Here is a 55949-nt window from a genome sequence, read left to right on the forward strand (position 1 = left end):
TGACCACGGTTTACCACGTCCCGCTTCCGGGAGAAGAAGACCATGACGAAGATCAGCAGCGCGATGACCAACTTCGTCACAAGTTTCGCCGGCGCCGGCTCGTCGCCGTCGCGCAGCGGCGCGGAGAGGCCGAGCCCGGTCAGCAACTGGATCACCGCCCCCCAGAGCATCGCCGGGTTGATCCGGATCCGGCCACTGAGGTACTGGGCGATCGAGCCGCCGAGCAGCAGGGCGAAGCCGATCAGATGGACATAGAGGAGGATGAGTCGCAGTGCTTCCACGTCGCTCATCCTCCCCTATCAACGACAGTTTGTAGTAGGGGGGCGCGCCGACCCGGCACGCCCCGCCCGACGAGCAGGCACCCGGCCTGCGGCCGGACCGATCAGGCCGCGGCCACCGCGGAGCGCTCGGCCGCCGCCGGTCCGCCGACCACCGGCGCCGATCCGGCCCGCCGGGCGAATAGCACCAGGAGCAGCCCCGCCACTGCGTACCCGGCGAGGATCGCCACCGCCTGCCCGGCACCGGCGCCATCGAAGAAGGCGGCGGAGCGCAGCGCGGTGCCGCCCGCGCCGACCGGCAGCCACTGCCCGATCTCGCCCCAGGGCTGCGGCAACAGTTCGGGAGCGGCGGAGACAGCCGAGAGCGGGTTGCCGACCAGGAACACCAGCAGCGCGCCGAGGCCGATCCCCGGCCGGCCGAGCACCGCACCCAGCCCGGCGACGGTGGCCGCGGCGGCGAGCGTGAAGAGGCCGATCATGCCCCCCTCGGCGAGCCGGCTCCCGTCGATCACGCCAAGCCAGTCGTGCAGCACGACAACCCCCGCCACCCCGGCGAGCACGGCGTAGGCCGCCAACCCGGCCAGCCGGGCGGTCCGCCCGCGCACGAGCAGGGTCAGCAGCGCACCGGCCAGCAGGCTGGTCATGGCGAACGGCAGGAAGCCGGCGGCGAATCCGGCACCCCGGGGGTCGTCCGGATCGGCGGGGACCACCGACACCACCGGGACCGGCCGGCCGCCGGAGACCTGCCCGGCCGCCTCAGCGAGAAGTACGGCGACCATCGGGCTGGCGGCCGGCGCGGTGTGCAGGGCCACACCGTCCGGGCCGGCGACGAAGGCCGCGTAGACCTCGCGGTCGCGCAGCGCCCGGTCGGCCGCTTCGGCGTCCGGCAGGGTGGTCACCACGAACGCGCCGGGCCGGGCCGCGGCGAGCCGGCCGCCCAGGTCTCCGGCCACGGGTGCCGGCCCAGCAACGGCGATCGGCAGGTCGCGGGGGGCGAGGTTGGCCGCCGGAGCGGCGAAGAGCGGTACGAGCAGCGCCTGCACCGCCACCGCCAGGAGGGCGACCAGGAGGGCGAGCTGCAACGGCGAACGGCTGCGGGTGGGTGACGGGGGCATGGCAATCTCCTAAAACGAACGCTCGTTCTTTGTAGAAGAGTGCGCCGCGAGCCGTCGCTGCGTCAAGAACGAGTGTTCGCTTTACACTGTGCGACGTGCCACGGGTCTCCGAAGAACACCGCACCGCCCGCCGCCGGCAGATCGTCGAGGCCGCCCGCCGGTGCTTCCTGCGGGAGGGCTTCCATCGCACCTCGATGCAGGACGTGATCGCCGAGGCCGATCTCTCGGTGGGCGCGGTCTACCGCTACTTCCCGAGCAAGACCGACCTGATCAACGCGATCGCCGAGCAGGCGATCGGCGGCGCGGGTCAGGTGCTCACCGAGCTGACCCGGCAGGACCCGCCACTGCCGCTGCTGGCGGTGCTCGACCGGGTGCTGGCGTACGTCGAGACCCAGCTCGACGAGGATGGTGCGCTGCGCATCGCGATCCAGGTCTGGGGCGAGTCGCAGCGCGACCCGGCACTGGCTGTCTTCGTCGCCGACACGTACACGGGCTTCCGTGAGCACTTCACGGCCCTGGTCCGGCGGGCCCAGCGGTCCGGCGAACTCCCCGCCCACGCCGACCCGGAGGCCACCGGGGCTGCGCTGTTCGGCCTGGTCCCGGGCTGGTTCATCCAGCGCCTGCTGACCGGCGTCCCGGACCGCGCGACCTACCTGACCGGAGTGGCGGCCCTGCTCGGCGCGACCCCGCGATCGTCCTGAACCCCCGCGTCGAACCTTCGCACCGACCAGCAGGGGCGCGAGCCCGAGCTCAGCTCTCACATGCTGCGGGGGCACAGCAAGGCGTTGCAGATTTTGGAAGGGCTTGCAGAGCACCCGGCAAGAACTTGCCGGTGGGCTAAAGTGCCGCCATGCGCGCTCGACTGTCCGACATCGCCCAGCAGGCCGAAGTCAGCGAGGCCACGGTGTCGCGGGTGCTCAACGACCGCCCCGGCGTGGCGCCGGAGACCCGGCAGGCCGTCCTCACCGCACTGGACGTGCTCGGCTACGAGCGCCCGGCCCGGCTGCGCAAGCGCAGCGCCGGGCTGGTCGGCCTGGTGGTGCCGGAGCTGGACAACCCGATCTTCCCCGCCTTCGCCCAGGTCATCGAGTCGACCCTGGCGCAGAGCGGGTTCACCCCGGTGCTCTGCACCCAGACCGCCGGCGGCGTGACCGAGGACGAGTACGTGGAGATGCTGCTGGACCGGCAGGTCTCCGGCATCGTCTTCGTCTCCGGTCTGCACGCCGACACCGCCGCCAACCACGACCGCTACCGGGCGCTGCTCGCCCGGCCGCTGCCGGTGGTGATGATCAATGGACACGTGCCGGACGTCGGCGCCCCCTTCGTCTCCTGTGACGACCGGGAGGCCGCCGAACTGGCCGTCGCCCACCTGGTCGCGCTCGGGCACCGACGGATCGGCCTGATCACCGGCCCGGACCGGTTCGTTCCGGTGCAGCGCAAGGTGTCCGGCTGGCGCTCGGCGATGACCCGACTCGCCGGTGTGGCGGAGGCCAACCTCGGCCCACTGGCCGAGCTGTCGCTGTTCGGTGTGGAGGGTGGCGAGGCGGCGGCCGGCCGGCTGCTCGACCGCGGCGTCACCGGCATGGTCTGCGGCTCCGACCTGATGGCGCTCGGCGCGATCCGGGCGGCCCGCCAACGCGGCCTCCGGGTGCCCGACGACGTCTCCGTGGTCGGCTACGACGACTCGCCGCTGATGGCGTTCACCGACCCGCCGTTGACCACCATGCGGCAACCGGTCACCGCGATGGCGGTGGCCGCCGTCCGCGCCCTGGTGGACGAGATCAACGGGTACGGCGCTCCGCACTCGGAGTACCTGTTCCGCCCGGAGCTGGTGGTGCGCGGCTCCACCGCGGTCGCGCCGAGCACCGCGCGTCTGCCTTACGCAAGATCTGCTTGACTCTTGCAGCTCCGGGGCGGCATATTGCTCCGATGATCAGCACCGCCACCCCGTCGCACACCGATGATCACCGCTGGTGGCGTTCCGCGGTCGTCTACCAGGTGTACGTCCGCAGCTTCGCCGACAGCGACGGCGACGGCACCGGCGATCTCCAGGGCATTCGGCAACGCCTGCCGTACCTGCGCGACCTCGGGGTGGACGCGCTCTGGCTGACACCCTTCTACACCTCCCCGATGATCGACGGCGGGTACGACGTCGCCGACTACCGGGACGTCGACCCGATGTTCGGCACCCTCACCGACTTCGACGCGATGATCACCGACGCGCACGCCCTCGGTCTGCGGATCATCGTCGACCTGGTGCCCAACCACACCTCCCACGCGCACCCGTGGTTCACCGCCGCCCTCGCCGCCGGCCCCGGCTCGCCGGAGCGGGCCCGCTACCTCTTCGCCGAGGGCCAGGGCACGCACGGCGAACTGCCCCCGAACGACTGGGAGAGCATCTTCGGCGGCCCCGCCTGGACCCGGGTCGCCGACGGCCAGTGGTACCTGCACCTGTTCGACCCCGCCCAGCCGGACCTGAACTGGCGTCACCCGGAGGTCCGTGCCGAATTCGAGGACGTGCTGCGGTTCTGGCTGGACCGGGGCGTGGACGGATTCCGCGTCGACGTGGCACACGGCATGATCAAGGCCGAGGGGCTGCCGGACGTCGGCTTCAGCACGACGACCACCGGCCAGCGCCAGGTCGAGCTGCTCGGCAGGGGCCGGCTCCCCTACTTCGACCAGGACGAGGTGCACGAGATCTACCGCGCCTGGCGACCCATCCTGGACAGCTACCCCGGGGGTCGGATGGCGGTCGCCGAGGCGTGGGCCGAGACGCCCCAGCGCCTGGCCCGCTACATCGGTCCGGACGAGTTGCACCAGGCCTTCAGCTTCGACTTCCTCGACGCCACCTGGTCGGCCGACTCGTTCCGCAAGGTGATCGACACGGCTCTGGCTGAGGCGAGCGTCGTCGGAGCGCCGACCACCTGGGTGCTGTCCAACCACGACAAGCAGCGGCACGTCACCCGCTACGGCGACGGTGTCGAAGGGCTGCGCCGGGCCCGCGCCGCCAGCCTGCTGATGCTCGCCCTGCCCGGCTGCGCCTACCTGTACCAGGGCGAGGAACTGGGCCTGCCGGAGGTCCTCGATCTTCCGGACGAGTTGCGCCAGGACCCGGCGTTCCTGCGCACCGGCGAGAGCCGCGACGGCTGCCGGGTGCCCATCCCGTGGAGCGGCGAGCTGGCCCCGTACGGCTTCGGCCCGGCCGGCAGCGAGCTGAGCTGGCTGCCCGCCCCGGCAACCTGGCGGGCACTGTCCGTCAGCGCGCAGACCGGCGTGCCCGACTCGACGTTGGAGCTGTACCGGACCGCGCTGCGGATCCGCCACCAGCACCCGGCCTTGGCCGACGAGGCCGACGGGATCACCTGGCTGGAGAGCGAGCCGGGCGTGCTGGCCTTCACCCGCATCGCCGGCGACAGCACGCTGATCTGCGTGGTCAACCTGAGCGGCACGCCGGTCAGGATTGACGGGTACGGTCAGCCGCTCGTCGCCAGCGACGCGCTCACCGGACCGGACGGCGACCACCTGCTGCCGATTGACGCGGCTGCCTGGTTACAACGGCGCTGAACGGGTAACAACCACTCGACCTGGTCGTTCGTTGTGCCCCGCGCCGACGGGCGGCTGGGCTACCGACCCCTTGTGGTGGGGGGTGAGGTGTCACCGGCGCCACGCGGAGTTCGCTCCGCGTGGCGCCGGTGTCCGTTGCGCCGCTGGTGGTGTGGCCAGCGGCGGTCGTGGGTACCGCATCGGACACCGTCACTACGGAGGTGAACCCATGGGGGTACGGATCGCGCAGTGCACGCTCGACGTCGAGGACCTGGACGTGATGGTCACGTTCTGGTCCGCGGCGCTCGGCTACGAGGTCGAACGGGGCGACGACGGCAGCGCCAGGCTCTGGCCACCGGGGCGGACGCCGGCCACCGCCCCCACCGTGTGGTTGCAGGGCTCGGGCACCGCCAAGCGGGGCAAGAACCGACTGCACCTCGACCTGGTCGCGGACGCGGACCCCGAAACCGAGGTACGACGGCTGCTGAGCCTCGGTGCGCGGCACGTCGACGTCGGGCAGACCGGGACCGAACGGTTCACGGTGCTCGCCGACCCGGAGGGCAACGAGTTCTGCGTGCTGGACGGTCCGCCGACCCGCTGACGGCCCCCGCTGTCACTTCGCGGTGAGCAGCGCCGCGATCCGGGTGAAGCCGTCGCGTACCTCGGCCTCGTCCGGCGGCTCGGTGGGCGCGCCGTGGCCGGCCTCGTCGGCGGCCGCGTCCAACTCCTCGTCGATCACGTCCTCGAAGTCGCCGTACAGGTCGGCGCTCTCGACCTGGCGGGCCTCGTCCTCGGCGGCGACCTGCGCGGCGGCGATCTCACTGCGGATCTCGTCGGCGGACAGTGCCGGCAGCAACGGCTCCACCACCGCCATCAGTTGCTCCTCGGCCACCACCGCCTCGGCCAGCGCCAACGCGTGCGGCCGCTCGTACGGCCCGCAGACCACCGGCTCCCACTCGTCGAGGTCACCGAGCGGACCGAAGGTGATGATCCAGGGCAGCCCGAGGAGCGGCGAGTCGGCCGGCAGGTCCAGTGTCATGAGTGCGCCCACCGGCTCATCATGGTCCGCGAACGCGAGCGTCGGCGGCTTTCGGCTCAGTTTCCGCCCGTCCGGTGGGCGGTCGGCGACGGTCAGCCGGGGCGGACGGCGTCCAGAGCGGCGCGGACCAGGGCGAGCGCGGTGGCCGGCGGCACGCCGAGCCGGGCCGCCTCGGCCGCATAGCCGGCCGCCGCCCGCTGGAGCCGGTCGACGGCGTCGTCCCGCCCGGGGGCGACGAACGTGCCGTTGCGCCCCCGGGTCTCCAGCAACCCCGCCGCCTCCAACTCCCGGTACGCCCGGGCCACCGTGTTCGCGGCCAGCCCGAGGTCGGCGGCGAGCTGCCGGACGGTGGGCAGTCGACACCCGACCGGCAGCCGACCGTCGCCGATCAGCTCGGCGAGTTGCCCCCTGACCTGCTCGTACGGCGGCACCGACGAGTCCGCGTCGACCGAGATCAGCATCTGTACGCCTTCCGTCCTCAGCTCGCACCGCCTGGCGTACCGGGATCGGTGTCCTCGTCGACCACGCCCGCCGGGACGGCGGCCTCCGCCAGGTCCACGACCCGACCGTTCCTGCTGGTGGCGAGGAGCGCGGCACCGAAGAGCACCAGTTGGTTGAGCAGATAGAGGTACAGCAGCAGCCCGACGGCGCCGGCCACCACCGTGTACGCCGGATTCCGCTCGGTACGCACCACGTAGTACCGCCCCACCGTGTTCAGCAGGGTGATGCCGACGGCCACCAACAGCACCACCGGGCGCAACCGGGACCGGCTCATCCGCAGCCGGGGCACCGCGAGGAGCAACGCGGTGGCGAGGACCGCGTTGACGAGCACGCTGAGCACCGCGCTGATCGTGGTGAGACCCACCGACCCGGTGCTGCGCAGCAGGAAACGCAGAAACGACTCCAGCGCGTCCACCGCCGCGACCGAGAGGCCGAGCAGCACGAAGATGCCGATCATCACGCCCAGGTCGACCAGCCGCCGGATCACCAGATTGCCCGGCTGCTGGTTGAGGTCGTACATCAGCCGCTGCGAGGAGCGGATGGCCTCCACCCAGCCGATCCCGGTGAAGACCAGGATGACCAGGCCGACCACACCGACCGTGCCGCTGGAGTTGGCGATCTGCTCGGCGTCCAGGAAGGGCAGGTTCTCCTTGAGGAAATCGGCTGCCGCCGCACTGACGTCGTCGTTGTCCTCCAGGATCGCGCCGAAGATGGAGAACGCGACAAGGGCGAGGGCGAACACCGCGAAGAAGCCGTAGTAGGCGATCGCGGCGGCCAGCCGCCCGGCCAGCACCTCGCCGTACAGGGTGCCGGCGCGCCACACGTGATCGAAGAGCCCCGACCGGTGGCGCGCGGCGCTCACCCAGCGGTCGATGCCCGCTTCGATCCAGCCGATCACGTTCACGCGATCATCCTCGCCGATCTCCCACCGCCGTAGTGGCAACCGGCTTCCGATGCGCACCGACCGGCGCGTCGCCGACGGTTCAGGTGCCGAGGCGGAAGTCCCGACGCGGCTGCCACCGGGCCTCCCCGCTGTGCGAGAAGAGAGTGAACGCGTCGACCTCGAACATCGCGGAGAAGTCGGCCAGATCCTCGTACACCCGGTCCAGTGTCTCCGGTGCCACGTCCTGCGCCACGGTGACGTGCGGATGGTACGGGAAGCGGGCCTTGCGGTGTAGGTCCGGCGTCGAGGTGATGGCGGCGGCCAGCAACTCACACTCGCTGATGCCGGCGGCCACCGCGACGAACACCACCTGGGTGACCGGACGGAACGTACCGGTGCCCCGCAGGTGCAGCGCGAACGGCAGGTGCGTGGCGGCGACGGCGGCCAGGTGCCGCTCGACGGCGGGCAGGCTCGTCGTCTGGATCTCGGTCGGCCCGAGCAACGTCACGTGCGCGGGCACCGCGAGTGGGTCGCCGGCCTCGACCCGGCGCCTGGTGAGCTGGGCACCCCAGGGCTCGGGAATGTCCACCGCGATGCCGATCTGGATGGTGTCGCCGGTCGGCGGCACCCCGCCACTGCGATCCACGCTTCGCGCCGCCCCTCCGGCCACCGACCCGTTCATCTGTCCCGCGGAGCTACTCGCCGCGCACGGGCGGGAAGAACCCGACCCGCTCGTACGTGGACCGTAGGGTCGCCGCCGCCACCGCGCGGGCCTTCTCCGCGCCGGCGGCGAGCAGCTTGTCCAACTGCGCCGGGTCGTCGAGGTAGGCGCGGGTGCGCTCCTGGACCGGACGGACGAACTCCGCCACCACCTCGGCCAACTCCTTCTTCAGGTCGCCGTAGCCGCGGCCGGCGAAAGCGGCCACCAACTCGTCGATGCCGCGGCCACTGAGCGCCGAGTGGATGGTCAGCAGATTGGACACCCCCGGCTTCGTCTCGGCGTCGAAGACGATCTCCCGACCGGTGTCCGTGACCGCCGACCGGATCTTCTTCGCGGACCGCGCCGGATCGTCCAACAGGTCGATGATGCCGGCCGGTGAGGACGACGACTTCGACATCTTCGCCGTCGGGTCCTGCAGGTCGGTGATCTTCGCGGTGTCCTTGACGATGTGCGGGGCGGGCACCGTGAACGTCGGGCCGAACAGCGAGTTGAACCGCTGGGCCAGATCCCGGGACAGCTCCAGGTGCTGGCGCTGGTCCTCGCCGACCGGCACCGCGTTGGCCTGGTAGAGCAGGATGTCGGCGGCCTGCAGGACCGGGTAGGTGAACAGCCCGACGCTGGCCCGCTCGTTGCCCTGCTTCTGCGACTTGTCCTTGAACTGGGTCATCCGGCTGGCCTCACCGAAGCCGGTGATGCAGCCGAGCACCCAGGCCAACTGCGGGTGCTCGGGCACCTGCGACTGCACGAACAGGGTGCTGCGCTCCGGGTCGAGCCCGACCGCGAAGAGCTGGGCGGCGGCCACCCGGGTCCGTTGGCGCAGCAGCGCCGGGTCGTGCCCCGCGGTGATGGCGTGCAGGTCGACCACGCAGTAGAACGCGTCGTGGGTTTCCTGCAACGCCACCCAGTGCCGCACCGCGCCCAGATAGTTGCCGAGGTGGAACGAGTCGGCCGTCGGCTGGATGCCGGAGAAGACGCGGGGACGGGCGGGAACGTCGGACATGGCGATAATTCTGTCAGCAAGCAACCGGGTCCGTCATGACGGGCCGGCGGGTCGGCCGTGGCCCGCCGGTGTCGGGGTGCTGACCTCGGGTGGCGCGCCCGGACCGACCCGGCGCGTCGGCCCGTCCGGCAACCCGTGGCGCTGTCCGGCCACCGTCTCCCGCGCCGGCCCGACACGGTGCTCGCGGCGCTGCTCGGTGTCCTGCTCGCGGCGCTGCTGTTCCGGCACCCGGACGGCGGAGACCGCGAGCCGGGCCACCCGCCGGCCGTCCAGCGCGAGGACCCGCAGCAGCCAGCCGCCCGGGGGAGCGGCCGGATCCGGCCCGCCGACGTCGGCCGACTCACCGGACACCGGCACCTCGTCGCCAGTGACCGGCAGCCGACCCAGCGCCGCCATCACGAACCCGCCGACCGTCTCGTACGGCCCGGCGGGTAAAGCCACCCCGGTCCGTTCGGCGAAGTCAGCGAGGTTGAGGCGGCCGTCCACCACGGCCGGCAGGCCGGTGTGCACCGGGTCCGACGTGGTGTCGTACTCGTCGCGGATCTCGCCGATCAACTCCTCGATGAGGTCCTCCAGCGTGACGATGCCGGCGGTGCCGCCGTACTCGTCGACCACCACGGCCAGGTGCTGGCCTTCCCGGCGCATCTCGGTCAGCGCGGGTAGCACCCGTTTGCTTCCGGGAAGTCGCTTCACCTCCCGGGCCAGTTCGCCGACGGTGGCACACGAGTCGGCGTCCGGCCGCAGCAGCACGTCCCGGAGGTGCACGAAGCCGACCACGTCGTCGTGGGTGCCGTCGGTGACCGGGTAGCGGGTGTGCGTTTCGGCGCGGACCAGCCGGGCGGCCTCGGCGATGGTGAGCCGCGCCGGGAGGAAGACGACCTCGGTGCGCGGCATCATCACCTCGCGGATCAGGCTGGCGCCGGCCACCAGGACCTCGTCGATGATCCGCCGTTCGTCCGGGTCGAGCACGGTGTTCGCCGCGACCAGGTCCCGCAACTCGGCCTCGGTGATGCGCTCCCGGCCGGCCGCCGGTCCGGCGCCGAGCAGGTCGGTGACGAGTCGGGAGGCGCCGTCGGCGGTGCGGACCAGCACGCGGGCCACGGCTCGGGCGAGCGGCCCGGGGTCGCGGCGGGGCCGCACCCGCACGCGTCGCCGGAGCCCGGTACGGGCCGCTTCCCGCATGACAGAGATGGTAGACACCGTTCGCTCACCGCACCGGGGATCGGGCGGAGCGGACCGCATATGTTCGGGTCTGTTTAATCATGAGAGTTTATGATGGAATGAGGATGGCGGTGCCGTCGGTACGGGCACCGACCGCCACCCTAGGGTGATCAGCGAAGGCCCCGTCCCGGGCGGGCCAGGCAGGAGGCAAACGACGTGAAACTGCTCGTCACCGGGGGGGCCGGCTTCATCGGCAGCGTAGTGACCCGGATGCTGCTCGACGCGGGTCACGAGGTGGTCGTCCTGGACGACCTGCGCACCGGGCACCGCGAGGCGCTCGCCCCGGACGCGACCCACGTCGAGGCGTCCATCCACGACGCCGCCCGCGTCCTCACCGCCGACGCCGGCTTCGACGGCGTGCTGCACTTCGCGGCCCTGATCGCCGCCGGCGAGTCGATGGTCAAGCCGGAGCTGTACTGGCAGAACAACACCGTCGGCACACTCGCCCTGATCGACGCGGTCCGGGCCGCCGGAGTACCCCGCATGGTCTTCTCCTCCACCGCCGCCGTCTACGGCAACCCCACCGAGCTGCCGATCCCGGAGAGCGCGGTCAAGGCACCCACCAACACGTACGGCGCCACCAAGCTCGCCGCCGACATGGTGCTCACCTCCGAGACGATCGCGCACGGGCTGGCCGCCGTGTCGCTGCGCTACTTCAACGTGGCGGGCGCCCACCTCGACGGCGACGTCGCGCTCGGCGAACGACACGACCCGGAGACACACCTGATCCCGATCGCGCTGGAGGTCGCCGCCGGCCGGCGGGAGAAGCTCCAGCTCTTCGGCGACGACTACCCCACCCTGGACGGCACCTGCGTCCGCGACTACATCCACGTCGCCGACCTGGCCCGCGCGCACCTGCTGGCGCTGGGGGCGGCCACCAGCGGGCAACACCGGATCTACAACCTGGGCAACGGCAACGGTTTCACCAACCGCCAGGTCGTCGACGTGGTCCGCGAGGTCACCGGGCACCCGCTGCCGGTCGAGGTGGCCCCGCGCCGCGAGGGAGACCCGGCCGAGCTGGTCGCCTCCTCCGCGTTGGCCCGCGACGAGCTGGGCTGGGTGCCGCAGAAGCCGACCCTGCACGACATGGTCGGCGACGCCTGGGCCTTCTACCGCACGCACATCCTGGAGCAGCAGCCGTGACCGACCCCACGCGCGCCGTGGAAGACCGGGCCGCCGCCGGCTTCACCACGCAGTACGGCGGCCAGGCCGCTGGCCGCTGGGCGGCTCCCGGCCGGGTCAACCTGATCGGCGAGCACACCGACTACAACGAAGGGTTCGTGCTGCCCTTCGCGCTGCCGTTGCGTACGGTCGTCGCCGCCGATCGGCAGGACGCGGAGCAGTGGACGGTCTGGTCCGAGCTGTCCGGCGAGACGATCACCTTCGGGGCGGACGACGTCGCCGAGGCGGGTCGGGTGACCGGCTGGGGCGCGTACGTCGCCGGGGTGGTCTGGGCGCTGCGCGAGGCCGGTCACCGGGTTCCGGGCGCACGGCTGGCCATCGCCTCCGACGTACCGCTGGGCTCCGGGCTCTCCTCCTCGGCGGCACTGGAGTCGGCGGTGCTGGCCGCCCTGCTCGACCTGGGTGGGCTGGAGCTGCCCGCGGAACTACAGCCCCGGCTGGCGCAGCGGGCGGAGAACGTCTACGTGGGCGCGCCGACCGGAATCATGGATCAGTCCGCCGTGATCCGCTGCCGTGCCGGGCACGCCCTGTTCCTGGACTGCCGCGACGAGTCGGTCGAGCAGATCCCGTTCGACCTGGACGCCGCCGGGCTGGCGGTGCTGGTCATCGACAGTCGGGCGCCGCACCGGCACGCCGACGGTGAGTACGCTGCCCGCCGCCGCTCCTGCGAGGCCGGGGCCAGCGCGCTCGGCGTCCCCGCGCTGCGGGACGTGGGCGTCGACCAGCTCGAGACCGCGCTGGCCCAGCTCGACGACGAGGAGACCCGCCGACGGGTCCGGCACGTGGTCACCGAGGACCAACGCGTACTGGACACGGTGGCTCTGCTGCGCGCGGCCCGGGTGCGCGACATCGGCCCGCTGCTCACCGCGTCGCACGTCTCCATGCGCGACGACTTCGAGATCACCGTGCCGGAGATCGACACGGCGGTCGAGGCGGCGTTGGCGGCCGGCGCGCTGGGCGCCCGGATGACCGGCGGCGGCTTCGGCGGCTGCGTCCTGGCCCTGATCGAAGCCGACCGCGCCGACGAGGTCACCGCCGCCGTCGAGGCCGCCTACGCCGAGCGAGGTTTCACCGCCCCCGGCACCGTGACGGTCCTTCCCTCCCCCGGCGCCACCCGCCTGCCGTAACCCTGCCCACCCACACCCACTCGGGTTGATCAAGAGGTTTGCGTCAAAATCCGGGCTCGGACTGACACAAACCTCTTGATCACCGGACGGATGGACAGGGGCTGGGGTGGGTTGGGGTGGGTTTGGTTAGGTGGCTTCGACGATCATGGCGGCGCCCACCGTGCGGTTGGTGGCCTCGTCGATGATGACGAAGCCTCCGGTGGTGCGGTTGCGCCGGTACTCGTCGGCGAGCAGCGGCACCGTCGTCCGCAGCCGCACCCGGCCGATCTCGTTGAGCCGCAGTTCGTCGGCCGACTCGTCGCGGTGCAGCGAGTTGATGTCCAACCGGTAGTGCAGCCCGCGCACGATCGCCCGCGCCGACCGGGTGGTGTGCTTGATCGCGTACCGACCGCCGACCCGCAACGGGGCCGTCTCGTCCATCCAGCAGACCATCGCCTCGATGTCCTGGGCCACCGCCGGCGCGTTGTTCGGCCGGCAGATCAGGTCACCCCGCGAGATGTCGATCTCGTCGGCCAGCCGTACCGTCACCGACATCGGCGGGAACGCCTCCGCGACCGGCCCGTCGGCGGTCTCCACGGCGGCGATCCGGCTGGTGAAGCCGGACGGCAGCACCATCACCTCGTCACCCGGCTTGAGCACGCCGGAGGCCACCTGACCGGCGTAGCCGCGGTAGTCGGTGACCGTGGTGGACTGCGGACGGATCACGTACTGCACCGGGAACCGGACGTCGACCAGATTGCGGTCGCTCGCGATGTGCACCCGCTCCAGGTGGTGCAGCAGCGACGGGCCTTCGTACCAGGGCATGTTCTCCGAGCGGGTGACGATGTTGTCGCCGCGCAACGCGGAGACCGGCACCACGGTCAGGTCCGGTACGTCGAGCTTCGCGGCGAACGCGGTGAACTCGTCGGCGATCCGCTCGTAGACCTCCTGCGACCAGTCCACCAGGTCCATCTTGTTGACACAGAGGACCAGGTGCGGCACCCGCAGCAGCGAGCACAGGAACGCGTGCCGGCGGGACTGCTCGACCAGGCCCTTGCGGGCGTCCACCAGGATCAACGCCAGGTCCGCGGTCGACGCCCCGGTGACCATGTTGCGGGTGTACTGGATGTGCCCCGGGGTGTCGGCGATGATGAACTTGCGGCGCGGGGTGGCGAAGTACCGGTACGCCACGTCGATGGTGATGCCCTGCTCCCGCTCGGCCCGCAGACCGTCGGTGAGCAGTGCCAGGTTCGTGTACTCGTCACCACGGGCCGCGCTGACCGCCTCCACCGCGGCCAACTGGTCGGTGAAGAGCGACTTGGTGTCGTAGAGCAGCCGACCGATCAGTGTCGACTTGCCGTCGTCCACGCTGCCGGCGGTCGCGAAGCGCAGCAGATCCATCGCCCGGGCCTCCGGCCCGGCCCCGGTAACAGCCCGGGCCTCCGCATCCGCGGACGCCGCGATCTCGGTGCTCATCAGAAGTAGCCCTCCCGCTTGCGGTCCTCCATGGCGGCCTCACTGACCCGGTCGTCACCACGGGTGGCGCCGCGCTCGGTGATCCGGGTGGCCGCCACCTCCTCGATGACCTTCTCCACGGTGTCCGCGTCGGAGCGGACCGCCGCGGTGCAGGAGGCGTCGCCAACGGTGCGATAGCGCACCTGCGCCTTGAACCGCTCCTCACCCGCGCGGGGTCGGAAGAACTCGTTCACCGCGTAGACCATGCCGTCGCGCTCGATCACCTCGCGCTCGTGCGCGTAGTAGATCGAGGGCAGCGGGATCCGTTCCCGGGCGATGTAGTGCCAGACGTCCAACTCGGTCCAGTTGGACAACGGGAAGATCCGGATCGACTCTCCGGGGTGGTGGCGGCCGTTGTACAGCGACCACAGCTCCGGCCGCTGGTTCTTCGGGTCCCACTGGCCGAACTCGTCGCGGAAGCTGAACACCCGCTCCTTGGCCCGAGCCTTCTCCTCGTCGCGGCGGGCACCGCCGAACAGCGCGTCGAAGCGGTGTTTCTCCACCGCGTCCAGCAGCACCGGCGTCTGGATCCGGTTGCGCATCCCGTCGCCGGACTCCCGGACCATGCCGCTGGCCAGCGCCTCCGGCACGCTCGCGACCACGAGCTGCAACCCCAGCTCGGCGACCCGCTGGTCGCGGTATTCCAGGACCTCGGGGAAGTTGTGCCCGGTGTCGACGTGCATGACGGGGAAGGGGATGCTGGCCGGGGCGAACGCCTTCTGCGCCAACCGCAGCATGACGATCGAGTCCTTGCCGCCGGAGAAGAGCAGCACCGGGCGTTCCATCTCGGCGACCACCTCGCGCATCACGAAGATGCTCTCCGCCTCCAGGGCGTCCAGGTGGGAGACCCGGTAGGCGGCGGGGGTGGTCATGACACCGGCTCGATTCGCTCGCTCATCCGATTTCCAGACCTTTCCGGTCGGACATGTCAAGAAAGTGCGCTCAGGCTACCCGGAATGTCTTTGCAGCGCTGCAAGCAACCGGTTGGCGAGATCTTTGCGACAGACCAGCAGGTCCGGCAGGCGCGGATCCGCCTCGTTGTATTTCAGCGCAGAACCATCGATCCGGGAAGCGTGCAGTCCGGTGGCCGTCGCCACAGCCACCGGGGCCGCCGAGTCCCACTCGTACTGCCCACCCGCGTGGATGTACGCGTCCACCTCGCCGGTGACCACGGCAGCGATCTTCGCGCCGGCCGAGCCCATCGGCACCAGATGCGCCCCGACGTCCTCGGCCAGGTCGGTCAGGAAGACGGGCGGTCGGCTCCGGCTGGCCGCCAGGCGGATCTTCCGCTCGCCGGCCGTCGCGGCCTCCACCGTCATCGGCGGGTACGCCGGCGGGTAGTCCGTGCCCAGCACCCGGTGCTGCGCCGGCAGCCCCACCGCCCCGGCGACCAGCCCGTGTGGACTCGGCGCGCTACGCGCCCAGAGCGCCACGTGCACCGCCCAGTCGGAGCGGCCCTCCTCGGAGAACTCGCGGGTGCCGTCCAACGGGTCGATGATCCACACCCGGTCCGAGGTCAACCGCGACACCGCCCCGGCGTTCACCTCCGCTGCCCAGGCCAACCGCGAGCCCTCGTCCTCCTCGGAGAGCACCGCGTCGCCCGGCCGCCACTTCGCCAACTCCGTGCGGATCAGGTCGTGCGACACCTTGTCCCCGGCCGACTTCAGCGCGCCAGTGTCGGCGAAGCCCATCTCGGCGCGCAGGTCGAGCAGCGCCTGCCCCGCGCGGGACGCCAACCAACGGGCGAACGCGCCGTCGATCATCGGAGGACTGGTCATCTGCCCGCTCCTGTCGCCTCGCCGCGACCCGTGCCCGCACGGACCGATTCGCCGCGACCCGCGTCGGCAGGCGCGGCACGCCGAAAGGCGCAGACTACCGGCCAACCGTTTCGGATCCGGTACGCCTCGCCCGGCTCAGCCCCCGTGGTAGAGGTTCTGCGTCGGCTCCACGCCCTTGACGATCACCGACTCCACCACGTCGGCGGCCCGGTCGACCAGGAAATCCAGCTCCTTGCGCTCCGCCGTGCCGAAATCCGACAGCACGTAATCCGCCGGGTCCTGCCGCCCCGGCGGCCGGCCGACGCCGAACCGGACCCGGGCGTAGTCCTTCGTCCCCAACGACTTCGACATCGAGCGCAGGCCGTTGTGCCCGCCCTCACCGCCGCCGAACTTGATCCGCACCTGACCGAAGTCGATGTCCAGCTCGTCATGGACCGCGATCACCTGCGTCGTCGGCACCTTGTAGAACTGGGCCAGGGAGGCCACCGGCCCGCCGGAGAGATTCATGTACGTCAGGGGCTTCGCCAGCACCAGCTTCGGCCCGCCGAATCCCAGCCGCGCCTCGGCGACCTCGGCCACCGCCCGCTTGTGCCGGCCGAACCGCGCGCTCAACCGCCCGGCCAGCAGGTCGGCCACCATGAACCCCACGTTGTGCCGGTTCCCGGCGTACTCCCGACCCGGGTTGCCCAGGCCGACCACCAGCCACGGTCCCGCCGCCTCGTCCGTCACGACCCGTCCCTTCCGACGCTCATCCCACCCGATACGCCGACAGGCGCCCCCGAAGGTCCGGGAGCGCCTGTCGCAAAGCTGGAACTGATCAGGCCTCGGTACGCGCCTCGGTGGTCTCGCCGCCCTCGGCGGTGTCCGCACCCTCGGAGCCCTCGGTGGTCTCGCCAACCTCGGCCTCAGCCTCGTCGGTGGCCAACTCGACCTCGGGCAGCGTCGCCTCGAGCTGCTCGGCGGTGGGGGCAGCGGTCACCGATGCGACGGTCAGCTCCGAGTCGGCGACCAGCTCGACGCCGGCCGGCAGCTCGACGTCGGCGGCGGTGACCTGGCTGCCCGCCTCCAGGCCCTCGATCGACGCCTCGAGGTGGTCCGGAACCTTGGTGGCGTCCGCGGTCACGGAGAGGGTGTCGTGGTCGTGCACGATCAGGGTGTCGCGGGCGGCCTCGCCGGTCAGCTGCACCGGAACGTCGACGGTGACCTTCTCGCCCCGGCGCACCAGGATCAGGTCGACGTGCTCGAAGGTGTCCCGGATCGGGTCCCGCTGGATCGCCTTCGGCAGCGCCAGCACCTGGGTGCCGTCGGTGATGTCGATCGCGAAGAGCTGGTTGGCACCGCCCTTGCGGATCGCCGCGGCGAACTCCCGCGACGGCAGCGCGATGTGCTTGGGCTTCTCGCCGTGACCGTAAAGCACGGCGGGCACCAAGCCGGCCCGGCGGGTACGGCGGGCACCACCCTTGCCGAACTCGGTGCGGGGCTCGGCGCTGATCTTTACCTCGGACACGGGGAAACTCCTGATGCTTTTCGCTGCGGCGGCTTGTCGTCTTGCGGTGCTGGGGCGAGGGGCTCGCTGGGGCTCATGCGTCATGAACGACTGCCCGGAGCACCGCGTCGATGACGGTGCCTCCGTGCGGCGCTTTTCAGCGGCCCGCCGGGCACCCTCGCCGTGGCAACCGCACCAGTCTACCCGAGCTGTTTCCAGGGTTTCCGGCAGTCCCCGTTCACGGCTCCAGACCGGCGCGTCGACGGCGTTCCCATCGGCGTGCCAGCCCCGTTTCCCACCAGACTGCCAGCTTTGTACCCGTCGGCGCGTCGAATGACGAAACGGGGCGCACCCCTCAGCTCAGGCCACCGAAGAGGGTGGTCACCGACCCGTCGTCGAAGACCTCCCGGATCGCCCGCGCCAGCAGCGGCGCGATCGACAGCACGGTCAGCTTGTCCAACTGCTTCTCCGGCGGCAGCGGCAACGTGTTGGTCACCACGATCTCGCTGATCGAGCTGTTCTTCAGGCGCTCCGTGGCCGGGTCCGACAGCAGCGCGTGGGTGGAGGCGACCACGATCTCCGCCGCCCCCGACTCCTTGAGGATGTCCGCGGCCTTGGCGATCGTGCCACCGGTGTCGATCATGTCGTCGACGATCAGGCAGACCCGGCCCTCCACCTCGCCGACCACCCGGTTCGCCACGACCTGGTTCGGCTTCATCGGGTCGCGGGTCTTGTGGATGAACGCGAGCGGGCAACCGCCCAGCCGGTCGGTCCACCGCTCGGCCACCCGCACCCGGCCCGAGTCCGGTGCCACCACTGTCATCGGCCGGCCGGCGTACTTGTGCTCCACGTACTCGGCCAGGATGTCCATCGCGAAGAGGTGGTCCACCGGGCCGTCGAAGAAGCCCTGGATCTGTGCGGTGTGCAGGTCGACGGTGAGGATGCGGTTGGCGCCCGCGGTCTTCAACAGGTCCGCCACCAGCCGGGCCGAGATCGGCTCCCGGCCGCGGTGCTTCTTGTCCTGCCGCGCGTACGGGTAGAACGGCAGCACCACGGTGATCCGCTTGGCCGACCCCCGCTTCAGCGCGTCCACCATGATCAGGGTCTCCATGACCCAGGTGTTCACCCCGTGCGTGACGGACTGCACCACGAAGGCGTCCGACCCACGCACCGAGTCCTTGAACCGTACGAAGATCTCGCCGTTGGCGAACTCGTAGGCGTCGGCCGGCGTCGGCGCGACGCCGAGCACCTCGCCGATCTCCTTGGCCAACTCCGGAAAGCCACGTCCGGAAAAGAGCATCAGGCTTTTGCGGTTTTCGGCGACGATGCTGCCCATGGGCCCGTCTGCTCCCGTTTTGTCGGCGGTACCCGACCCGGTGGTGGTGGGTCGGGGACTATTCGGTTGCAGTATCTCCCGCGCCGGATGTGCCGCCCACCGTCTCGGTCACCCCGTGCATTGCCTCACTGTCGCTTGCGGCGCCGGCCCCCTCCGACGCACCCTTCGCGTCGCCGGAACGCCGCGCACCCTTCGCGTCGCCGGCCCGCTGCGCGGCCTCGGCCGCCGGCGTACCGGCCCGCCGCTTCGCCACCCAGCCCTCGATGTTGCGCTGGCGCGCCCGGGCGACACCCATCGCGCCCGCCGGCACGTCGTCCACGATCACCGAGCCGGCCGCCGTGTACGCGCCGTCGCCCACCTCGACCGGCGCCACGAACATGTTGTCCGCGCCCGTCCGGGCGTGGCTGCCGATCACCGTGCGGTGCTTGTTGACCCCGTCGTAGTTGACGAAGACCGACGCCGCGCCGATGTTGGTCTGCTCGCCGATCGTCGCGTCACCCACGTACGTCAGGTGCGGCACCTTCGAGCCGGCGCCGATCTCGGAGTTCTTCACCTCGACGAACGTGCCGACCTTCGCCTTGTCGGCGAGCCGCGCGGCGGGCCGCAGGTACGCGTACGGCCCGACGCTGGCGCCCGCGCCGACCTCGGCACCGACGGCGTGGCTGCGGACCACCGACGCGCCGGGGCCGACGATCGTGTCGACAAGCGTGACGTCCGGCCCGATCGACGCGCCCGCACCGACCACCGTCGCGCCACGCAACTGGGTGTTCTGGTCGACCACCGCGTCGCGGTCCAGGGCCACCGTCACGTCGATCCAGGTGGTCACCGGGTCGAGCAGGCTCACCCCGGTACGCATCCACACCTCGTTGACCCGGTCGCGCAGCAGCCGGCGCAGCGCCGCCAACTCCACCCGGTCGTTGCAGCCCAACGTCTCGACGTGGTCGACGGCCATGTGCACAGCGACCGGCTCACCCGCGGAACGGAGCAGGCCGAAGACGTCGGTCAGGTACTCCTCGCCCTGGTCGTTGTCGGTGGAGAGCTTGCTCAGCGCCTCGCGCAGCCGCACCGCGTCGAACGCGTAGATGCCGGCGTTGATCTCCCGGATCGCGCGCTGTGTCGCGTCCGCGTCGCGCTCCTCGACGATCTGCTCCAGGCGGCCGTCCGCGTCCCGGACGATCCGCCCGAGCCCGGTCGGGTCGGGCACCTCGGCGGCCAGCACGGTGGCCGCCGCAGCCGCCTCCTCGTGCGCGGTCACCAGCGCGCCGACCGTCTCGGGACGCAGCAGCGGCACGTCCCCGTTGATCACCACAACCGTGCCGGCGCCGTCCGGGACGGCCTCCAGCGCGATCCGCACGGCGTGTCCGGTGCCGAGCTGCTCGGCCTGGAGCACGGGCGTGGCGTCCGGAGCGACAGCGGTGAGGTGCTCCCGAACCTGGTCGGCGCCGTGCCCCACCACGACGACGGTCCGGTCCGCGGCCAACGGCGCGGCGGCGCTCAGCACGTGACCGAGCAGCGTCCGACCGAGCAGGGGGTGCAGCACCTTGGGCAGTGTCGACTTCATCCGCTTGCCCTCACCGGCGGCGAGTACGACGACGGTACGAAGGTGGGGCTGGGGCACGACGTGGCTCCCGTCGGGACGGCGGACACTTCCGCGGCCATGCTAGCCGCGAGGCCCGGCACCTTTCCCTCTTACCCCCACCTGACCCTAAAACGGACGTAGGTGGGCAGCTCGGCCGCCAGGGTTCGAACCTGAAATACGGGTACCAAAGACCCGGGTGTTGCCAATTACACCACGGCCGATCAGCGACGCGAGGGCATCGCGCGGGGGATGTTACCCCGCCGCTACACCTTAGCGCCCCGGTCGCCGGACGCCATCGCTCATCCCTCCGCCCCGGCGAGCGCTGATTAACCCAGCCCCACTGCGGTCGGGCCGTCCAAGCCCTGAGCCACCGCCGCCATCACCCCGGTGATCATGGAGTTGTCGCCAACACGCCGACGACACGCGCGGACAACTTCATGATCACCGCGTGGGGTGGGGGTGGGCGGGGTGGGGCGGGCGGGCTGTCCGCGCCGCACCCGGGGCACTCGGCCCACCGTCTACATGGCACTTGACCTGCGACTTCGGCGAGCTGCGCGAGAGTTGTTCGAAACTTACCCGTGCGATCTACCGGGCCGTAAGTTACGGTGACGTAGGCGTAGCTTCGTGATCGTCACCGTCCCCCTGCGAGGTCTCATGTCCACCACCCTGCTCGATCCGAACCCGGCCCCCAGCGGTCCGAAACCACTCACCGACGGCAGCCAGGCCCCCGGCATCCTGGCCGCCCTCTGGGCCTTCGTGGTGATCCCCTTCGTCGCCCTGCTGATCGCCGTGCCGGTGGCCTGGGGAGGCTGGCTGGGCTGGACCGACGTGGTCATCGGCCTGGTCTGGTACGTCGTCTCCGGGCTCGGCATCACCGTCGGCTTCCACCGCTACTTCACGCATGGCTCGTTCAAGGCCAAGCGCTGGCTGCGCGTGTCGCTGGCGGTGGCCGGGTCACTGGCGGTACAGGGCGAGATCATCCAGTGGGTCGCCGACCACCGGCGCCACCACGCGTTCTCCGACCTGGAGGGTGACCCGCACTCCCCCTGGCGCTTCGGCACCAGCTTCTGGGCGTTGACCCGGGGCCTGTTCCACGCGCACGTGGGCTGGTTGTTCCGCCGGGAGCTGTCCAACCGGGAGCGTTTCGCCCCGGACCTCATCGCCGACCGGGACATCAGTCGGGTCGACCGCCTCTTCCCCGCGCTGGTGGTCATCTCGCTGCTCGGCCCGGCGCTGATCGGCGGCCTGGTGACCTGGTCCTGGCAGGGGGCGCTCACCGCGTTCTTCTGGGCCGGGCTGGTCCGGATCGGCCTGCTGCACCACGTCACCTGGGCGATCAACTCGGTCTGCCACGTCTACGGCGAGCGCCCGTTCGCGATGCGCCAGGGCGACCGCGCGTCGAACTTCTGGCCGCTGGCGATCCTGTCGTTCGGCGAGAGCTGGCACAACCTGCACCATGCCGACCCCACAAGTGCCCGGCACGGTGTGCTGCGTGGCCAGGTGGACATCTCCGCCCGGGTGATCTGGTTGTTCGAGAAGACCGGCGCGGCGACGCAGGTGCGCTGGCCAAAGCCGGAACGCCTCGCCGCGAAGCTGGTGAAGCCGGTCGCACCCCGGTAAAACCGGGCGGTACGCCGGGTTGCCGCCTGGCAGGATGGCCGGATGACCGAGCCACGCGGGGGGACCGGACGGCTCGGCAGACGGGGGTCGCACCCGATCCGGGTACGGTCGGACGGCGGCAGGGCGGCCGGACCGCCGGCCAGTGAGGCGACGACGTGAACGGGCACAGCGGAGGCACCATTCCACGGCAGGGCGTCACCGAGCGCCAGCGAGGCGGCGACATGCCTGAGGTCACTGATGGTGAGGGTGTCGGCGGCCGGCGGGTGACACCGCCGGTCCCGGCGCCAAAACCCAAACCCGCCTCCCGAGTCCGCATGTCGGCGGCCCAACGACGCGAGCAGTTGATCGCGACCGGTCGCCAGCTCTTCGCCGAGCGCGGTTTCGACGCCACCTCCATCGAGGAGGTGGCGTCCCGCGCCAAGGTCTCCAAACCCGTGGTGTACGAGCACTTCGGCGGCAAGGAAGGTCTCTACGCGGTGGTGGTGGACCGGGAGGTCCGGGCCCTGCTGGACCGGATCACCACGGCGTTGACCGCCGGGCACCCGCGGGAGCTGCTGGAGCAGGCGGCCTTGGCGCTGCTGACCTACATCGAGGAGGAGACCAGCGGTTTCCGGGTGCTGGTCCGCGAGTCGCCGCTGATGTCCGGCACGGCCACCTTCAGCAGCGTGATGAACGACGTCGCGCACCAGGTCGAGCACATCCTGGGCGCCGAGTACAAGAGCCGGGGGTACGACCCGAAGCTTGCCGAGCTCTACTCGCAGGCGCTCGTCGGCATGGTGGCGCTGACCGGCCGCTGGTGGCTGGAGGTGCGCAAGCCGCGCAAGGAGACGGTGGCGGCACACCTCGTCAACCTGGCCTGGAACGGGCTGTCGCACCTGGAGGCGAAGCCGACGCTGATCACCGCCCGGCGGCACTGACCAGTCGTCAGCGTCGGTGCACGTCGGCCACCGGGTGTTTGCGGTTCGTCAGCTCCGCCTCGGCGTGTTCCGGTGGGCCGATCTTGTCGTACAGGCCGGTGCCCAGCAGGATCAGGCCGAACAGCATCGACACGATCACCGTCGACATCGAGAAGTTGAGGAAGTTCGCACCGGTCTGCAGCACCGACATCATCAGGATGCTGGTCACCAGGAACACCACGCCGGCCGTGAGGTTCATGTAGTGGCCGAGGTTGGTGCGCCGGGACGCCCCGATGATCAGGACGACTCCGAAGACCACCGAGGCGAGTGAGAAGGCCAGGTTGGTACGCAGCCCGAGGGCCCAGGTGCTGCTGCGATCGAACAGCGGGTCGCCGATCGTCTCGGCGACACCCCAGACGCCGAAGACCAGGATGTAGACGCCGATCAGACCGGAGAGGACCCGGTAGAGCGGCCGTGCCGGATGGTTAACCGGAAAGTGCGGCATACCCAACCCCCTGATTGACCGTTTCAGGAGGAATTGTCACCCAAGGTAAGACCAACTGTCCGAAGAACCCCAAAGCCGAAAGGGTCCGCCAAAGGCTGGACCCGGTCAGGTTTTCGCCGGAGCCCGAGCTGCGCAGGGATCAAGCCTGACCGCCCGGAGCAGCTCGGGCTCCGGCGAAAACCCACAACCGCAACCAAGCAACAAACTCAGAGAACGAGCCGAGCCTTCCGGAAAGCCTCCGCCTCGTCCTCCGACCCGACCTTGCCGTACATCCCGACCATGAGCAGCACCAGGGCGACGGTCATCACGACCATGACGGTGACGATGCTGAAGTTGAGGATGTTGGCGTCGGTCCGGATGAAGGCGAGGCTGGCCAGGCTGATCACCATCAGGGCGTACGACAGCCACTGGTTGATCGCCACGTCGATGTTGCGGCCGAGCGCGATGCCGACCAGCACGACGAGCCCCAGCAGCACGCTGAGCAGCGAGAAGCCGAGGTTCGTGCCCTGGCCGAGGACCCGGGTGTCATCCTGGGCGAGGATCTCGTTGCCGGTGCTCGCGATGATGCCGAGCACACCGAAGACCACCAGGTACAGACCGGTCAGCCCGCCGATCGCCCGGTAGATCGGCCGCGCGGGGTGGTTGACGGGGGTGTGGGCCATGTCTGAGTCTCCAACGCCGTGGGGTAGGTGTCGCCGACGATTGTCCCGCATGTGGCGGTGTGACGCCGCACACGGCCCCCGGGCCGGTGCGTCCGGCCCGGTCAGCTCTCGGGAAGCTCCTCGGCGAGCGTCATCCAGGTTTCCTCGATCCGCTCCCGCTCGGCGCGCAGATCCTTGAGCTGAGCGTCCAGGTCGGCGACCCGGGCATAGTCGGTGGCGTCCGCCGCGAGTTGGCCGAGCAGGGTGGTCTCGCGCTGGTCGAGCTTGCCGAGCTGCCGTTCCAGGCGGGACAACTCCTTGCGGGCCTGGCGGACCTCGGCGGCGGACATGCCGCCTCCCGAGGCGGGCGCGGAGGTCGAGGTCGAGGTGACGCCCGCCCGCGAGAAGCCGGCTCGCTCCGCGGTCCGGGCGAGGTATTCGTCGACCCCGCCCGGCAGGTGCACCAGCCGGCCGTCGCCGAACATCCCGTACGCGGTGTCGGTGACCCGCTCGATGAGGTAGCGGTCGTGGCTCGCCACGATGATCGTGCCGGGCCACGAGTCGAGCAGGTCCTCCAGCGAGGCGAGGGTGTCGGTGTCCAGGTCGTTCGTGGGCTCGTCGAAGAGCAGCACATTGGGCTCACCGGCGAGCAGCCGCAGCATCTGCAACCGGCGGCGTTCGCCACCGGAGAGGTCACTGACCGGGGTCCAGAGCCGCCGGTCGTCGAAGCCGAACACCTCGGCGAGCTGCGCGGCGGAGACCTCCCGGTCGCCGAGCTGCACCCGGCGGGCGACCTCCTCGACGGCTTCGAGGACCCGCAGGTGCCCGGGCAGCTCGCTGAGCTCCTGCGACAGGAACGCGGGCCGCACGGTGGAGCCGGTGCCGAGGCGACCACCGTCGGGGCGGGTGATGCCGGCGAGCATCCGCAGCAGCGTGGTCTTGCCGGCGCCGTTGGCGCCGAGGATGGCGATCCGGTCTCCCGGGCCGACCAGCCAGGTGACGTCGCGCAGGATCTCCTTCGGGCCGGCGTGCAGCTCGACGTTCTCCAGGTCGTACACCTGCTTGCCGAGCCGGGAGGTGGCCATGCGCTGCAGCGACATGGTGTCGCGCGCCGGCGGCACGTCGGCGATCAGCGCGTTCGCAGCGTCGATGCGGAACTGGGGCTTCGACGTCCGGGCCGGCGGTCCACGGCGCAGCCAGGCGATCTCCTTGCGGAGCAGGTTCTGCCGGCGGGCCTCGGTCGCGGCGGCGACCCGGTCGCGCTCGGCGCGGGCGAGGGTCCAGGCGGCGAAACCACCCTCGTAGGCGCGGACGGTCTGGTCGGCGACCTCCCAGGTGTTGGTGCAGATCGCGTCCAGGAACCACCGGTCGTGGGTGACCACGACCAGGGCGCCCTTGCGCCCCACCAGGTGCCGGGCCAGCCAGTCGACACCGCCGACGTCGAGGTGGTTGGTGGGCTCGTCGAGGATGAGCAGGTCGGAGTCGCGAACGAGCAGCGCGGCGAGCGCCACCCGTCGCCGTTCGCCACCGGACATCGGGCCGACCGGCTGGTCGAGGCCGAGGTGCGGCATGCCGAGGCCGTCGAGGATGCCCCGGACACCGGCGTCGCCAGCCCACTCGTGCTCGGCGCCCATGCCCTCGTTGAGCCAGGCGGTGCCGAGGACCACGTCCCGGACGGTGGCGTCGGGCGCGAGGGTGAGCTGCTGCGGCAGCCACAACACGCGGAGGTCGCGGCGGTGGGTCACCCGGCCGTCGTCGGGGTCCTCCTGCTTGGTGAGGAGCCGCAGCAGGGTGGACTTGCCGGCGCCGTTGAGGCCGACCACGCCGATCCGGTCGGCGTCGTCCAGGCCGAGCGAGACGTCCGTGAGCAGCCGCCCTGCCGCGCCGTACCCCTTGGACACCCGGTCCAGATTGACGATGTTCGCCACGTTCCACCCTTCATGATCAAGGCGTCCGGGTGCCGGCGGGCACCTGGACGCCTGCCCCAAGGGTACGCGGACGCCCCGGGCACCCGCGCCGCGCGCCCGCAGGCCGGGTGGGACGCGCCGTCAGCCGACCCGGGCGCCGGCGACCGGACCGCGCGCGACCCGCGCCTGACGGCACACGCCGGCAGCGGTCAGCTCGGCGGCGATCCGCTCCGCGTCGGCGGCGTCGGCGGCGAGGAACACGCAGGTCGGCCCGGAACCCGAGACGATGCCGGTGAGCGCACCGGCCGCCTCACCCGCCTTGAGCGTGTCGGCCAACGCCGGGCGCATGGCCAGCGCGGCGTCCTGGAGGTCGTTGCCGAGCATCCGGGCCAGCACCCGGGGATCGCGCTGGCGCAGCGCGCCCAGCAGCCCGTCGGTGCTGCCCAACGGGTCACCGGCGGCGCCGGCGTCGCGGAGCCGATCCAACTCCCGGTACGCGGCCGGGGTGGACAGGCCGCCGTCGGCGAACGCCACCACCCAGTGCCAGGAGGTGGGGCGGACCAGCACCGGGCTGATCGCCTCGCCCCGGCCGGTGCCCAGCGCGGTGCCGCCGTAGATCAGGAACGGCACGTCGGAGCCCAGGTCGGCGGCGATCCCGGCCAACTCGTCGCGGGACAGCCCGGTGCCCCAGAGCGCGTCGCAGGCGACCAGGGCGGCGGCCGCGTCGGCGCTGCCACCGGCCAGCCCACCGGCGAGCGGGATCTGCTTGCGCAGGTGCAGTCGGGCGTGCGGCAGCACCCCGGCGTACCCGGCGAGAGCGTGCGCGGCGCGGATCACCAGGTTGCTGTCGTCGAGCGCCAGCTCGCCGGTGCCCTCGCCCTCCATGGTCAGGGCGAGCGTGTCGCCCCGGCGGGCCGTCAACTCGTCGTAGATCGAGATGGCGTGGTAGACGGTGTTCAGCTCGTGGTAGCCGTCGCGACGCAGCGGACCCACCCCGAGGTGCAGATTGACCTTCGCGGGCACCCGGACCTTCACCGGCCCGATGGCCCCGAGCCGCTCGTCCTCGCCGTCCGGTCGCCAGGCCTCGGTCACGGGGTGATGTCCCGCACGTGCAGGCGGATGTCGAACGGCTTGGCCACGATCAGCTCCTCGGCAGAGTCGGCGGCCAGCTCGTAGCGGCCGTCGACCAGGTCGTACGCGTACACGTGCACCGGATTCTGCTCGATCCGCCAGTAGTGCGGGATCCCGGCATCGGCGTAGTCCGCAGGCTTCTCCAACCGGTCCCGCCGACGCGTGCCGGGCGAGACGACCTCGACGGCCAGCATGACCTGCTCAGCATCGAAGTAGTGGCTGGTGCCAACGAGGGGACGGCGCAACAGCACCACGTCCGGCTCAAGGGTGTTGCGGTGGTTGATCGCCACTCCGATGGCGGTAGCTGGCGACAGATCCAGCGGGGCGTGCTGTCGCAGCCACATCCAGAGCAGGCTGCTGATGTTCTGGTGGTCATAGGTGGGGGAAGGGACGACGACGAGGACTCCGTCACGTAGCTCGACGCGGGGGGCGTCGTCGGGCAGGGCCAGCACGTCCTCGATGGTGTGGTTGGCCAGTCGCTGCCGGACGGGATCCGGACCCCATGTCCCCTGGGCGGTGGGCTCGATCGGCTGCGCGGTCACTCGTACACCTCCTCGGCGGGCACGGCGTCAGCCTACTTCGCGGTACGCGTACCGGCCGGAGCCGACGCGGCGATGGCGGCGAACTGCTCGACGGTCAGCGACTCCCCCCGGGCGCCGGGGTCGACACCGGCCGCGGTGAGCGCCGCGGCGGCCCGGTCCGGGCCACCGGCCCAGCCGGCCAGGGCGGCGCGCAGCGTCTTGCGGCGCTGCGCGAACGCCGCGTCGACAACGGCGAAGACCTGCTTCCGGGGTACGTCGGCGCGGGGCGGCTCGTGGCAGGTGAAGGCGACCAGGCCGGAGTCGACGTTGGGCACCGGCCAGAACACGTTCGGCGGCACCTTGCCGGCGCTTCGCGCGTGGGCGTACCAGGCGAGCTTGACCGACGGGATGCCGTACACCTTGGAGCCGGGACCGGCGACGAGCCGGTCGGCGACCTCCTTCTGCACCATCACCAGGCCGTGCCGCAGGGTGGGCAGCACGGCGAGCAGGTGCAGCACCACCGGCACGGCCACGTTGTAGGGCAGGTTCGCCACCAGCGCGGTCGGCGGTGGGTCGGCCAGCTCGGCGGCGTCGACGCGCAGCGCGTCGGCGCGGTGCACGGTGAGCCGGCCGGCGTCGGCGCCGGCGTGCCGGGCGACGGTCTCCGGCAGCGCCCCGGCGAGCACCGGGTCGATCTCCACGGCGTGCACGTGCCCGGCGACCGGCAGCAGGCCCAGGGTCAGCGAGCCGAGCCCGGGGCCGACCTCCAGGGCCACGTCGTCGGGGGTCAGCCCGGCGGCGGTGACGATCCGGCGGACGGTGTTCGGGTCGTGCACGAAGTTCTGGCCCAGCTTCTTGGTGGGCGCGACGCCCAGCCGGGCGGCGAGTTCCCGGATCTCCGCCGGGCCGAGGAGACCGGTCATGGTTGGCAGCGTAGCGACGGGGTCGGGGCCGACCGTCGGGCCGGGCTCACCACGGGCCGAAGGCCCGGTCACCGGTGGCGGAGATGGCCGCGCACAACTCGTCCAGGTCACTGCCGGTGGTCGCGGCGAGCGCGCGGACGGTGAGCGGGATCAGGTACGACGCGTTCGGCCGGCCCCGGTGCGGCGTCGGCGTGAGGTACGGTGCGTCGGTCTCCACCAGCAGTTGGTCCAGCGGGGTGAGCGCGGCGGCCTCGCGCAGCGCCGTCGCGCTGCCGAAGGTGACGGTGCCGGCGAAGCTCAACAGGTAGCCCCGGCGCACGCACTCGCGGGCGAACCCGGCGTCACCGGAGAAGCAGTGCAGCACCACCGTCTCCGGCGCGCCCTCGTCGTCGAGGATCCGCAGCACGTCGGCGTGGGCGTCCCGGTCGTGGATGACGAGCGCCTTGTCGTACCGCTTGGCGATGGCGATGTGCGCCCGGAAGCTGGCCTCCTGCGCGGCACGCCCCTCGTCGCCGGTCCGGAAGAAGTCCATGCCGGTCTCGCCGATCCCCCGGACCCGGTCGCGGGCGGCGAGGGACTCGATCTCCCGCAGCGCCTCGTCGAGGTCGGTCAGGCGGGGCGCCTCGTTGGGGTGCAGCGCCACGGTGGCCAGCACGGCGGGATACCTGTCGGCGGTGTCCGCGCCCCATCGCGAGGAGGCGACGTCGACCCCCACCTGGACCAGCCGGTCCACGCCGACCGTGGCGGCGAGCGCGATGGCCACCGCGACCGGGTCGTCGGCCGGGCCGCCGCCCGGCACACCGGCCTCACTGACCGTGATGTCCAGGTGGGTGTGGCTGTCCAGCACCGGCCGGGGCAGCGGCTCGGGGGCGGGCGGAAACTCTCCGGCCCGCCGGGCGGCACGCTCTCGACGGGATTCAGTGGGCTCGCTCATCAGCGACAGCATCACACACCGGGCCTGTCCATCTGCCCGCCACCCGACGTTCACCCCGACTACGCCGCGCGACTCTACCGTCGCCGCGTGAGCGAGCGAAGCGAGGCGGCGGCGTGAGCGTCACACCCCACGCGAGCGGCGCGGCCGAAGAACGCACCGGGCTGCGCGTGGCGTTCGGCGGGGGCGTCTACCCGGCCGAGGAGATCGCCCGGGGTGCCGCGTACGAGTTGTTCAGCGCCGACGAGGTGGCCGGCTTCGAGTGGGCGCCCCGACCGGGCAGCGCCCTGCCGTGGCACCGGTTCGTGCACGTCACCGAGGTGACCGCGGTGCACGGCGCCACGGAGCCCTCCGACGAGCCGGAGACGCCGCTGATGGTGCCGGCGCACCGCGAGCGGGGTTGGGCGTACCTGCACCAGCTCAGCCAGCAGCCCGCCGCGGCGGCCGATCCGACGCTGGCCGCGGCACGGGCGTCGGCGGTGGTCCGGCGGGGCACCCGGATGGTCAAGGTGCTCTCCGCCCAGCAACTCGCCGGGTACGTGCGGGGCTGGTTGCCGCACGGCTTCTGCTACCGCGAACACGACGTGGCGCACCTGCGTACGCCGGCGACGACGACGGTGCTGCGGACCGACGGTGAGGTCAGCAGGGACGGTCCGGAGGTGGCGTACGCGTTGCGCTGGCGGGCGTCCGACCCGGGCGACTACGACGTGCCGGTGGGTGAGGCGCACCGCGGCCTGACCGCGCTGGGATCCCGGGACCGGATCGGCGCGCCGGTGCTGGGCACGGGCTTCGTGCCGAGCAACGGTCACCTCATCCCGGAGTTCATCACCCGCGACTTCGCCGACCTGCCGATGCCGGCGAACGCCGCCCTGATCGCCTATCCGGCGGAGGGGGTGGAGGTGGTGCTCTACACCTACCAGGCCGAGCAGCGCGGTTGGCTGCGGATGGTGGGTCCGCAGTGGCGGCACCTGCTGGCCGCGGTGCCGGGCCTCTCCCCGGACCAGGAGTACGTGCCGAACGCCGACGCGCCGCGTTCCACCCAGCTTGTCGGTTGGTACGGCGACAGCGAGTACGAGGCGGTGGCCGACCTGCCCGGCGGGTTCCGGGTGCTGGCGAAGACCCGGGCGGCCCGTTACCCGGTGAGCGCGGTCGCCCGTCGGGTCCGGTTCGCCCAGTGGCGGGGCGTGCCGTGCCTGGTGCTGCGGGAGGAGGCCGGTTGGTTGCGGCTGCGGCTGCGCTACCCGAACCCGGACGCAGTGGTCGCGGCCGGTGCGCAGTGCCAGGAGCGGGGGGTCTACGAGGCTTGGGCGCCGGGCGCCGAGGTGACCGACGACCAGGTGATGGACGCCCGGTACGTGATGTGACGGCCCCGGGCGGCAGGATGACCCGCCGCCCGGGGCGTCGCGCGTTCAGTCGGCCAGCCGGGCCAACTCCTCGTCGACGATCGACGGGTCGAGCTTGCGGAACACCGGCTTCGGCGCGGCCAACGGCCGGCCCGCCTCGATCGCCACCGACTCCCAGCGCGCGCCGACGGTGTAGTCCCCGGTCAGCACCGGGTACGCCGGACCGCCGTCCAGGTCGTCGACCTGCTCGATGACCGGCATCGGCGCGTGCACGCCGGTGCCGCCGAGCAGCTCGTGCACCTGCTGCGCGGAGTGCGGCAGGAACGGGGTGAGCAGCGTGTTGGCGTCGCTGATCACCTGGAGCGCGACATGCAGGATGGTGCCCATCCGGGGCTTGTCCGCCTCGGCCTTGAGCTTCCACGGGGCCTGCTCGGACAGGTACCTGTTGGCCTCGGCGACCACCTTCATGGCCTCGCCGATGGCCTGCTTCTGCCGGTGCCGGCCGATCAGGTCGCCGACCGTGGTGAACCCGGTCCGGGAGACGGCGAGCAGCGCCTCGTCGGCCTCGGTGAGCCCGGCCGGGTCGACCGGCGGGATCGCGCCGAAGTTCTTCGCCGCCATCGAGACGCACCGGTTGACCAGGTTGCCCCAGCCGGCGACCAGCTCGTCGTTGTTGCGGCGGAGGAACTCGGCCCAGGTGAAGTCGGTGTCGTTGCTCTCCGGACCGGCAGCGGCGATGAAGTACCGCAACGCGTCGGCGTCGTAGCGGTCCAGGAAGTCGCGAACGTAGATGACCACCTTGCGGGACGAGGAGAACTTGCGCCCCTCCATGGTCAGGTATTCGCTCGACACCACCTCGGTGGGCAGGTTGAGCCGACCCAGCTCGCCCGGCGCGCCGTCGCGGGAGCCCTCGCCGGAGTATCCGGAGAGCAGCGCCGGCCAGATGACCGAGTGGAAGACGATGTTGTCCTTGCCCATGAAGTAGTAGGAGCGGGAGTCCTTGCCCTCCCCGTCGGTCGACCACCACTTCCGCCACGCCTCCGGGTCGCCGGAGCGGCGGGCCCACTCGATGGAGGCGGACAGGTAGCCGATCACCGCGTCGAACCAGACGTAGATCCGCTTGTCGGACCGGTCCCGCCAGCCGTCGAGCGGGATCGGCACGCCCCACTCCAGGTCCCGGGTGATTGCCCGGGGCTGGAGGTCGTCGAGCAGGTTGCGGGAGAAGCGCAGCACGTTGGGTCGCCACCCGTCCCGGGTGTCCAGCCACTGCCGCAGCACCTCGGCCAGCGCGGGCAGGTCCAGGAAGAAGTGCTCGGTCTCGACGAACTTCGGGGTCTCCCCGTTGATCCGCGACTTGGGGTCGATCAGGTCGATCGGGTCGAGCTGGTTGCCGCAGTTGTCGCACTGGTCGCCGCGCGCGCTGTCGTACCCACAGATCGGGCAGGTGCCCTCGATGTAGCGGTCGGGCAGGGTGCGCCCGGTGGACGGGGAGATCGCGCCCATGGTGGTCTTCGGCACGATGTAGCCGTTGCGGTACATCCCCTCGAACAGCTCCTGCACCACCGCGTAGTGGTTGCGGGTGGTGGTGCGGGTGAACAGGTCGTAGGAGAGGCCGAGGCCGTGCAGGTCCTCGACGATCACCCTGTTGTACCGGTCGGCCAGCTCGCGCGGGGTCACCCCGTCGGCGTCGGCCTGCACCTGGATCGGGGTGCCGTGCTCGTCGGTGCCGGAGACCATGAGCACGTCGTGGCCGGCCATCCGCATGTACCGGGCGAAGACGTCGGAGGGAACGCCGAAACCGGAGACGTGGCCGATGTGGCGGGGGCCGTTGGCGTACGGCCAGGCCACTGCCGCGAGAACGTGACTCATGAGCAGCAAGCCTAGTGACCCGGCCGGGGCGACCGCGAACCAATAGGGGGTGCCGGGCCGACGGACCGGACCGACCACCCCGCCAATTGGTCCGATTTGTCGCCGACACGCGGCTCAACTGCCCGATCCGCCCTCCCGATCGGTGTGCAATGAACCTCGTGACTGGCAGACGAGCGGCGCGGGATCACGAGGACCCTCCCACCGGCCCGACGGTCGACGGCGACCCCGAACCGGCCGCACCCCGCGGTGCCGGGGTCGCGCCCCAGCCCAGGCCGGTGCCCGGTGTCGACCCGGCCTCCGCGCCGCGACCGAGCCCGGCCGCACGTCCGGGCGCTGCCACCCGTCCGAGCCCGGCCCCACGACCGGGCGCTGCCGCACGACCGGGCACTGCCGCACGACCGGGCACTGCCGCCGACCGGCCGGCGGAACAGCAGCACACACCGTCCGGACGGGCGGTCGCGCCGAGACGCGACGACGCCATGAATCTCGCCGCCACCCCGGCCCGGCCCACGCCGGCCGCACCGACGCCCACCCCGGTCCGTCCGACCCCGGCGGCACCCGTACCCAGCCCAGCCCGACCCGACCCGCCAATCCCACCGGTCGGTGCGGAGGCCGTCGAGGTGGAGCCGACCACCGGGGCGCCGGTGGACGCGGTGCCGAGTCGGGTGCCCGTCCGGCAGCAGAGCAGCCGGGAGCGGGGCCTTCGGGCCGGCGGTGACCAACCGGACGACGACGGCGCCTTCTGGGCGCCGATCGAGCAGGTGCACTGGGACGGCACGCCGGTCCGGGAGGACCCGTCGCCGCAGCGCGACCGCGGCTCACGCCAGGCGCGACGGCGCGCGCCGAGCCGTGGCGTCCCACCGCCGGATCCGCTGCCCGGGCTCGCCGCGCTGGTTTCGCTGACCCTGGTCACGGCCTTCTTCGCCTGGGTCAGCGCCGGCCCGTTCTGGCTGGCGGTCGGGCACGCGCGAGCGGGCACCGTGGTGATCGCCGAGTGCACCGGCGGCGGGCTCACCCAGCGGTGCCGGGGGATCTTCACGGAACGGGACGGGCGGTTCGTCGCGCACGGGGTACGCGTCAGCGGTGTGCCCGCCGGGGCGGACGCGACCGGCACACCGCTACCGGCGCGGATGACCGGCTCCGACGGCGGCACCGCGTACGCGGACACCGGACTGGTCCGGCACCTGCGCTGGCTGCCCGGTCTGCTGGTGGTGCTGTGCTGCACCGCCGGCATCGTCAGGTGGACCGGGTCGGCCCGACTGCCCGGCCGCCGGCACCGCCGCTGGGCCGTGGCGGTCGCCGTCACCGGCCCGGCGCTGATCACCGTCGGCTTCCTGGTCGCCGCCTGGTGAACCCGCCGTCCGCCGGGACCCTCGGTCAGCTGTGCACGATCGTGTAGACGTCCCGGCGGCGCAGCGCGTACTCGGTCGCGACGTCGGTGATGGCGTCGCGGCGGGACCGGCCGGCGGCCTCCCGCTCGGCGACCGCCGCGCGCAGGGTGTCGTCGTCGGGGCGCTCCGGTGCGGTCACCGGCGCCCCGGCCACCACCAGGGTGATCTCACCGCGCGGGTCGCCCTCGGCGGCCCACCGGGCCAACTCGCCGAGGGGGCGGCGGACGACCTCCTCGTAGGTCTTGGTGAGTTCGCGGCAGAGCGCGGCCGGCCGGTCCGCGCCGAACGTGTCGGCCAGGTCGGTGAGCGCCGCGCCGATCCGGTGCGGGGCTTCGAAGAAGACGAGCGTGCGCTCCTCGGCGGCGAGGGCGCGCAACCGGGATCGGCGGGCGCCGGGGGTGCGGGGCAGGAAGCCCTCGAAGCAGAACCGGTCGCAGGGCAGCCCGGACACCGCCAGGGCGGTGGTGACGGCGCTCGGCCCGGGAGCGACGGTGACCGGCGCCCCGACGTCCAACGCGGCCCGCACCAGCCGGTAGCCGGGGTCGGAGACGCTCGGCATCCCCCCGTCGGTGACAAGTGCCACCACGTATCCGCCGAGGATGACCTCGACCAGCTCGGGCGTACGCCGCTCCTCGTTGCCCTCGAAGTAGGAGACGATGCGACCGCCGACGGTGATGTCGAGATCGCGGGCCAGCCGGGTGAGCCGGCGAGTGTCTTCGGCCGCGACGACGTCGGCGCTGATCAGCACCTCCCGAAAACGGGCCGAGGCGTCGGCGGGGTTGCCGAGCGGGGCACCGAGCAGGATCAGGCGCCCAGCTTCGGACATTTCACCCACGAATTCGTCTCCTTCATCGACAGCGAGTACCGGTATCGGGGACGACGGGCGCCACCGAGCACCTTGGCAGCCTACGATCGCCGGGTGACGAGTGCGTCGACTGCGCAGAGCCCGAGCGCCGATCCTGCCAAGATGGTCGAGGTGACGGGCGAGCCCAGCCCACACCAGGAGCCGACGGCGCCGCCCGCCGGTGACGGCGGCGTGCCCGCCCAGATCCGGCGACGGTTCGCCACCATCGACAGCCAGGTGGACCGGTTCTCCTGGGCGGCCACAGCCGTGGTCGTGGCCATCGCGGCGATCCTGCGCTTCGTCGGGCTGTCCAGCATCAAGGGCAAGATCTTCGACGAGACGTACTACGCCAAGGACGGCTACGGGCTGATCAGCCGGGGCGTCGAATGGAACTACAAGGACAACGGCCCGTCGTACGTCGTGCACCCACCGCTGGGCAAGTGGCTGATCGGCCTCGGCGAGTGGGCCTTCGGCTACCAGGACGCCGACTCGAAGGTCTCGGTCCCCGGGCACCTGATGACCACCGCGCCGGAGTTCGGCTGGCGGTTCTCGGCGGCCGTGATCGGCACGCTGTCGGTGTTGCTGCTGGTGCGCATCGGTCGGCGGATGTTCCGCTCGACGGTGCTCGGCTGCGCCGCCGGCCTGCTGCTCGCCCTGGACGGCTTCCACCTGGTGCTGTCCCGGGCGGCGCTGCTCGACATCTTCCTGCTCTTCTTCGTGCTGGCCGCGTTCGGCGCGTTGGTGCTCGATCGGGACGCCCGCCGCCGCCGCTGGGCACGGGCGCTTGACGACGGGCTCGACCTGAGCCAGCCGGGCCGGGCCGGCCGACCGCCGACCGGCTGGCGCACCTGGCCGTGGTGGCGGTTGGCTGCTGGCGTCCTGATCGGCTGCGCCTGCGCCGTGAAGTGGAGCGCCCTGTACTTCGTCCCGGCCTTCGCGCTGCTGGTGATTCTCTGGGAGGTCGGCGTCCGCCGCTCGGCGGGGGTCCGCCGGCCGTGGCGGGACGCCCTGCTCGACGAGCTGCCCTGGTTGGTGCTGGCCGGCGTGCTCATGATCGGCACCTACCTGGCCACCTGGTCGGGCTGGCTGATCACCGACGACGGCTACTACCGGCTCGCGTCGGCCTACCCGGCCGCCCCGCTCAGTGACCGCCCGGTGATCGGGCCGCTGATCAACCTCTTCGAGTACCACCGTGCGGCGTACGGCTTCCATGCCCAGCTCGACGACGCGCACAAATACCAGTCGTGGCCGTGGCAGTGGTTGCTGCTCGGTCGGCCGGTGGCGTTCCACTGGACCGGTGACGGCGCCTGCGGCGCGCCGACCTGCGCCTCCGAGATCCTGCTGTTGGGCACCCCGCTGCTCTGGTGGTCCTTCCTGCCCGCCCTGGCGGCGCTGGCCTGGCTGGGCGTGGCTCGTCGCGACTGGCGGGCCGGCGCGATCCTGCTCACCGTGGCCGCCGGGCTGCTGCCGTGGTTCTGGTTCGCCCTCGACGGCCGGACGATGTTCTCGTTCTACACCGCGCCGGCGCTGCCCTTCCTGGTGCTGGCGGTGGTGTACGTGCTGGGCGCGCTCATCGCTCCCGCCGGGGGTGACGTGGGCACGGTGACGCCGCTGGTGCCCGGTGACCCGAGTTACGAACGCCGACTGGTGGGCAGCATCGCGGCCGGGGCGTACGTGCTGCTGGTGGCGCTCTGCTTCGCGTACTTTTATCCGATTTTCGTCGGCAAGACCATCCCGTATGCGGACTGGTTGTCCCGAATGTGGCTCGACGGCCGGTGGATATAAGCACCGACAGGCGACGCGCCGCATAGCGCGACGGAGAAGGGCCCGCACGCCGAAGCGTGCGGGCCCTTCTGACATAGACGCGCGCCCCGATCGCCTGCCACGGGGGAAGCGGGCGATTGGGGCGCGCATGAAGAGCTTAACCACCGCGCACCACCGGCACAACGGGTCAACTTAAGTCAGATTTCCGACCGATGGCGGCCGAGCCGATGCTTACCATCGGGCAGTTGACCGAGGGTGACCTGGCGTGGACCCAGCGCGCGATGGGGGCCGGCCAGCGGGGCTCGTCGATTCAGGCCGGGGGTGGCGGGCCGCCAACCCCCGCCATCCCAAGTGATCATCCAAAGTGGATCTCACTACACTGCGGGCCGTGATCAACTTCAAACGATCGGCGGCTGTCCTTCTCGGACTGTTGGCGACCACCGCGCTGGCCGGGCCGGTCCCGGCGCAGGCCGACGAGGAGCCGGTTCCCGAGCCTCCACGGGTTGAGCTCGTGCTCGACGTCAGCGGCTCGATGCGCGCCGCCGACATCGACGGACGCAGCCGGATCTCGGTCGCCCAGCAGGCCTTCAACGAGGTGGTGGACGCGCTGCCGGAGGACACCCAGCTCGGCATCCGGGTGCTCGGCGCGACCTACCGTGGCAAGGACAAGAAGGTCGGCTGCCAGGACACCCAGCAGATCGTGCCGGTCGGTCCGGTGGACCGCTCCGCGGCCAAGGCCGCGGTGGCGACGCTGCGGCCGACCGGGTTCACACCTGTCGGCCTGGCACTGCGCTCGGCCGCGCAGGACCTGGGCACCGGGGCCACCACCCGACGGATCGTGCTGATCACCGACGGGGAGGACACCTGCGCGCCGCCGGACCCGTGCGAGGTGGCCCGCGAACTCGCCGCCCAGGGCACCAGCCTGGTCGTCGACACCCTCGGCCTGGCCCCCGACGAGAAGGTCCGGCGTCAACTGCTCTGCATCGCCAGCGCGACCGGCGGCACCTACACCGCCGCCCAGAGCGCCGAGGAGCTGACCGGCCGGATCAAGCAGCTCGTCGAGCGGGCCGGCGACACCAACACCCGGGCGCCGACGGTCGTCGGCGGCGCGAACGCCTGCGACACGGCACCACTACTCGCCCCCGGCGTCTACGCCGACCGGGAGGCGTTCTCCGAGCACCGCTACTACCGGGTGCCGGTACGCCCCGGGCAGGAACTTCGCGCATCGGTGAGCATGGCGCTGGACCGAGCGGTCAACCGGGACTACGGGGTGCTGCTGCGGGCCACCGCAGCGGACGGCCGGGAACTGGTCCGGGGCGCGGACGCCGGCAGCGGGCGAGCCGACGTGCTCTCCGCCGGACTGCGCTGGTCGGCCACGGCCGACGACGAGGACGCCGCGCGAATCAAGGAGAGTGCCACCCCCGTCGTCGAACCCACCACCGTCTGCCTGGTGGTGAGCAACTCGTTCGCCCCACGCCCCGGCACCGCGGCGACTCCGGGCATGCCGGTGGAGTTGACCATCGACGTGGTCGCCGCCGCGCCCGAGCCGGACGGGCCGGATCTCGGCCGAGGTTGGGCCCTGCTCGCCCTGCTCACCGTCGTCGGGCTGCTCGCCGGCCTGCTCGCCGGCCTGCTCACCCGCTGGTGGGTCGCCACCTGGAGGGAAAACTGATGCGTACCGCACTGTCGCGTTCGCTGGCGGCCCTGCTCGCCGCAGGCGGAGCCGCGCTGCTTCCCGCCCCGGCCGTCGCCGCGCCGACCCCCTCCCCCGGAGCCACGCCGGTGAACCGGGCCGGTACGTCGTTCCTCGGCGCCACCCCGATCGCCGCCGGACAGCCGGTGCGGGTGGACGCCTCGATCGGCGACCACCTCTACTGGTCGTTCCCGGCGACCGCCGGTCAGGTGCAGGAGATCAGCGCCACCGTCACCTTCCCGAAGGGGCGCAGCGGCGCATCCACCTGGACGGTCGACGTCTTCGACGGTCTGCGGCGGCGTCAGGCGTGCACGGCGGGGGCGCAGACCCCGACCGTGGACGCCACGGCGACGAGCGTGGCGCTGGGCTGCACGCTGCGCGAGGTGCGGCCGTGGGCCGAGCCCTGGTCGGCCGACCCGCTGCCCGGCTCGTACGTCGTCCGGCTCTCCGTGATCGACCTGCCCGAGCCGGACCTGGGCGCGCCGATCGACGTGGACCTGCTGGTCGGCACCATCGCCGACCGGGGCGCCTCGACCGACGACGGCGAGCTGGCCGCGCCGCTGGTGCCGAACACCAAGGCGGGCACGGTGCTCAACGCCGTACCCCCGGCCGACCCGGACGCCGACGGCGAGGGTGACGCGGCGGACTGGTTGCCGGATCTCGGCTCGCGGTGGATCTGGACCGGCATCGGCGGCGTGCTCGCCGCGGTCGCCGGCGTGGTCGGCTTCGGTCTGACCCGGCGTCCCCGGCGCGGCTGACCCGCACGCACGCCCTGGTGGCCGCCGCCGGTCGGCGGCGGCCACCGGTGTGTTGCGCAGATCCTCGGAGGCGGCAGCGAGGCAGGAGCCCGGGTAGACGCTGAGGATCGCCCGGCCGGCCCAGTACTCCTCCAGCAACCGGCTGCGCTTGGTCGCGCGCGGCCGAGCGGATGGTGCTCGCCCTCCCCCGGTGGCGACCGGAGAGCGCTGCGGAAAAATCCGGCGTTACATCCCTGCGGTACCTTCACCCCTCATGGCAGTCGGAAATTTGACGGTTGACCAGGTGCTGGCGTGGCGGCCGGGCCGGGCATGCCTGGTGGGAGGCGGCGATGCGTGATCTGCTGCCCGCCACGGTCGCGGTGGCCGTCGCCCGGCCGGACGACTTCGGCGGGGAACTGCTGGCGGCCGAGCTGGCCTGCCTCGGCGAGCGGGCCGTGGAGAGCCGCCGGCGCGACTTCACCGCCGGGCGCGTCTGCGCCCGCCGGGCCATGGCCGGGCTGGGTCTGCCGCCGGCGGCCGTGCCGGCCGCCGCCGACCGGGCGCCGGTCTGGCCGGTCGGGCTGGTCGGTGCCATCACCCACACCCAGGGCTACTGCGCGGCCGCCGTCGCCCGCCGGGCCGACATCCGGTCCGTCGGCATGGACGCCGAGCAGCACCGCGAGCTCAACGCCGGGGTACGCCGACTCGTCCTGCTGCCCGAGGAGGAGGCCGACTGCGCGCGGTTGCCCGGCGGCACCTTCTGGCCGATGGTGCTGTTCAGCATCAAGGAGACCGTCTACAAGGTGTGGTACCCGGTTGTCGGCAGTTGGCTGGACTTCCACGACGCCCGGGTAAAGATCGACGCGGAGGCCGGTACGTTCACCGCGCGCATCGCGCCGGCCCGGGTCGACGCGGCGGCCGTCGCCGACCCGCCGAGCACGGTGGCCGGCCGGTTCGCGCTCGCCGACGGACTGGTCCGCACCGCCGCGATCCTCGAACACCGCTGGCCGTCCAACGGGTCAACGAGTGGTCGCCGCCGGGTGGGACGGCGCCCGGCGCGACGATCGGGTGGTCATGAGCGCACGGTAGCGTCGGCGGGTTCGGAGAGGCGATGGCATCGAGGCTGGTGGGCTGGCTCTAGGTGGCTCGCAGCGCCAGCGCCGAGTTCCGCCAGGACGGTTGGTAGGAGTTCGGGTTGGCTGCAGTCGCTGTTGGCGCGTAACAGCAGCGTGGTCAGCGCCTCGTCCTGCGGCCGCCGTCACCGAGCCGGGGTGAGCCGGACCGCCGCCGCGTGGCCGGCGGGGTCGCTCACGGCGATCAGAGTGGCCGCGGGCAGCGGGCCGGTCAGTGCCTCCGCGACGGTCAGCAGCCCGCCGGCGCCGGCGCGGTCGACCGGTTGCGGCCGCGGGACGAATGTCGCGGTCCGGCCGGCCGGGTCGGCCCCAGCGGCCGCCCGGCGGGCCCCGGCGGCCGGGTCGCGGTCCCAGGTCTCGGCGACCCCGGCCAGGACGGCCAGGGCACGCGCACCCCGGGCGGCCACGTGGCCGGCCGACTCGAGCACCACCACCACCACCACCTCGGCCTGCGGGAAAGAGCCGCGGACCGGCGACGGGACGTCCACCGCCGCCACGACGGCGACGTCGAGGTCACCCGCCGCCACACAGTCGGCCGCCGCCACCAGCGCACTCAGACCCGAGCACGAGCCGCTCGCGAAGGTCATCACCGCGCCCTGAGCGCCGAGCCCTTTGGACAGCTCGGAGGCGGCGCCGTTGTAGCTGGACTGCGGCGCCAGCACCGGGCTCAGCGTCGTCGGGCCGGCGCAGAATCCGTCGCGCAGGGCCTCGAGGTACATGCCGAGGCCGGCCGCCGTCGACCCGACGAAGACACCGGTCCGTTGCGGATCCGCCGGAGGCACCTCCAGGCCGGCCGAGTCGGCGGCGTGGTGCAACAGGCGCGCTTCGGGGCTGAGCCGGCGCAGTTGACGCCGTCCGAGCGGCGCCGGAGCCGGGTACGCCTCGGCCGGAATCCGGACCGGCCACGTCGTCCGCGAGCCGGGGTAGGTGTCGGCCGCCGAGATCTCCGGTCCGGTCGGGACGGCGCCGGTGAGCGCGTGGACCCTGGTCAGCAGCAGCTCAGTCACGGCCGTACCCCGATCCGATCCGCGCGAAGACACTGCAGGAAATGTTGCCGCCGAAGCCGAACGCGTTGTTCAGCGCGACGTCGACCCGGCCCTGCCGAGGCTCGCCCAGCACCAGCTCGAGCCGGCAGTCCGGGTCGATCCGGACGAGGTTGGCGGTCGCCGGGATCACCGAGTCGCGGATGGCGAGCAGGCAGCCGATCGCCTCGATCAGGCTGGCCGCCCCGTGCATGTGCCCGAGCGCACCCTTGAGCGAGGTCACCGGCAGGGCGTCGGTGACCGGGCCGAAGACCTCGCGGATCGCCTGTGCCTCGATGGTGTCGTTGGCCCGGGTGCCGGTGCCGTGGGCGCTGATGTGACCGATGTCGGCCGGGTCCAGCCGGGCCGAGGTCAGGGCGGCCCGCATCGCGGCCTTCGCGCCGCGGCCCTGCGGGTGCGGCGAGGTGATGTGGTACGCGTCGCTGGTGTCCGCGCAGGCCAGGACCTCGCCGTAGAGGTGCGCCCCGCGCGCCCGGGCGGACGCCTCGGACTCCACCACCAAGGCCGCGCCGCCCTCGGCCACCAGCATGCCGGTGCGCTCGGCGTCGAACGGCCGCACCACGTCCCGGCTCATCGCCCGCAGGCTGCCGAACAACATGAACATGCTCGGCGCCAACTCGTCCACGCCGCACACCACGGCCGCGTCCAGCCGGCCCGCCCGGATCGCCCGGACCGCCACGCTGAGCGCCGTGTTGCCGGCGGCGCAGGCGGTGCCGACCACCACGCTGGGCCCGGCGGCGCCGAGCTCCCGCGAGATTTCCGCCGCCAGCTCACCCGGGCCCGGCACCGGCCCGGCGTCCGGCTGAGCGGCCCCGCCCTGATGGAAGGCCAGCGCCGGCGCCTCCAGCACGCTGCGGTTGCCGAGCACCGCGCCGACGTAGACGCCGGTCCGGTCGCGGCCCGGCGGCAGGCCCGCGTCGGCCACCGCCTGACCGGCGGCCTGCAGTCCGAAGCCGAGGCACAACGGACGACCCCGTACGCCGGCCGGCACGACCTCCCCGCCCACCGCGTCCGGCAGGCCGGGCACCGTGACCCGCCGCAGCGGGCCGGTGCCCACCTTGCCGGCCAGCAGGCCCTGCCACAGCGGTTCGACGCCCACGCCCAGCGACGACACCGCCCCGAGTCCGGTCACCACCACGCGCATCGGTTGCTCCCCCGCCGTCGGTCATCCGGTCATGGCGCGCTCGAGGAAGCCGAGCACGGCCGTGCTGTACTCCGGGCCGCCGGCCCGCAATCCCTGCAGGTGCACCGCGCCCGGCACCACCTCGACCCGCGCGCCCGGGTAACGGGCAGCCATCTCCTCGACCGCGGCCACCGGCGTGATCGTGTCCCGATCGCCGACCAGCATCAGCATCGGCGGCGACCCGGCCCGTTCGACCGACGGCGGCCAGTCGGCCGGCGAGTCCAGGACCGCCGCCCCGAGCCGGCCGTAACTGCGGGCCAGCAGGGAGTAGGCCGGTCGGGCCCGCAGCGGACCCGGCACCGGCACGATGCCAGAGAGCAGGAAGTTCTCCACGACCGCGGCCACGTCGAGCGTCGGCCCGCTGTCGCACACGATGGCCGCGATCGGCTCGGTCATCCGGGACACGGCGTAGAGCATCGGGAACGTGGAGAACGAGAAGCCGAAGAGGGCCAGCTGCGCGCCGTGATACCTCTCGTCGCCACGCACCCGGTCCACGACCGCCAGGACGTCGTCGGTGAACCGCCGGCTGAACGACGTCACCGACCGGTCGTCCCCGCTGCGGCCGTGGTTGCGGAAGTCGAGAAGCACCACGGTGTAGCCGGCTTCGCGCAGCATCGCGGCGTGGCGCAGGCTCCAGGTCTTGTCCAGGCCGATCCCGTGTCCGACGACCACCACCCGGGCCGGATCGGCGGGCAGCACGAGCAGGTCGAGTTCGACCCGGCCGCCGTGCACCCGGACCGGCCAGTGTTCCTGGTGCCACCGCGCCAGCACGTCGCCGGCCTTGGGCTTGCGGCGCGGCGGGTGCACCATCAGGTACGCGAGGGTCAGGGCGTAGAGCGGGGCCAGGGGTGCCAGCAGCACACCGGACAGCCGGTTCCCGGAATTCGTCATCAGCCCATCCTGCCGGCCCCGGCGGTCAACCACAGCCACCGGCGTGTCCCTGGTCCGCGCCCATGCTCGCCCGGTGCGGCTCGGCCGGCGGTTCGGCCACATCGGACGGCACGGCGGCGGTTGCGGCGACGAATGCGGGCAGCCGGTCGATGCCCCAGAACTTCTCCCGGCCGGCCACGAAGAACGGCACGCCGAACACCCCGTCGCGGTGCACGGCCAGCAGTGCCCGCACGCCGGCCGCCCGCCGCTCCGGATCCTCGGCGGCCCCGGTCAGCATCTTCGGATCCAGCGACAGGTCGGCGGCGAGCGACGCCATGGTCGCCGGGTCACAGATGTCGCGGCCCTGCTGCCAGCGGGCCCGGTAGACGGCGTCGATGAATTCGCGGCCCCGGCCGGCGTCGGCGGCGACCAGGTAGGCCAGGTGCGGCACCTCCCACCGCGGTTGCCGGTCGATCGGCCAGGCCACCTCGAGGCCACGGTCGGCCGCCAGCCGCCGGACGTCCTGCAGGATGTAGAAATGCTTGGCCCGCGACATCGCCACGTACGGGAAGTCGCCCCGGGCCGACCGCAGCGCGGTCAGGCTCTGATCGTCGGGCTCGAAGAACATCCGCCACTCGACCCGGGCGGCCGTCTCGGGATAGCGGTGCAGCAGGTCGTGGTGCGCGAGCCACGAGTACGGGCTGCGCAGCGAGAAGTACCAGTGCATGCCTACCTCACATCGCTATTCCGCCGTCGACCCGGACGACCTGGCCGGTGATGTACGTGGCGCGCTCCGACGCCAGGAAGGACACCAGATCGGCGACCTCCTCGGCGGTGCCGAACCGGCCGAGCGGGATCTGTCCCGCCGCCTTGTCCCGGACCTTGGGTGTGAGGTCCCTGGTCATGTCGGTTTCGATGAAACCGGGCGCCACCACATTGGCCCGGATGCCGTACGGCCCGCATTCCTTGGCCAGCGCCAGGGTCAGGCCGATGATCCCGGCCTTGGAGGCCGAGTAGTTGGTCTGGCTGGCGTTTCCGAACACGCCGGCGACCGACGACATGGTGATGATCGACCCGGTACGGCGCTTCATCATCGAGAAGATCGCGGCCCGGCAGGCGTGGTAGACGCCGTCCAGATTGGTGCGCAACACCGTGGTCCAGTCGTCCTCGGCCATCATCACCAGGGCCCGGTCGCGCACCACACCCGCGCACGGCACGAGCGTCGCCAGCGGGCCGAGCTTGTCCTCGACTGTGGTGACGAAGGCGCGCATCTGCTCGCCGTCGCTGACGTCGACCCGTTCGGAGACGATCTGGCCGCCGAAGCCGGCCGCGAGCTCGGCCACCTCGGCCGCCGCCTCCGCACTGGCGTGGTAGCACAGGCCCAGGTCGTACCCGTCCTCGGCGAGGCGCAGCGCGACCGCCCGGCCGATGCCGCGCGAGGCCCCGGTGACCAGCGCGACCGGCCGCGCGCTCATCGTGGCTCCCCGGCGCCGGCCAGGGACGGGCGCAGCACGTCGATCGGGCGCATCGCCATGACGAACTGCGCCACCGTCAGCACTGGTTCGCCGGCCACCACGCTCTCGCCGGTGAGGATGGCCGCGTCCGCGGTGGCTCGCAGCATCCGGACCCGGTGCTCCACGACATCGCCGGGCCGGGTGTCGCCGCCGAACTCGACGCCGTTGATCGCGCCGCCGAGCATCACCGCACCTGTGCGGACGTCCGGGTTGGGCCGATCCCAGGCGACCAGCAGCGCCGCCGCCTGGCACCAGGACTCGACGAGCAGGACCACCGGGTAGGCCTCGGGTCCCGGCGCGACGGCGTCCAGGTCGGCCGCGTACCAGCTCTCGGCGTACGTGACCGCCTTGAGTGCGGTCAACCGCTCACCCGGCACGATCTCGGTCAGCCGGTCGAGCAGCAGAATCGGATAGCGGTGCGGCAGCGCCGCGGCGATCTCGGGGGGTCCGAGGTTCATCGGCGGTCTCCTTCCCGGTCGGTCTGATAGCGCAGGCGGATCTCGGCCGCCGTGCCCCGGTCCGTTTCGGCCACGCAGCGGAACGCCCCGGCCGGATCGGTCTGTTCGATCCGGAACCGGACCTCGTCGCCGGGCAGCACCGGGCTGTGGAACCGGCTGCGTTCCACCCCGGCCAGCCGCCGGGGACCGGCGACCGCGGTGATCGCCCGGTGGGCGCACTCGATGAGGAAGACCGCGGGGAACACCGGGAACCCCGGGTAGTGCCCGCGGAGTAGGGGAAGGTCGGCCTCGGCGACGGTACGGGCGATGATCACCCCGTCGGCGCCGGAGTGCGCGTGCACCGGGATGCTCAGTGCCGACCGGATGCCGGCGCTCACGCCCGGGCCGCCAGCTTGCCGGACAGCAGCTCGGCGACCGCGTCGAGCGAGGTGACCGACTTCAGCTCGGATTCCTGCATCTTGACTCCGTACTGCTTCTCGACCCGGACCACGATCTCCAGCGCCATCAGCGAGTCGACCTCGAGCTCGGTGACGAAATCGGTGTCGTCGCCGACCTCCTCGACTCCCACGTCGACAGCGTCGGCGATAAGCTGGCGCAGCTCGTCCTTGTCGACCAGCGGCTCGGTGTTGTCACTCATGGCGACCTCATCTCTCTCCGTCACCGGAGCTCATGGATTCGACCAGTCCGAGGCGGTACGCCCCGGACCGGAACTCGGGGTGCCGCAGCAGTCGGCGGTGAAACGCGACCAGAACGACCGGGTGGCCACCGACCCGGGCCGGGCCGTGGATCGCCGCCTCGGTCGTGCCGGACCGCTGCCGGGCCTGCTCCACCCGCTCGGGGTAGGCGATCCGGTCGGTGAGGCCGAGAACGTCGGCCGGCAGCGCGTCGATGCCGACCAGCACCCGGTCGCGCTGCGAGAGCTCAGTCATCGTCTGCCTCGTCGCCGGCCCGGACCCGAACCAGGGCACAGCCGAGCGAGCCGTCCCGGTCGACCGAGGTCACCAGGGCCGTCCCGGCGGACGCCGGCGCGGGCGCGCCGGGCACCGGCAGCAGCGCGGCGATCTGGAACGCCGCCGACGCGGCCGAGGTCTCGCCGAGCCGATCGGCCACCTCCAGCCATCGGGCCCGGGTGCCGGGCAACGCGCTGCGCAGGGCCGCGGACTCCAGCCGGCCGAGCTCGCCGGCCGGCTGCGACGGCACGACCGTATCGATGTCGTGCGGGCGCAGCCCGGCTTGGTCCAGGCAGCGGGTGATGACGCGGGCCAGGACGGTGTCCGGGCTCGCGTGCCGCCCGTGCACCCCAAACTCCAGCCCGAGCACCTCGGCCAGCGGTCGGCGCCCGGCGGCCCGGGCGTGCCCCTCCGGCTCGACCAGGAAGATCACACAGCCTTCGCCGAGCACCCGCTCCCGCGGATCGGTCGGGCGTTCGGTGTGGTAGTCGAGCCAGCACCGCTGGTCCGAGAACTCCTCGGCGGCGCCGCACAACAGACTTGCCGCGTACCGGCCGTGCTGCATGCGGATGGCGTAGCGCAGGGCGAGCAGGGCGGCGGTGCGCCCACCGGCGATGGTGGTGTTCGGGCCGCGCAGGCCGTACCGGATGCCGCACTGCCCGGCGGCGCAGTTCATCACCGTGTTGGGGAAGCGTGCCGGATCGACGTCGTACGGCCGGCTGCGCACCAGCGAATCCCGGGTGAAGTCCATGATGCTCTGCAGGCTGCCGTTGCTGGTGCCGAGCACCAGACCGAGCGGGTCCTCGCCGGCGGCCAGGTCGGCGCAGCCGTCCGCGAGCAGGTTGCCTACGGTCGCCACGGCCAGGGCGGTGACACGGTCCATCGAGCGGGTGCCCTTCTTGCCCAGCGCGGCCGCCGGGGAGAAGCCGGGAATGACCGCGCCCCTGGGGTACGGCATCGCCGCGCCGTCGCCGGGCAGGGTGCTGACCGCGCTGAGCTGATCGCGGAGCCCGTCGGTGAAGGCGGCGGCGCTGGCGCCGAACGCCGACACCGCGGACCAGTGTGAGATGACCGGCCGCAGGGTCATGGCTGGGGTGCTCCTCTCGGGTAGAGCGGGTCGTCAGATTGAGACGAGTTCGCCACCGTCGACTCCGATCACGTTGCCGGTCAGCCAGGAGGAGTCCGACAGCGACAGTCCGAGCACCGCCTCGCCGACGTCCTCGGGCACGGTGATGCGTCGGTGCGGGTTGCGGGTGCGCGCGAGCTCGGCCAGGGCCGGGCCGCCCGGGATGAGCTCGAGGGCGGGCGTCATGGTGATGCCGGCCCGCAGCGCGTTGATCGCGACGCCGGCCGGGGCCAGCTCGACCGCAAGCTGGCGCACGTGCGACTCCAGCGCGCACTTGGCCGCCGAGACGGCGCCGTAGGACGGCATGATCCGGGAGGTGCCCGAGCTGGTCAGGGCGTAGATCTTGGCGCCCGGCCGGAGCAGGCGGGCGCTGTGCAAGGCCTGCGTCCAATAGACCAGACTGTGCGCCATGACATCGACAGTCATCGCCATCTGGCGCGGCGCCACCGTCTCGGCCCCGGGTTCGCCGAGGTACGGCAACAGGGTGCCGAACGCCAGCGAGTGCAGGGTGATCCGCAGACCGGCCGGGCCGGTGAGCCGGGCGGCCGTCTCGGTCACCTCCTCGCGGGTGCTGGACGAGGCGGCGTTGCGGTTGAAGAAGTGCGCCTCGACGCCCTGCTCGCGCAGCTCGCCGGCCAGTTCCTCGGCCATCTTCTCCCCTTCGTCGCGGTCGAAGTAGACGCCCAGGACGTTCACCCCCTCGGCCGCCAGCGCCCGGGCCGTGGCCCGGCCCATGCCGCTGGAGACGCCGAGGATCAGCGCCCAGGACCCGCGCAGCGGGACAAGCATCGTGATCTCACCTGCTTCCTTCATGCCTTCGTGCCGGGGTCCGGACGGCCACCCGCGAGCGCGCGAAGGCGACGTTGCCCTCGGCGGCGGCGGCGACGACGACCAGGTCCGCGCCCGGCCGGCGAAACGACTCGGTCAGGTGGTGCAACGGTGTGAGACAACCCGGGCCGGGCGGGTAGAGCGTCACCCGGTGCCGACGCCGGACCAGCCAGGTCAGCACCGCCGCACCGGTCGCGGTGTCGTCGGCGAACACGCTCACCGCCAGCTCCGGCTGGCCGAGCCGGGACCACACCCGGTCGAGGACCGGCTCGACCGGCTGGTCCGGCGAGAGGTGACCGGTGGCGACCTCGAAGCTTCCGTACGGGTTGAGGTCCGGCCCGCCTGGATGGGGCCGGGCGCAGATCAGCGCCACCGCGCCCACGTCGCCGTCGCGGTGACCGGGTTCGCCGGGCGGCGGGCTGTCCTCCATCGCACCCAGCACGGCCAGGTCGGCTCGACCGGCCGCGATCGAGCGCAGGCACACCGCGGCGGCCTCCAGCCCGGCGGTCCGCGGCGAGGTGATCGTCAGGTTTCCGCCGCGCAGGGCGTACTCGATGGACAGCCGGCCGGCGAACAGGCTGAGCGAGAAGAACGGGGCGAGCATCGGGCTGATGTCATCCGAGCTGCCGCCGATGATCGCCTCGTCCATCTCGGCGAGCAGGCGGCTGCCGGCGTTGTTCGTGCCCACGAAGGCCCCGCGTCGCTCCGGCGGAACCGATCCGATCAGCTCGCCCGAGTCATCGACCGCCCGCTGCGCGGCGGCCAGCAGGTACTGGCAGGCGGCGGGCAGCCGGCGGTAGCCGCGGCCGCTGAACGAGCGGGTGATGTCGAAGTCGGCCGGCTCCCCGCCACCCTCGGTCCGCAGCGCGACCGAGCCGATGCCCCACACCTGGACCGTCCTCACGTCCCGAGCCCCTTTATCAGCAGGGAGACGTTGTTGCCGCCGAAGGCGAGCGCGTTGAGCAGGATCGCCGCCGGGCCGATCGGCACCGGCTCGTCCTGCGGGATCCACACGTCGCACTCCGGATCCTGCTCACCCAGGCGCGGGCTCGGCGGGATCAGGCCGTGCCGCAGCACCAGGGCGGCGGCCACGCAGGCGAACGCCATCGCCGCGCCGGCCGTGTGCCCGAGCGACGACTTGAGGCTGAGCAGCGGTGGGCGGTACGTGCCGAAGAACTCGCACAGGGCGCGGCTCTCCATGACGTCGTTGTGCCGGGTGCCGGTGCCGTGCGGGATCACGCAGCCAATCTGGCCGGCGCCGAGCCCGCTCTCACCGAGGGTCTCGCCCATCGCCCGCAGCAGCTGCCGGGCGGTCGGCTCGGGCGCCGTGGCGTGGTAGCCGTCGCAGCTCCAGGCGCCACCGGCGACTTCGGCATACGGCGTCCGGCCGTGCCGGCGCGCGGTCGCGGCGTCCTGCAGGACCAGCATCGCCGCTCCCTCGCCGAAGATCGTGCCGCGGCGGTGCCGGTCGAACGGCCGGCACCGGTCGGGGTCGACCGCGCCCAGCCGGTTGAAGGCGCCCAGGGCCACCCGCGACCGGCCCTCGGCCCCGCCGACCAGCACCGTGTCGTGCTCGCCGCTGCGGATCATGTCCAGCGCCACCACCATGGCGTAGCCGCTGGCCGCGCATGCGTTGCTGATGCTGGTGCTCGCTCCGGCCAGGCCGAGCGTCGTGCTGACCGCCGCCGCGGTCACCGCGGCCGAGTGCCAGCGCGACCTGGGATCGGAGGCACCGTCGGCCCGCCGGCTCTCGTCCACATCGGAATTGCCCATCTCGGAGCCGAAGACCAGGGCGGCCGCCCGGGTCTCGGGTTCGGTGAGCCCGGCGTCGGCGACCGCGGCCCGGCCGGCGGCGACGGCGAACCGGGCCGCCCGGCCGAGCGGCACGTCGGCCACCGCCTGCGGCCCGGCCGGCACGCCCCGGTTGTCGACCTGGTAGACCAGCGGGTACGGCATGTGGGCCAGCGGGTCACCGATCGCGGACGGTGCCGAGCGCGCCGCCAGCAGACCCCGCCAGAACGCCGGAACGTCCGCGCCGAGGCAGGAGACGGCGCCGATCCCGGTGACCACGACACTACGCAAGGTCGTCACCGCTCAGCACCCGCCGGCCGGACGGCCGGCTGACCGCGTGGTAGAGCCGGTCGTCGAAGTCGACCAGGGTCCAGTCGCTACGGTCCAGGATGACCGCGTACCCGTGGGTGATCTGGCCGGTGGCGGTGCGCACCAGCCGGCCGTCGCGCTCGACGAACCAGTCCAGCCGGGCGGTGTAGGTGGCCCGCTTGAACACCTGCTCGACGGTGAACAGGGTGTAGATCGTCTCCTCCATCAGTGCCTCGTCGAGGATGGTCACGTTGGAGTGCGGGACCACCGGGATCCAGTTCTGCTCGTCCAGCAGGGTCTTGATCGAGGCGCCGCGCTCGGCCAGGAAGACGTCCACCGCCTCCTCCATCAGGCGCAGGTAACCCGACATCTGCAGCCGCTCGGTGAAATGGCAGTAGAAGTAGGGGATCCGGCTGCGCCAGACCACCGCGTTGCCCTCGGCCGCCAGTTCGGCCACCGTCAGCGGCAGCGCCCGCCGGGCGTCGACCGGGCCGGCGTCGCGGGTGATGTGGTCGGTGACCAGATCCGAAACCGCGGACGGCGGCGGACTGGCCGGCCCGCTCCCGGCGGCGACCCGCAGCTGGACCCGGACCGTCGAGGTGACCGCCCGCACCGGGCCGGACTCGCGGTCGACCTCGATCGTGACCGCCAGGACCAGCTCGCCGCCGCTGACGTCCTTGAAGGTCACCGTGGCCCGGGCCAGGTCGTCGAGGTGGAAGGCGTGCGCGATCCGGGTGTTGAGCACCACCAGGTCCAGGCCGAGGGCGTGCTGCTCGTAGAGCTTCCGCGACGGCAGGCCGCTCTGCCGGAAGTAGTCGAGCACAGCCTCCTCGACCAGGTAGTTGACGTGCTTGAAACCGATCCAGGAGCAGATGTTCGAGCCCTCGTAGCGCGGGCGTACCAGGGTCTCGGTGCTGGACAACAGGTCTGCGGTGGCGGGCAGGGTGGTGGTCATCGAAGCTCCTGATCTCGGGTCGGCAAGCAGTGGGCGAGCAGCAGGGCGGCGACCTCGTCGGGCCGCTCGGCCATCGGGAAATGTCCGCAGTCCGCCAGGACGTGTAGGACGGCGTGCGGCAGGTGGCGGCTCAGCGCCTCGGCGTCGGACGGTCGGGCCGCGAAATCGTCCGCGCCAGCGACCACGACCACCGGGCCGGGCCAGGCGCTCAGGTCCAGCGATGCGGTTTGCAGGTAGGCGTCGAAGAACCGCATCCAGCCGTACGGGCCGATCACCTCCCGCAGGCGCGCACCGAGGTCGTGCAGCAGCTCGCCGCTGACCCGGCCGCCGGAGCGGACGGTCAGCCCGGCCTCGAGGATGCGGTGGAAGTCGTTGAGGTAGTAGGTGATGTCCGACCACTCGAAGTCGGTCGGGTGCGCTCGGTAGAACGGCGAGATCAGCATCAGTGCCGGCGGCGGGCCGGCCGGCCGACGGGCCAGGTGGTGCAGCGCGAGCGTCGCCGCGTACGAGTGCGCGACGACGACCTCGCACCGGCCGCCGACGCCGTCGATCGCCGCGCCGAGGGCCGCCACCGGATCGCCGCTCAGCGCCCAGTCAGGGTCGCCGCCGCTGTTCCACGGCAAAGCCGCCTCGTAGACATCACAGGTCCCGCGCAACCGGGCGGCCAGCGGCTGCCAGATCCGGGCGCCACCGGCCAGTCCCGGCAGCAACAGCACCCGGCCGGCTCCGCCGCGCGGCGCCGGGAAACCCGGTGCCGGCCGAACCGTCACACTGCTCGGGCTGGGCACCACGCTCACCTACGCCCGGTCAGCAGCAGGGCACCGGCCGAGTCCGCGTCAGCCGCCGTGGCCAGCACCGGACCGGTGCGCCCGGAGTCGAACCAGCCAATCGCGGCGACCGCCTGCAGCACGCCGAGCGCGCCGGAACAACGGCCGAGCGCGGCCGCGAGATCGATCACGGCTGGACCCTCCCCGGCCTCGCCGGGCCGGCCCAGCACCAGGGCCGGATCGGTGCCGGGCGGGCAGACGACGCCGATCGCGCCGGCGAGATCGGCCCGGCGGGCGTACCCGGCCACCTCGCCCCGGTTCACCGTGCCGCGGGCGGCGGCCGATCCCTCGGCCTCCAGGACCAGCGCGGCCGCGCCGTCGAACCGGGAGCCGGGCGGCCCGCCCAGCAGCCGCTGGACCACCGTGTTGTCGGGTTCGCAGCCGACGACCAGGACCCGCTCGGCCCGGCCGGCCCGGATCAGTAGCCGGCCCCAGCTCACCGCGTCGAGGCCACCGGCAATGCCGTTGCACAGCGTGATGTTCGGCCCGCGCAGGTGGTGCTGGATGGCCAGCCACGACGCGGTGACATTGCTGGACGTGTTGGGTAGGTCCATCGGGCTGGTGCCGTCCACGCCCTCCTTGGCGATGGTGCCGGCGACCGTGCAGACGCTGTCGAGGTTGCCCAGGTCGGTGCTGACCACCACGGCGGTCCGGTCCCGGCCGGAAGCCGGCGGCTCGGTGTCGGCCAGCCCGGCGTCGCGCAGCGCCTCCCCGGCGGCGAGCAGCGCCAGCCGGGTGGCACGGTCCTTGTACCGCAGACCGCGCCCGGTCAGCCAGTCCGGTGGAGCGATGGCGGCGGGCCCGGCCAAGGCGAGCAGATCGGCCGGTTGCCGGACGCCGGCCACGGCCAGCCCGACACCGCTGATCAGCGTGGCCGTCCCGGCGCTCACGACGCCACCGCCTCGATCACCGAGACCGCGTTGACGCCGCCGAAACCGAAGGCGTTGACCTGGGCCACGCGAACCGGGCCGTGCCACGGCCGGTCCCGGACGAGGCGGAAGCCGGCGGCCGCCGGCGTCGGATCGGTGAGCCCGAGGACGGGCGGCACCACCCCGCGGCGCATCGACTCGGTCGCCATCAGCATGCTGAGCAGCCCCGAGCCGCCGGCGGTGTGCCCGGTGACCGATTTGATGGCGGTCATCGCCGGGTTCGCCCGGGGCGGATCGAAAACCTCCCGGACGGCGCCGGCCTCGGCCTCGTCGTTCAGCGGGGTGCCGCTGCCGTGCAGCATGACCAGGTCGATGTCGCCGGCCTCGACCGCGGCCCGGGTGTGCGCCTCGCGCATCACCCCGGCGATGTTGGCCCGGTCCGGCGCGGTGGGGTGCCGGGCGTCGCAGTTGAGCGCAACCGAACGGACCCGACCGTACCGTTTCGCCGCCGGTAGCCCCGCGCGCTGCAACACGACGGCGACCGCGCCCTCGCCCATCAACATGCCGCGGCGTGCCCGGTGGAACGGAAGCAACGCCGCCGGCGGTTCGGCGTGGACCCGGTCCAGCAGCCCGAACGCGCTCTCGGTGATGGCGTCGACGCCGGCCACCACGACCCGGTCGGTGAGGCCGAGCTCGATCAGGTCGGCGCCCATCCCCAGGGCGTACAGCGAGGCGGCACAGGCGTTGGCGACGGTGTAGGTCTCCCGGGCGCCGAAGGCGCGGCGCAGGGCCGGCCCGAAGTGCAGATCGTCCGGGCTCAGATCGGCCTCCCCGTACCACCACAGCTCGGCGGTCCGCAGCTCGCGCAGAGTGGTGCCGACCAGCACCGGCGCGGTCAACGGCTGGTCGCCCAGGCCGGCGTCGGCCAGGGCCGCCCCGATCGCGTGCACCAGCCACCGGGTGGCCCGCAGCGGCTCGTCCACACCGGGCTCCTTGCGGTCGTCCACCTCGTACGCGTGGTGGGTGTGGAACCGGTCGAGATCGAAGGCCCGCAGACCGGCCAGCGCGGTGCGCCCCGCACACAGCGCGGCGAACGAGTCGCCCAGGCCGGCGCCGATGTTGGAGCGCACCCCGGCGCCGACGATGTCCCAGCTCACGACATCAGCTCCGCGGACTGCTCGGGAGCGCGGCCGAGGATCAGCACGGCGTTGTTGCCGCCGAAAGCCAGGCCGTTGTTCTGTACGACGTTGAGCCGGGCCGGCACCGCCTCGTTGGGTACGCAGTCCAGGTCACAATCGGGATCGCTGGTGCGGTGGTTGATGGTCGGCGGGATGAAGTCGTTGGTCAGGGCCAGGGCGCAGGCCGCCGCCGACAGCGCGCTCGCCGCGCCCATCGTGTGCCCGATCATCGCCTTGATCGAAATGGCGCGGGGCGCGTCCGCACCGAACACCTGACGGATCGCGGCCGACTCGGTCACGTCGTTGGCCTTGGTACCGGTGCCGTGGGCCGAGATGAAGTCGATCTCGTGCGGCTTGACGCCCGCGTTGCGGTGGGCCAGTCGCATGCACTCGGCGATGCTGTCCCGGTCGGGGGCAACCGGGTGCGAGGCGTCGCAGTTCAGCCCGTACCCGAGCACCTCGGCGTAGATCCGGGCGCCGCGGGCGCGGGCGGAGGTGAGGCTCTCCAGGGTCAGGATGCCGGCACCCTCGCCGGTGAGGATCCCCTTGCGGTCGCGGTCGAACGGCTGGCACACCTCGGGGGCGATGGTGCCCAGCCGGTAGAAGCCGGTGAAGGTCTTGCGGCACAACGCGTCCGCTCCGCCACACAGGGCGATCTCGACGTCGCCGGCCCGCACCGCGTCGAATCCGTAGCCGAGGGCGTAGTTGCCCGCGGCGCAGGCGGTCGGGATGGTCACGGCTTCCACATCGGTCAGTTCGAGTTCCTGGGCGATGCCGGTGGACAGCCGGGTGGCACCGATCCGGCTCGCCACCCCCGGCGCCATCGCCATCGGCCCGCCCTCGACTTCCTGGCCGACCAGCTGGTCGAGGTCGCGGGACTCGCCGTCGGTGGTGCCCACGGAGACCAGGGTCCGCCGGCCCCGGATGTCGTCCAGACTCAGGTGCGCGTCACGGACCGCCATACCAGCGGCGGCCACCGAGAACTGGGTGGCCCGGCCGAGCTCGTCGACCGGGGTCCGCTCGATCCATTGCCCCGGATCAAAGTCGGCGATCTCGCAACCATTGGCGTACGCGTAGCCCTCGGTGTCGAAGGCGGAGATGGGACGTACCCGGCTGTGGCCGCCGAGCAGACCCTCGAGAAAGGCCTGCACGCCGACGCCGATGCTGGTGACGACACCCAGACCGGTGATGACCACCCGATGACGCGGATCAGTGACGTCGCCCATGCCCGGTCCTGTCAGGCTTTCCAGCCGGCGCTGGACTGCAGCGTCGCGTAGACGCCGGCCAGGTTCACCATCCGCGCCAGCTCGGCCTGGTCGATCGTCACGTCGAAGGCCCGCTCCAGCGCGGCCAGCAGCTCGATGGCCCGCAGCGAGTCGGCGCCGTGGTCCTCCTTGAAGAGGCTGGTTTCGGTCATCTCGTCGAGTTCGACCTCGAGGACCTCGGAGACGATCTCCCGGATCATCTGTGTGCGTTCCTCGTCGATTCCGATCGCGCCGTCGACGGTCATGAGGCAACTCCTCGCATTCGGCGGGATCCGATATCCCGTGAATTCGTCCGGCAGCACCGGAGGACGGGGAGCACGCTAATTGGGCCGGGAGGGCGGCGTCTTCCACACACAATGAAAACGGGGTACGCGTTCTGTCCAAATCTGCGATGGCCGGCTCAACGCAGGCGCACCCAAACCTTGATCGTCATTCAGAAGGCTCCGGCGGTCCACTGTGGCTGACCTCATGGTGTCACTACGAGTAACGGCGCCCGCCTCGCTGTGGATCACCAAGGTCGCGGACCAAGGAGATCATCGAAGGCCAGCCGCCGCGCTGTCAGACCATGACGGACTTCGCATTGATCAAGTCGCTGAACTGGTGACCACGATGTTCGCTCTGCTGGGTTCACCGGCCACCGTCTCACGGGTC

General features: G+C 72.2%; 55 protein-coding genes, 1 tRNA gene and 2 pseudogenes (1 of these 58 only partly in view). 14 read left to right on the forward strand and 44 right to left on the reverse strand.

Annotation, left to right across the window (positions count from 1 at the left end):
* Together AB0C01_RS29715 and AB0C01_RS29720 are read right to left on the reverse strand one after the other, a co-directional pair.
* A protein-coding gene (locus AB0C01_RS29715) for a hypothetical protein (protein ID WP_357242364.1) crosses the window boundary here: on the reverse strand, positions 1 to 281 show its 5' portion. 61 nt of this gene lie to the left of the window's left edge; 281 of the gene's 342 nt are visible here — the first part of the coding sequence; its start codon is at positions 279 to 281; the stop codon falls past the left edge of the window.
* Between the two features lie 101 nt (positions 282 to 382).
* Positions 383 to 1393, reverse strand: coding sequence for a hypothetical protein (locus AB0C01_RS29720; RefSeq protein WP_357241416.1), 1011 nt, complete (start codon positions 1391 to 1393; stop codon positions 383 to 385).
* A gap of 95 nt (positions 1394 to 1488) precedes the next feature.
* On the opposite strand from AB0C01_RS29720, the gene AB0C01_RS29725 reads away from it, so the two are divergent.
* From AB0C01_RS29725 to AB0C01_RS29740, 4 genes are all read left to right on the forward strand, one after another.
* A complete protein-coding gene (locus AB0C01_RS29725; RefSeq protein ID WP_357572710.1) occupies positions 1489 to 2094 on the forward strand; it encodes a TetR/AcrR family transcriptional regulator in 606 nt (201 codons plus the stop codon).
* 149 nt (positions 2095 to 2243) lie between these two features.
* Positions 2244 to 3290 carry a LacI family DNA-binding transcriptional regulator gene (locus AB0C01_RS29730; RefSeq protein WP_357241410.1) on the forward strand — a complete coding sequence of 349 codons (1047 nt, stop codon included), beginning with the start codon at positions 2244 to 2246 and terminating at the stop codon, positions 3288 to 3290.
* 32 nt (positions 3291 to 3322) lie between these two features.
* On the forward strand, positions 3323 to 4957 hold the full coding sequence (locus AB0C01_RS29735; RefSeq protein WP_357572711.1) for a glycoside hydrolase family 13 protein: 1635 nt from the start codon (positions 3323 to 3325) through the stop codon (positions 4955 to 4957).
* Between the two features lie 208 nt (positions 4958 to 5165).
* Complete coding sequence (locus AB0C01_RS29740; protein WP_357572712.1) at positions 5166 to 5537, forward strand: VOC family protein; 372 nt, start codon at positions 5166 to 5168, stop codon at positions 5535 to 5537.
* Positions 5538 to 5549: 12 nt separating this feature from the next.
* Here AB0C01_RS29740 and AB0C01_RS29745 read toward each other — a convergent pair whose 3' ends face one another.
* The 6 genes and pseudogenes from AB0C01_RS29745 to AB0C01_RS29770 form a co-directional block, all read right to left on the reverse strand.
* The gene (locus AB0C01_RS29745; protein WP_357572713.1) at positions 5550 to 5987 is read right to left on the reverse strand and encodes a hypothetical protein; all 438 of its coding nucleotides are present in this window, start codon (positions 5985 to 5987) and stop codon (positions 5550 to 5552) included.
* Between the two features lie 80 nt (positions 5988 to 6067).
* Positions 6068 to 6436 carry a GntR family transcriptional regulator gene (locus tag AB0C01_RS29750; RefSeq protein WP_357241398.1) on the reverse strand — a complete coding sequence of 123 codons (369 nt, stop codon included), beginning with the start codon at positions 6434 to 6436 and terminating at the stop codon, positions 6068 to 6070.
* A 17-nt stretch (positions 6437 to 6453) separates the two neighbouring features.
* The gene (locus AB0C01_RS29755) at positions 6454 to 7380 is read right to left on the reverse strand and encodes a YhjD/YihY/BrkB family envelope integrity protein (RefSeq protein WP_357241395.1); all 927 of its coding nucleotides are present in this window, start codon (positions 7378 to 7380) and stop codon (positions 6454 to 6456) included.
* Between the two features lie 79 nt (positions 7381 to 7459).
* Positions 7460 to 8041 (reverse strand): 2'-5' RNA ligase family protein, encoded by a 582-nt coding sequence (locus AB0C01_RS29760; protein WP_357241392.1) that lies wholly within the window; start codon positions 8039 to 8041, stop codon positions 7460 to 7462.
* A 13-nt stretch (positions 8042 to 8054) separates the two neighbouring features.
* Positions 8055 to 9080: a tryptophan--tRNA ligase gene (gene trpS / locus AB0C01_RS29765; protein WP_357241389.1), complete on the reverse strand. Its 1026-nt coding sequence runs from the start codon at positions 9078 to 9080 to the stop codon at positions 8055 to 8057.
* Positions 9081 to 9284: 204 nt separating this feature from the next.
* Positions 9285 to 10262 (reverse strand): annotated as a pseudogene (locus tag AB0C01_RS29770) (hemolysin family protein); the annotation flags it as partial.
* 249 nt (positions 10263 to 10511) lie between these two features.
* On the opposite strand from AB0C01_RS29770, the gene galE reads away from it, so the two are divergent.
* Entirely contained in the window at positions 10512 to 11444 is a 933-nt protein-coding gene (galE, locus tag AB0C01_RS29775; RefSeq protein WP_357572737.1) for a UDP-glucose 4-epimerase GalE, read from the forward strand.
* On the forward strand, positions 11441 to 12610 hold the full coding sequence (gene galK / locus AB0C01_RS29780) for a galactokinase (protein ID WP_357572714.1): 1170 nt from the start codon (positions 11441 to 11443) through the stop codon (positions 12608 to 12610). Before galE ends, galK begins: the two co-directional genes overlap by 4 nt.
* A 126-nt stretch (positions 12611 to 12736) precedes the next feature.
* On the opposite strand, the gene AB0C01_RS29785 is transcribed toward galK, so the two are convergent.
* From AB0C01_RS29785 to AB0C01_RS29820, 8 genes are all read right to left on the reverse strand, one after another.
* Positions 12737 to 13990: a GTP-binding protein gene (locus AB0C01_RS29785; RefSeq protein WP_357242358.1), complete on the reverse strand. Its 1254-nt coding sequence runs from the start codon at positions 13988 to 13990 to the stop codon at positions 12737 to 12739.
* 74 nt (positions 13991 to 14064) lie between these two features.
* Positions 14065 to 14976: a sulfate adenylyltransferase subunit CysD gene (gene cysD, locus AB0C01_RS29790; RefSeq protein ID WP_357241383.1), complete on the reverse strand. Its 912-nt coding sequence runs from the start codon at positions 14974 to 14976 to the stop codon at positions 14065 to 14067.
* A gap of 75 nt (positions 14977 to 15051) precedes the next feature.
* A complete protein-coding gene (locus tag AB0C01_RS29795) occupies positions 15052 to 15882 on the reverse strand; it encodes an inositol monophosphatase family protein (RefSeq protein ID WP_357241380.1) in 831 nt (276 codons plus the stop codon).
* 135 nt (positions 15883 to 16017) lie between these two features.
* Entirely contained in the window at positions 16018 to 16611 is a 594-nt protein-coding gene (pth, locus tag AB0C01_RS29800) for an aminoacyl-tRNA hydrolase (RefSeq protein ID WP_357241377.1), read from the reverse strand.
* An 88-nt stretch (positions 16612 to 16699) separates the two neighbouring features.
* Positions 16700 to 17389, reverse strand: coding sequence for a 50S ribosomal protein L25/general stress protein Ctc (locus AB0C01_RS29805; RefSeq protein WP_357572715.1), 690 nt, complete (start codon positions 17387 to 17389; stop codon positions 16700 to 16702).
* 334 nt (positions 17390 to 17723) lie between these two features.
* A complete protein-coding gene (locus tag AB0C01_RS29810) occupies positions 17724 to 18704 on the reverse strand; it encodes a ribose-phosphate diphosphokinase (protein ID WP_030329105.1) in 981 nt (326 codons plus the stop codon).
* Positions 18705 to 18762: 58 nt separating this feature from the next.
* Positions 18763 to 20322, reverse strand: a complete 1560-nt coding sequence (gene glmU / locus AB0C01_RS29815) for a bifunctional UDP-N-acetylglucosamine diphosphorylase/glucosamine-1-phosphate N-acetyltransferase GlmU (protein WP_357241371.1) — start codon at positions 20320 to 20322, stop codon at positions 18763 to 18765.
* Positions 20323 to 20432: 110 nt separating this feature from the next.
* Positions 20433 to 20504, reverse strand: a tRNA-Gln gene (locus AB0C01_RS29820).
* A gap of 433 nt (positions 20505 to 20937) precedes the next feature.
* Here AB0C01_RS29820 and AB0C01_RS29825 point away from each other — a divergent pair.
* Both AB0C01_RS29825 and AB0C01_RS29830 read left to right on the forward strand, forming a co-directional pair.
* Entirely contained in the window at positions 20938 to 21903 is a 966-nt protein-coding gene (locus tag AB0C01_RS29825; RefSeq protein WP_357572716.1) for an acyl-CoA desaturase, read from the forward strand.
* 221 nt (positions 21904 to 22124) lie between these two features.
* On the forward strand, positions 22125 to 22820 hold the full coding sequence (locus AB0C01_RS29830; RefSeq protein WP_357241365.1) for a TetR/AcrR family transcriptional regulator: 696 nt from the start codon (positions 22125 to 22127) through the stop codon (positions 22818 to 22820).
* A gap of 7 nt (positions 22821 to 22827) precedes the next feature.
* On the opposite strand, the gene AB0C01_RS29835 is transcribed toward AB0C01_RS29830, so the two are convergent.
* The 7 genes from AB0C01_RS29835 to AB0C01_RS29865 all read right to left on the reverse strand — a co-directional run bounded on the left by AB0C01_RS29835 (position 22828) and on the right by AB0C01_RS29865 (position 29373).
* On the reverse strand, positions 22828 to 23304 hold the full coding sequence (locus AB0C01_RS29835; protein ID WP_357241362.1) for a DUF4383 domain-containing protein: 477 nt from the start codon (positions 23302 to 23304) through the stop codon (positions 22828 to 22830).
* 206 nt (positions 23305 to 23510) lie between these two features.
* Positions 23511 to 23966 carry a DUF4383 domain-containing protein gene (locus AB0C01_RS29840; RefSeq protein ID WP_357241358.1) on the reverse strand — a complete coding sequence of 152 codons (456 nt, stop codon included), beginning with the start codon at positions 23964 to 23966 and terminating at the stop codon, positions 23511 to 23513.
* A gap of 101 nt (positions 23967 to 24067) precedes the next feature.
* Positions 24068 to 25873, reverse strand: coding sequence for an ABC-F family ATP-binding cassette domain-containing protein (locus AB0C01_RS29845; protein ID WP_357572717.1), 1806 nt, complete (start codon positions 25871 to 25873; stop codon positions 24068 to 24070).
* A gap of 120 nt (positions 25874 to 25993) precedes the next feature.
* Positions 25994 to 26944: a 4-(cytidine 5'-diphospho)-2-C-methyl-D-erythritol kinase gene (locus tag AB0C01_RS29850; protein ID WP_357572718.1), complete on the reverse strand. Its 951-nt coding sequence runs from the start codon at positions 26942 to 26944 to the stop codon at positions 25994 to 25996.
* The gene (locus tag AB0C01_RS29855; protein WP_357572719.1) at positions 26941 to 27525 is read right to left on the reverse strand and encodes a Uma2 family endonuclease; all 585 of its coding nucleotides are present in this window, start codon (positions 27523 to 27525) and stop codon (positions 26941 to 26943) included. The genes AB0C01_RS29850 and AB0C01_RS29855 overlap by 4 nt, the downstream gene beginning before the upstream one ends.
* Before the next feature lie 32 nt (positions 27526 to 27557).
* Positions 27558 to 28427, reverse strand: coding sequence for a 16S rRNA (adenine(1518)-N(6)/adenine(1519)-N(6))-dimethyltransferase RsmA (gene rsmA, locus AB0C01_RS29860; protein ID WP_357241345.1), 870 nt, complete (start codon positions 28425 to 28427; stop codon positions 27558 to 27560).
* Positions 28428 to 28473: 46 nt separating this feature from the next.
* Positions 28474 to 29373 carry a TatD family hydrolase gene (locus AB0C01_RS29865; protein WP_357241342.1) on the reverse strand — a complete coding sequence of 300 codons (900 nt, stop codon included), beginning with the start codon at positions 29371 to 29373 and terminating at the stop codon, positions 28474 to 28476.
* A 101-nt stretch (positions 29374 to 29474) separates the two neighbouring features.
* Here AB0C01_RS29865 and AB0C01_RS29870 point away from each other — a divergent pair, with 101 nt between their 5' ends.
* Positions 29475 to 30722, forward strand: a complete 1248-nt coding sequence (locus AB0C01_RS29870) for a hypothetical protein (protein ID WP_357572720.1) — start codon at positions 29475 to 29477, stop codon at positions 30720 to 30722.
* A gap of 45 nt (positions 30723 to 30767) precedes the next feature.
* On the opposite strand, the gene metG is transcribed toward AB0C01_RS29870, so the two are convergent.
* Positions 30768 to 32570 carry a methionine--tRNA ligase gene (gene metG / locus AB0C01_RS29875; protein ID WP_357572721.1) on the reverse strand — a complete coding sequence of 601 codons (1803 nt, stop codon included), beginning with the start codon at positions 32568 to 32570 and terminating at the stop codon, positions 30768 to 30770.
* 479 nt (positions 32571 to 33049) lie between these two features.
* Between metG and AB0C01_RS29880 the strand changes: the two genes are divergently transcribed.
* Positions 33050 to 33922: a hypothetical protein gene (locus AB0C01_RS29880; RefSeq protein WP_357572722.1), complete on the forward strand. Its 873-nt coding sequence runs from the start codon at positions 33050 to 33052 to the stop codon at positions 33920 to 33922.
* Positions 33923 to 33947: 25 nt separating this feature from the next.
* Here the strand turns inward: AB0C01_RS29880 and rsmI are convergent, their stop codons facing one another.
* On the reverse strand, positions 33948 to 34796 hold the full coding sequence (gene rsmI / locus AB0C01_RS29885; protein WP_357241330.1) for a 16S rRNA (cytidine(1402)-2'-O)-methyltransferase: 849 nt from the start codon (positions 34794 to 34796) through the stop codon (positions 33948 to 33950).
* Between the two features lie 132 nt (positions 34797 to 34928).
* On the opposite strand from rsmI, the gene AB0C01_RS29890 reads away from it, so the two are divergent.
* From AB0C01_RS29890 to AB0C01_RS29905, 4 genes and pseudogenes are all read left to right on the forward strand, one after another.
* Entirely contained in the window at positions 34929 to 36590 is a 1662-nt protein-coding gene (locus AB0C01_RS29890) for a phospholipid carrier-dependent glycosyltransferase (protein ID WP_357242355.1), read from the forward strand.
* A 367-nt stretch (positions 36591 to 36957) separates the two neighbouring features.
* Entirely contained in the window at positions 36958 to 38241 is a 1284-nt protein-coding gene (locus tag AB0C01_RS29895) for a VWA domain-containing protein (RefSeq protein WP_357241327.1), read from the forward strand.
* Complete coding sequence (locus AB0C01_RS29900; RefSeq protein WP_357572723.1) at positions 38241 to 39020, forward strand: peptidase; 780 nt, start codon at positions 38241 to 38243, stop codon at positions 39018 to 39020. The genes AB0C01_RS29895 and AB0C01_RS29900 overlap by 1 nt, the downstream gene beginning before the upstream one ends.
* A gap of 329 nt (positions 39021 to 39349) precedes the next feature.
* Positions 39350 to 39994: pseudogene (locus tag AB0C01_RS29905) on the forward strand (4'-phosphopantetheinyl transferase superfamily protein); the annotation flags it as partial.
* A gap of 263 nt (positions 39995 to 40257) precedes the next feature.
* On the opposite strand, the gene AB0C01_RS29910 reads toward AB0C01_RS29905, so the two are convergent.
* From AB0C01_RS29910 to AB0C01_RS30000, 19 genes are read right to left on the reverse strand one after another with little or no spacing between them, the layout of a single operon-like run.
* Positions 40258 to 41139 (reverse strand): beta-ketoacyl synthase N-terminal-like domain-containing protein, encoded by an 882-nt coding sequence (locus tag AB0C01_RS29910; RefSeq protein ID WP_357572724.1) that lies wholly within the window; start codon positions 41137 to 41139, stop codon positions 40258 to 40260.
* Entirely contained in the window at positions 41132 to 42319 is a 1188-nt protein-coding gene (locus AB0C01_RS29915; protein ID WP_357241314.1) for a beta-ketoacyl-[acyl-carrier-protein] synthase family protein, read from the reverse strand. The genes AB0C01_RS29910 and AB0C01_RS29915 overlap by 8 nt, the downstream gene beginning before the upstream one ends.
* 21 nt (positions 42320 to 42340) lie before the next feature.
* On the reverse strand, positions 42341 to 43249 hold the full coding sequence (locus tag AB0C01_RS29920; protein WP_357241311.1) for an alpha/beta fold hydrolase: 909 nt from the start codon (positions 43247 to 43249) through the stop codon (positions 42341 to 42343).
* A gap of 25 nt (positions 43250 to 43274) precedes the next feature.
* Positions 43275 to 43955 carry a DsbA family protein gene (locus AB0C01_RS29925; protein ID WP_357572725.1) on the reverse strand — a complete coding sequence of 227 codons (681 nt, stop codon included), beginning with the start codon at positions 43953 to 43955 and terminating at the stop codon, positions 43275 to 43277.
* Positions 43956 to 43962: 7 nt separating this feature from the next.
* The gene (fabG, locus tag AB0C01_RS29930) at positions 43963 to 44703 is read right to left on the reverse strand and encodes a 3-oxoacyl-[acyl-carrier-protein] reductase (protein ID WP_357241305.1); all 741 of its coding nucleotides are present in this window, start codon (positions 44701 to 44703) and stop codon (positions 43963 to 43965) included.
* Positions 44700 to 45200 (reverse strand): beta-hydroxyacyl-ACP dehydratase, encoded by a 501-nt coding sequence (locus AB0C01_RS29935; RefSeq protein ID WP_357241302.1) that lies wholly within the window; start codon positions 45198 to 45200, stop codon positions 44700 to 44702. The genes fabG and AB0C01_RS29935 overlap by 4 nt, the downstream gene beginning before the upstream one ends.
* The gene (locus tag AB0C01_RS29940; protein WP_357241299.1) at positions 45197 to 45577 is read right to left on the reverse strand and encodes a hypothetical protein; all 381 of its coding nucleotides are present in this window, start codon (positions 45575 to 45577) and stop codon (positions 45197 to 45199) included. Before AB0C01_RS29940 ends, AB0C01_RS29935 begins: the two co-directional genes overlap by 4 nt.
* Positions 45574 to 45837 (reverse strand): acyl carrier protein, encoded by a 264-nt coding sequence (locus tag AB0C01_RS29945; protein ID WP_357241296.1) that lies wholly within the window; start codon positions 45835 to 45837, stop codon positions 45574 to 45576. Before AB0C01_RS29945 ends, AB0C01_RS29940 begins: the two co-directional genes overlap by 4 nt.
* A 7-nt stretch (positions 45838 to 45844) precedes the next feature.
* Positions 45845 to 46129, reverse strand: coding sequence for a hypothetical protein (locus AB0C01_RS29950; RefSeq protein ID WP_357572726.1), 285 nt, complete (start codon positions 46127 to 46129; stop codon positions 45845 to 45847).
* A complete protein-coding gene (locus AB0C01_RS29955; RefSeq protein ID WP_357241289.1) occupies positions 46122 to 47237 on the reverse strand; it encodes a beta-ketoacyl synthase N-terminal-like domain-containing protein in 1116 nt (371 codons plus the stop codon). The genes AB0C01_RS29950 and AB0C01_RS29955 overlap by 8 nt, the downstream gene beginning before the upstream one ends.
* Before the next feature lie 33 nt (positions 47238 to 47270).
* Complete coding sequence (locus AB0C01_RS29960) at positions 47271 to 48089, reverse strand: SDR family oxidoreductase (RefSeq protein ID WP_357572727.1); 819 nt, start codon at positions 48087 to 48089, stop codon at positions 47271 to 47273.
* Positions 48073 to 49008 carry a beta-ketoacyl synthase N-terminal-like domain-containing protein gene (locus AB0C01_RS29965; protein WP_357241283.1) on the reverse strand — a complete coding sequence of 312 codons (936 nt, stop codon included), beginning with the start codon at positions 49006 to 49008 and terminating at the stop codon, positions 48073 to 48075. Before AB0C01_RS29965 ends, AB0C01_RS29960 begins: the two co-directional genes overlap by 17 nt.
* Positions 49005 to 50195 carry a beta-ketoacyl synthase N-terminal-like domain-containing protein gene (locus AB0C01_RS29970; protein WP_357241280.1) on the reverse strand — a complete coding sequence of 397 codons (1191 nt, stop codon included), beginning with the start codon at positions 50193 to 50195 and terminating at the stop codon, positions 49005 to 49007. The genes AB0C01_RS29965 and AB0C01_RS29970 overlap by 4 nt, the downstream gene beginning before the upstream one ends.
* Positions 50179 to 51159 (reverse strand): thioesterase, encoded by a 981-nt coding sequence (locus tag AB0C01_RS29975; RefSeq protein WP_357241277.1) that lies wholly within the window; start codon positions 51157 to 51159, stop codon positions 50179 to 50181. The genes AB0C01_RS29970 and AB0C01_RS29975 overlap by 17 nt, the downstream gene beginning before the upstream one ends.
* A complete protein-coding gene (locus AB0C01_RS29980) occupies positions 51156 to 51947 on the reverse strand; it encodes an alpha/beta hydrolase (protein WP_357572728.1) in 792 nt (263 codons plus the stop codon). The genes AB0C01_RS29975 and AB0C01_RS29980 overlap by 4 nt, the downstream gene beginning before the upstream one ends.
* A 5-nt stretch (positions 51948 to 51952) precedes the next feature.
* Positions 51953 to 52876, reverse strand: a complete 924-nt coding sequence (locus AB0C01_RS29985; RefSeq protein WP_357572729.1) for a beta-ketoacyl synthase N-terminal-like domain-containing protein — start codon at positions 52874 to 52876, stop codon at positions 51953 to 51955.
* Positions 52873 to 54012 (reverse strand): beta-ketoacyl synthase N-terminal-like domain-containing protein, encoded by a 1140-nt coding sequence (locus tag AB0C01_RS29990; protein WP_357572730.1) that lies wholly within the window; start codon positions 54010 to 54012, stop codon positions 52873 to 52875. Before AB0C01_RS29990 ends, AB0C01_RS29985 begins: the two co-directional genes overlap by 4 nt.
* Positions 54009 to 55259 carry a beta-ketoacyl-[acyl-carrier-protein] synthase family protein gene (locus AB0C01_RS29995; protein ID WP_357241265.1) on the reverse strand — a complete coding sequence of 417 codons (1251 nt, stop codon included), beginning with the start codon at positions 55257 to 55259 and terminating at the stop codon, positions 54009 to 54011. Before AB0C01_RS29995 ends, AB0C01_RS29990 begins: the two co-directional genes overlap by 4 nt.
* Before the next feature lie 11 nt (positions 55260 to 55270).
* The gene (locus AB0C01_RS30000) at positions 55271 to 55543 is read right to left on the reverse strand and encodes an acyl carrier protein (RefSeq protein ID WP_357241262.1); all 273 of its coding nucleotides are present in this window, start codon (positions 55541 to 55543) and stop codon (positions 55271 to 55273) included.
* Positions 55544 to 55949 lie beyond the last annotated feature (406 nt).

Source organism: Micromonospora sp. NPDC048905 (genome assembly GCF_040649655.1).
In the GTDB taxonomy this organism is placed as follows: Bacteria; Actinomycetota; Actinomycetes; order Mycobacteriales; family Micromonosporaceae; genus Micromonospora.

Excerpts from the sequence above, each read along its gene's own strand:
- AB0C01_RS29720 (WP_357241416.1), bottom strand. The coding sequence starts at position 1,393 with ATGCCCCCGTCACCCACCCGCAGCCGTTCGCCGTTGCAGCTCGCCCTC.
- AB0C01_RS29730 (WP_357241410.1), top strand. The coding sequence starts at position 2,244 with ATGCGCGCTCGACTGTCCGACATCGCCCAGCAGGCCGAAGTCAGCGAG.
- AB0C01_RS29735 (WP_357572711.1), top strand. The coding sequence starts at position 3,323 with ATGATCAGCACCGCCACCCCGTCGCACACCGATGATCACCGCTGGTGG.
- AB0C01_RS29740 (WP_357572712.1), top strand. The coding sequence starts at position 5,166 with ATGGGGGTACGGATCGCGCAGTGCACGCTCGACGTCGAGGACCTGGAC.
- AB0C01_RS29750 (WP_357241398.1), bottom strand. The coding sequence starts at position 6,436 with ATGCTGATCTCGGTCGACGCGGACTCGTCGGTGCCGCCGTACGAGCAG.
- AB0C01_RS29760 (WP_357241392.1), bottom strand. The coding sequence starts at position 8,041 with ATGAACGGGTCGGTGGCCGGAGGGGCGGCGCGAAGCGTGGATCGCAGT.
- trpS (WP_357241389.1), bottom strand. The coding sequence starts at position 9,080 with ATGTCCGACGTTCCCGCCCGTCCCCGCGTCTTCTCCGGCATCCAGCCG.
- galE (WP_357572737.1), top strand. The coding sequence starts at position 10,512 with ATGCTGCTCGACGCGGGTCACGAGGTGGTCGTCCTGGACGACCTGCGC.
- AB0C01_RS29785 (WP_357242358.1), bottom strand. The coding sequence starts at position 13,990 with ATGGATCTGCTGCGCTTCGCGACCGCCGGCAGCGTGGACGACGGCAAG.
- cysD (WP_357241383.1), bottom strand. The coding sequence starts at position 14,976 with ATGACCACCCCCGCCGCCTACCGGGTCTCCCACCTGGACGCCCTGGAG.
- AB0C01_RS29795 (WP_357241380.1), bottom strand. The coding sequence starts at position 15,882 with ATGACCAGTCCTCCGATGATCGACGGCGCGTTCGCCCGTTGGTTGGCG.
- AB0C01_RS29810 (WP_030329105.1), bottom strand. The coding sequence starts at position 18,704 with ATGGGCAGCATCGTCGCCGAAAACCGCAAAAGCCTGATGCTCTTTTCC.
- AB0C01_RS29825 (WP_357572716.1), top strand. The coding sequence starts at position 20,938 with ATGTCCACCACCCTGCTCGATCCGAACCCGGCCCCCAGCGGTCCGAAA.
- AB0C01_RS29830 (WP_357241365.1), top strand. The coding sequence starts at position 22,125 with ATGCCTGAGGTCACTGATGGTGAGGGTGTCGGCGGCCGGCGGGTGACA.
- AB0C01_RS29835 (WP_357241362.1), bottom strand. The coding sequence starts at position 23,304 with ATGCCGCACTTTCCGGTTAACCATCCGGCACGGCCGCTCTACCGGGTC.
- AB0C01_RS29840 (WP_357241358.1), bottom strand. The coding sequence starts at position 23,966 with ATGGCCCACACCCCCGTCAACCACCCCGCGCGGCCGATCTACCGGGCG.
- rsmA (WP_357241345.1), bottom strand. The coding sequence starts at position 28,427 with ATGACCGGTCTCCTCGGCCCGGCGGAGATCCGGGAACTCGCCGCCCGG.
- AB0C01_RS29865 (WP_357241342.1), bottom strand. The coding sequence starts at position 29,373 with ATGCTGTCGCTGATGAGCGAGCCCACTGAATCCCGTCGAGAGCGTGCC.
- metG (WP_357572721.1), bottom strand. The coding sequence starts at position 32,570 with ATGAGTCACGTTCTCGCGGCAGTGGCCTGGCCGTACGCCAACGGCCCC.
- AB0C01_RS29880 (WP_357572722.1), top strand. The coding sequence starts at position 33,050 with ATGAATCTCGCCGCCACCCCGGCCCGGCCCACGCCGGCCGCACCGACG.
- AB0C01_RS29890 (WP_357242355.1), top strand. The coding sequence starts at position 34,929 with ATGGTCGAGGTGACGGGCGAGCCCAGCCCACACCAGGAGCCGACGGCG.
- AB0C01_RS29900 (WP_357572723.1), top strand. The coding sequence starts at position 38,241 with ATGCGTACCGCACTGTCGCGTTCGCTGGCGGCCCTGCTCGCCGCAGGC.
- AB0C01_RS29915 (WP_357241314.1), bottom strand. The coding sequence starts at position 42,319 with ATGCGCGTGGTGGTGACCGGACTCGGGGCGGTGTCGTCGCTGGGCGTG.
- AB0C01_RS29920 (WP_357241311.1), bottom strand. The coding sequence starts at position 43,249 with ATGACGAATTCCGGGAACCGGCTGTCCGGTGTGCTGCTGGCACCCCTG.
- AB0C01_RS29925 (WP_357572725.1), bottom strand. The coding sequence starts at position 43,955 with ATGCACTGGTACTTCTCGCTGCGCAGCCCGTACTCGTGGCTCGCGCAC.
- fabG (WP_357241305.1), bottom strand. The coding sequence starts at position 44,703 with ATGAGCGCGCGGCCGGTCGCGCTGGTCACCGGGGCCTCGCGCGGCATC.
- AB0C01_RS29935 (WP_357241302.1), bottom strand. The coding sequence starts at position 45,200 with ATGAACCTCGGACCCCCCGAGATCGCCGCGGCGCTGCCGCACCGCTAT.
- AB0C01_RS29945 (WP_357241296.1), bottom strand. The coding sequence starts at position 45,837 with ATGAGTGACAACACCGAGCCGCTGGTCGACAAGGACGAGCTGCGCCAG.
- AB0C01_RS29950 (WP_357572726.1), bottom strand. The coding sequence starts at position 46,129 with ATGACTGAGCTCTCGCAGCGCGACCGGGTGCTGGTCGGCATCGACGCG.
- AB0C01_RS29955 (WP_357241289.1), bottom strand. The coding sequence starts at position 47,237 with ATGACCCTGCGGCCGGTCATCTCACACTGGTCCGCGGTGTCGGCGTTC.
- AB0C01_RS29960 (WP_357572727.1), bottom strand. The coding sequence starts at position 48,089 with ATGAAGGAAGCAGGTGAGATCACGATGCTTGTCCCGCTGCGCGGGTCC.
- AB0C01_RS29975 (WP_357241277.1), bottom strand. The coding sequence starts at position 51,159 with ATGACCACCACCCTGCCCGCCACCGCAGACCTGTTGTCCAGCACCGAG.
- AB0C01_RS29995 (WP_357241265.1), bottom strand. The coding sequence starts at position 55,259 with ATGGGCGACGTCACTGATCCGCGTCATCGGGTGGTCATCACCGGTCTG.
- AB0C01_RS30000 (WP_357241262.1), bottom strand. The coding sequence starts at position 55,543 with ATGACCGTCGACGGCGCGATCGGAATCGACGAGGAACGCACACAGATG.